The 45359-nt window shown below is 72.9% G+C and carries 44 protein-coding genes; 26 read left to right on the forward strand and 18 right to left on the reverse strand.

Annotated features, from left to right (window positions below; all coding sequences use genetic code 11):
• The first annotated feature begins 162 nt into the window (after positions 1–162).
• Together LCD35_RS03800 and LCD35_RS03805 are read left to right on the forward strand one after the other, a co-directional pair.
• Positions 163–900, forward strand: coding sequence for a hypothetical protein (locus tag LCD35_RS03800; protein WP_225043710.1), 738 nt, complete (start codon positions 163–165; stop codon positions 898–900).
• A gap of 174 nt (positions 901–1074) precedes the next feature.
• The gene (locus LCD35_RS03805) at positions 1075–1362 is read left to right on the forward strand and encodes a hypothetical protein (protein ID WP_225043711.1); all 288 of its coding nucleotides are present in this window, start codon (positions 1075–1077) and stop codon (positions 1360–1362) included.
• 880 nt (positions 1363–2242) lie between these two features.
• Here the strand turns inward: LCD35_RS03805 and LCD35_RS03810 are convergent.
• The 5 genes from LCD35_RS03810 to LCD35_RS03830 form a co-directional block, all read right to left on the reverse strand.
• A complete protein-coding gene (locus LCD35_RS03810; protein WP_225043712.1) occupies positions 2243–5176 on the reverse strand; it encodes a hypothetical protein in 2934 nt (977 codons plus the stop codon).
• 249 nt (positions 5177–5425) lie between these two features.
• Positions 5426–6166 carry an ABC transporter ATP-binding protein gene (locus tag LCD35_RS03815; RefSeq protein ID WP_224955955.1) on the reverse strand — a complete coding sequence of 247 codons (741 nt, stop codon included), beginning with the start codon at positions 6164–6166 and terminating at the stop codon, positions 5426–5428.
• A gap of 283 nt (positions 6167–6449) precedes the next feature.
• Positions 6450–6803, reverse strand: coding sequence for a hypothetical protein (locus tag LCD35_RS03820; RefSeq protein ID WP_224955954.1), 354 nt, complete (start codon positions 6801–6803; stop codon positions 6450–6452).
• A 56-nt stretch (positions 6804–6859) separates the two neighbouring features.
• Positions 6860–7075 (reverse strand): DUF397 domain-containing protein, encoded by a 216-nt coding sequence (locus LCD35_RS03825; RefSeq protein WP_373690007.1) that lies wholly within the window; start codon positions 7073–7075, stop codon positions 6860–6862.
• A 309-nt stretch (positions 7076–7384) separates the two neighbouring features.
• Positions 7385–8299 carry a helix-turn-helix domain-containing protein gene (locus LCD35_RS03830; protein WP_374108027.1) on the reverse strand — a complete coding sequence of 305 codons (915 nt, stop codon included), beginning with the start codon at positions 8297–8299 and terminating at the stop codon, positions 7385–7387.
• Positions 8300–8519: 220 nt separating this feature from the next.
• Between LCD35_RS03830 and LCD35_RS03835 the strand changes: the two genes are divergently transcribed.
• From LCD35_RS03835 to LCD35_RS03850, 4 genes are all read left to right on the forward strand, one after another.
• The gene (locus LCD35_RS03835; RefSeq protein WP_224955951.1) at positions 8520–9317 is read left to right on the forward strand and encodes an exodeoxyribonuclease III; all 798 of its coding nucleotides are present in this window, start codon (positions 8520–8522) and stop codon (positions 9315–9317) included.
• Between the two features lie 160 nt (positions 9318–9477).
• Positions 9478–10275 (forward strand): thymidylate synthase, encoded by a 798-nt coding sequence (locus LCD35_RS03840; RefSeq protein WP_224965993.1) that lies wholly within the window; start codon positions 9478–9480, stop codon positions 10273–10275.
• Positions 10272–10730 carry a dihydrofolate reductase gene (locus LCD35_RS03845; RefSeq protein WP_224977943.1) on the forward strand — a complete coding sequence of 153 codons (459 nt, stop codon included), beginning with the start codon at positions 10272–10274 and terminating at the stop codon, positions 10728–10730. Before LCD35_RS03840 ends, LCD35_RS03845 begins: the two co-directional genes overlap by 4 nt.
• Before the next feature lie 47 nt (positions 10731–10777).
• On the forward strand, positions 10778–11419 hold the full coding sequence (locus LCD35_RS03850) for an HD family hydrolase (RefSeq protein ID WP_224965991.1): 642 nt from the start codon (positions 10778–10780) through the stop codon (positions 11417–11419).
• 45 nt (positions 11420–11464) lie between these two features.
• On the opposite strand, the gene LCD35_RS03855 is transcribed toward LCD35_RS03850, so the two are convergent.
• The gene (locus LCD35_RS03855; RefSeq protein ID WP_225043713.1) at positions 11465–12997 is read right to left on the reverse strand and encodes a S8 family serine peptidase; all 1533 of its coding nucleotides are present in this window, start codon (positions 12995–12997) and stop codon (positions 11465–11467) included.
• A 500-nt stretch (positions 12998–13497) separates the two neighbouring features.
• Between LCD35_RS03855 and LCD35_RS03860 the strand changes: the two genes are divergently transcribed.
• From LCD35_RS03860 to yhjD, 3 genes are all read left to right on the forward strand, one after another.
• The gene (locus LCD35_RS03860; RefSeq protein ID WP_224955945.1) at positions 13498–13743 is read left to right on the forward strand and encodes a hypothetical protein; all 246 of its coding nucleotides are present in this window, start codon (positions 13498–13500) and stop codon (positions 13741–13743) included.
• Positions 13744–13828: 85 nt separating this feature from the next.
• A complete protein-coding gene (gene trpS, locus LCD35_RS03865) occupies positions 13829–14893 on the forward strand; it encodes a tryptophan--tRNA ligase (RefSeq protein WP_374108028.1) in 1065 nt (354 codons plus the stop codon).
• Between the two features lie 95 nt (positions 14894–14988).
• Complete coding sequence (gene yhjD / locus LCD35_RS03870; protein WP_225043714.1) at positions 14989–16026, forward strand: inner membrane protein YhjD; 1038 nt, start codon at positions 14989–14991, stop codon at positions 16024–16026.
• Between the two features lie 243 nt (positions 16027–16269).
• Here yhjD and LCD35_RS03875 read toward each other — a convergent pair whose 3' ends face one another.
• On the reverse strand, positions 16270–17514 hold the full coding sequence (locus tag LCD35_RS03875) for a D-alanyl-D-alanine carboxypeptidase family protein (RefSeq protein ID WP_225043715.1): 1245 nt from the start codon (positions 17512–17514) through the stop codon (positions 16270–16272).
• A gap of 540 nt (positions 17515–18054) precedes the next feature.
• Between LCD35_RS03875 and LCD35_RS03880 the strand changes: the two genes are divergently transcribed.
• Entirely contained in the window at positions 18055–18282 is a 228-nt protein-coding gene (locus LCD35_RS03880) for an SCO4848 family membrane protein (protein WP_224955942.1), read from the forward strand.
• A gap of 14 nt (positions 18283–18296) precedes the next feature.
• On the opposite strand, the gene LCD35_RS03885 is transcribed toward LCD35_RS03880, so the two are convergent.
• The gene (locus tag LCD35_RS03885; RefSeq protein WP_224955941.1) at positions 18297–18527 is read right to left on the reverse strand and encodes a 4-oxalocrotonate tautomerase family protein; all 231 of its coding nucleotides are present in this window, start codon (positions 18525–18527) and stop codon (positions 18297–18299) included.
• Positions 18528–18561: 34 nt separating this feature from the next.
• Entirely contained in the window at positions 18562–19332 is a 771-nt protein-coding gene (locus LCD35_RS03890) for an SDR family oxidoreductase (RefSeq protein WP_224965987.1), read from the reverse strand.
• 100 nt (positions 19333–19432) lie between these two features.
• On the opposite strand from LCD35_RS03890, the gene LCD35_RS03895 reads away from it, so the two are divergent.
• Entirely contained in the window at positions 19433–20284 is an 852-nt protein-coding gene (locus LCD35_RS03895; protein WP_224955939.1) for a helix-turn-helix transcriptional regulator, read from the forward strand.
• Between the two features lie 179 nt (positions 20285–20463).
• Here LCD35_RS03895 and LCD35_RS03900 read toward each other — a convergent pair whose 3' ends face one another.
• The 4 genes from LCD35_RS03900 to sdhC all read right to left on the reverse strand — a co-directional run bounded on the left by LCD35_RS03900 (position 20464) and on the right by sdhC (position 23971).
• Positions 20464–21252 carry a succinate dehydrogenase iron-sulfur subunit gene (locus LCD35_RS03900; protein ID WP_224955938.1) on the reverse strand — a complete coding sequence of 263 codons (789 nt, stop codon included), beginning with the start codon at positions 21250–21252 and terminating at the stop codon, positions 20464–20466.
• Positions 21252–23042 carry a succinate dehydrogenase flavoprotein subunit gene (sdhA, locus tag LCD35_RS03905; protein WP_224955937.1) on the reverse strand — a complete coding sequence of 597 codons (1791 nt, stop codon included), beginning with the start codon at positions 23040–23042 and terminating at the stop codon, positions 21252–21254. Before sdhA ends, LCD35_RS03900 begins: the two co-directional genes overlap by 1 nt.
• Before the next feature lie 68 nt (positions 23043–23110).
• Positions 23111–23530, reverse strand: a complete 420-nt coding sequence (locus LCD35_RS03910) for a succinate dehydrogenase hydrophobic membrane anchor subunit (RefSeq protein ID WP_224955936.1) — start codon at positions 23528–23530, stop codon at positions 23111–23113.
• A 3-nt stretch (positions 23531–23533) separates the two neighbouring features.
• Positions 23534–23971, reverse strand: a complete 438-nt coding sequence (sdhC, locus tag LCD35_RS03915; protein ID WP_224955935.1) for a succinate dehydrogenase, cytochrome b556 subunit — start codon at positions 23969–23971, stop codon at positions 23534–23536.
• A gap of 416 nt (positions 23972–24387) precedes the next feature.
• Between sdhC and LCD35_RS03920 the strand changes: the two genes are divergently transcribed.
• From LCD35_RS03920 to LCD35_RS03945, 6 genes are all read left to right on the forward strand, one after another.
• On the forward strand, positions 24388–25554 hold the full coding sequence (locus tag LCD35_RS03920) for a BMP family protein (RefSeq protein WP_225043716.1): 1167 nt from the start codon (positions 24388–24390) through the stop codon (positions 25552–25554).
• Positions 25555–25803: 249 nt separating this feature from the next.
• A complete protein-coding gene (locus LCD35_RS03925) occupies positions 25804–27375 on the forward strand; it encodes an ABC transporter ATP-binding protein (protein ID WP_224955933.1) in 1572 nt (523 codons plus the stop codon).
• Positions 27375–28436 carry an ABC transporter permease gene (locus tag LCD35_RS03930; RefSeq protein WP_224955932.1) on the forward strand — a complete coding sequence of 354 codons (1062 nt, stop codon included), beginning with the start codon at positions 27375–27377 and terminating at the stop codon, positions 28434–28436. The genes LCD35_RS03925 and LCD35_RS03930 overlap by 1 nt, the downstream gene beginning before the upstream one ends.
• Positions 28433–29689 carry an ABC transporter permease gene (locus tag LCD35_RS03935; protein WP_224965985.1) on the forward strand — a complete coding sequence of 419 codons (1257 nt, stop codon included), beginning with the start codon at positions 28433–28435 and terminating at the stop codon, positions 29687–29689. Before LCD35_RS03930 ends, LCD35_RS03935 begins: the two co-directional genes overlap by 4 nt.
• Before the next feature lie 119 nt (positions 29690–29808).
• Positions 29809–30186: a cytidine deaminase gene (locus LCD35_RS03940; RefSeq protein ID WP_224955930.1), complete on the forward strand. Its 378-nt coding sequence runs from the start codon at positions 29809–29811 to the stop codon at positions 30184–30186.
• 285 nt (positions 30187–30471) lie between these two features.
• Positions 30472–31749 (forward strand): thymidine phosphorylase, encoded by a 1278-nt coding sequence (locus LCD35_RS03945; protein ID WP_225043717.1) that lies wholly within the window; start codon positions 30472–30474, stop codon positions 31747–31749.
• Positions 31750–31886: 137 nt separating this feature from the next.
• On the opposite strand, the gene LCD35_RS03950 is transcribed toward LCD35_RS03945, so the two are convergent.
• On the reverse strand, positions 31887–33092 hold the full coding sequence (locus LCD35_RS03950) for an apolipoprotein A1/A4/E family protein (RefSeq protein ID WP_224955928.1): 1206 nt from the start codon (positions 33090–33092) through the stop codon (positions 31887–31889).
• Positions 33093–33381: 289 nt separating this feature from the next.
• Between LCD35_RS03950 and LCD35_RS03955 the strand changes: the two genes are divergently transcribed.
• Positions 33382–34470 carry an adenosine deaminase gene (locus LCD35_RS03955; protein ID WP_224955927.1) on the forward strand — a complete coding sequence of 363 codons (1089 nt, stop codon included), beginning with the start codon at positions 33382–33384 and terminating at the stop codon, positions 34468–34470.
• A 79-nt stretch (positions 34471–34549) separates the two neighbouring features.
• Here the strand turns inward: LCD35_RS03955 and LCD35_RS03960 are convergent, their stop codons facing one another.
• Positions 34550–35782, reverse strand: a complete 1233-nt coding sequence (locus LCD35_RS03960) for a primosomal protein (RefSeq protein WP_224955926.1) — start codon at positions 35780–35782, stop codon at positions 34550–34552.
• A gap of 262 nt (positions 35783–36044) precedes the next feature.
• Here LCD35_RS03960 and LCD35_RS03965 point away from each other — a divergent pair, with 262 nt between their 5' ends.
• The 3 genes from LCD35_RS03965 (at position 36045) to LCD35_RS03975 (ending at position 37701) form a co-directional block, all read left to right on the forward strand.
• The gene (locus LCD35_RS03965) at positions 36045–36569 is read left to right on the forward strand and encodes an SMI1/KNR4 family protein (protein ID WP_224955925.1); all 525 of its coding nucleotides are present in this window, start codon (positions 36045–36047) and stop codon (positions 36567–36569) included.
• 176 nt (positions 36570–36745) lie between these two features.
• Positions 36746–37096, forward strand: a complete 351-nt coding sequence (locus LCD35_RS03970; RefSeq protein ID WP_224955924.1) for a PadR family transcriptional regulator — start codon at positions 36746–36748, stop codon at positions 37094–37096.
• Positions 37096–37701: a hypothetical protein gene (locus tag LCD35_RS03975; protein WP_224955923.1), complete on the forward strand. Its 606-nt coding sequence runs from the start codon at positions 37096–37098 to the stop codon at positions 37699–37701. The genes LCD35_RS03970 and LCD35_RS03975 overlap by 1 nt, the downstream gene beginning before the upstream one ends.
• A gap of 124 nt (positions 37702–37825) precedes the next feature.
• Here the strand turns inward: LCD35_RS03975 and LCD35_RS03980 are convergent, their stop codons facing one another.
• Genes LCD35_RS03980 through deoC form a run of 3 tightly spaced genes read right to left on the reverse strand, consistent with a single transcriptional unit; the run spans position 37826 to position 41107 of the window.
• Positions 37826–38710 (reverse strand): aldehyde dehydrogenase family protein, encoded by an 885-nt coding sequence (locus LCD35_RS03980; RefSeq protein ID WP_224965982.1) that lies wholly within the window; start codon positions 38708–38710, stop codon positions 37826–37828.
• Complete coding sequence (locus tag LCD35_RS03985; RefSeq protein ID WP_225043718.1) at positions 38700–40133, reverse strand: aldehyde dehydrogenase family protein; 1434 nt, start codon at positions 40131–40133, stop codon at positions 38700–38702. Before LCD35_RS03985 ends, LCD35_RS03980 begins: the two co-directional genes overlap by 11 nt.
• Positions 40130–41107, reverse strand: a complete 978-nt coding sequence (deoC, locus tag LCD35_RS03990) for a deoxyribose-phosphate aldolase (RefSeq protein ID WP_225043719.1) — start codon at positions 41105–41107, stop codon at positions 40130–40132. Before deoC ends, LCD35_RS03985 begins: the two co-directional genes overlap by 4 nt.
• A 367-nt stretch (positions 41108–41474) precedes the next feature.
• On the opposite strand from deoC, the gene LCD35_RS03995 reads away from it, so the two are divergent.
• The 5 genes from LCD35_RS03995 (at position 41475) to LCD35_RS04015 (ending at position 45245) form a co-directional block, all read left to right on the forward strand.
• Positions 41475–42608: a glutathione-independent formaldehyde dehydrogenase gene (locus LCD35_RS03995; RefSeq protein WP_224965980.1), complete on the forward strand. Its 1134-nt coding sequence runs from the start codon at positions 41475–41477 to the stop codon at positions 42606–42608.
• Between the two features lie 113 nt (positions 42609–42721).
• Positions 42722–43345 (forward strand): uracil phosphoribosyltransferase, encoded by a 624-nt coding sequence (gene upp / locus LCD35_RS04000; protein WP_224955918.1) that lies wholly within the window; start codon positions 42722–42724, stop codon positions 43343–43345.
• 49 nt (positions 43346–43394) lie between these two features.
• Positions 43395–43601: a type II toxin-antitoxin system VapB family antitoxin gene (locus LCD35_RS04005; protein WP_224955917.1), complete on the forward strand. Its 207-nt coding sequence runs from the start codon at positions 43395–43397 to the stop codon at positions 43599–43601.
• Positions 43602–43615: 14 nt separating this feature from the next.
• On the forward strand, positions 43616–43996 hold the full coding sequence (locus tag LCD35_RS04010) for a type II toxin-antitoxin system death-on-curing family toxin (RefSeq protein WP_224955916.1): 381 nt from the start codon (positions 43616–43618) through the stop codon (positions 43994–43996).
• Between the two features lie 79 nt (positions 43997–44075).
• Positions 44076–45245, forward strand: coding sequence for a glycosyltransferase family 2 protein (locus tag LCD35_RS04015; protein ID WP_224955915.1), 1170 nt, complete (start codon positions 44076–44078; stop codon positions 45243–45245).
• The last annotated feature ends 114 nt before the right edge of the window (positions 45246–45359 follow it).

A 45359-nucleotide genomic window follows, 5' to 3' on the forward strand; every position in this document is an offset into this window, starting at 1 on the left:
TGCGCGGTGGAGTCGCCGGAGGTCGCGGGCGGGTGCTCCGCCGCCGTCGCGGCCCCCGGTTCGGCCGGTGCGGCTGCCTCGGCCGTTGCCTCGTGCTCGGGCTCGGCGGTCATGGCGGCGCGGAGGGTGGAGACGTCGACCCGCACCGTTTCGGCCGAGGTGGTGGGGACGGGACCCCCGGACATCGTGATGGGCGGCGCCCCGGCCGCGGACGGTCCCGCCGCGGTGGCCGCGGCTGCGGTGGACCCGGACTTCGCCGGCGCGGCACCGTTGTTCGTTCCCGCCTCCTGCTCGGTGGAGGCTCCCGCTGCCGCCGCGACGTCCGCTGCCCGCACCACCGTGGTCTCCTCGGCGGCCGGCGCGGATGCGGCCTGCGCCGGGGCACCGCCCGTGCGGAGCGCGTCGGGTTTCTCCGCCGCCGCGACGTCCGCCGCCCGCACCACCTGGGTGCGTTCCACCCGCTCGACCCGCTGGGTCCGCTCGGCCTCCGCCGGAGCGGTCGCCTGCCGGTGCACCCGCAGCGTCGCGTCCTCCTCCCGCAGCGGCGCAGAGAGCACCTTCGGGAACGCGACCCGCCCGCGCAACTCCCCGGCCGCCGACAGCAGGGCCGACCGGGCGGCCCGATCGGCGACGCCGAGCACCAGGATCCGCACCCGCGCCAGCTGCTCCCGGTCCAGCCCGCCCAGCACCCGGTGCAGCGCCAGCGCCGCACCCTCCGGCATCGGGGTGCACGGCACGCCGACGGTGATCGTCAACCGGTCGGTCTCGAACGAGAGCCGGTCCGCCGACGTCGAGGACGCGACCTTGCTCGCGGGCACCAGGGCCAGTCCGGCGGGCACCACCTTCGCGATGATCTCGTGCGGCGTCGGCTGCACCTCCGGCGAACCGCTCCAGCGGTAGGCCAGCGGGCCCGCCGGCATCCAGCCGCGCGGTGCCAGGTTCGCCTGCACCGCGGCGATCCGGCCGTCGGCACCGTGCCGCAACGCGGCCGCGAACGGGCGCCAGGTCGGCGCGCCGATCGCGTCGACCAGGTGCGCCGCTTCGAGCCCGCCGAGCTGCTGCAACGGGCCGATCGTGGACACCACCTCGTGCCCCAGCGTCCGCGACAGCTCCGCGAGCCACCCGCCGGACGCGGTCCACTGGTCCAGCGGCACCAGCTGCATCCGCAGCCGCACCGGCTCCGGGAACCGCCGCAGCAACGCGGCGACCTGGTGCGGCAGCAACCCGCGTCCGCCGATCACCAGCCGCGGCCGGGCGGGCGCGACCGGGATCCACCGGGCGAGCTCCAGCACCGGCTCCGCGCCGTCCAGCGCCGCGGCGAGACCCGCGGGCACCGGCCGCAGGTGCAGCGTGCCGTCGTAGCCGGAGCCGCGCGGCAACCGGTCCTCCCACTCCGGGCGGGGGAAGCGGGTGCCGTGCGCCTCGCCGGGACCGTCCGCGGTGAACCGGATCCACCGGTGGTCCTCGTCCCCGGCGTACGCGCAACCGCCCGCGACGATCCGGACCGGGCCGCTCGGCGCGTGCACCTCGGCGCCCAGTTCGCGGGCGAGCTTCTGCCCCTGCGGGCGGCCGCGGCCGCGCTCGCCCAGGGACGGCACCGCCACCCACAACCTGGGCGGCTCGGCCGGGTTCCGGGTCCGCTCGGCGGCGGCCACCGCGGCCCGGCAGGCCTTGCGCAGCGCGGTGCGGAACCCACCGGCCTGCACCGCGGCGGGGGAGGTGAGGACGAGGCCTTCGCCGGGCCCGACGGGAACGGCACCCGCCAGCGCGGCGCTCTCCTCGTCCGCGGCCGACCGGCGCACGACGAGCACGGTCGAGCCGTGCGCTCGCACGACCAGGTCGCGAACCCGCGCGGTCCCGGATTCGTCGAGGTCAGACATGGATTCGCTCTCGTTCTCCGCGCTCGGAGGTCCGCGAGCCGCCCGTGCGTCCGCCGCGCCTGCGCGGCGCTCGCGTTGACCGGCTGTCCGGGGCGTCCGGCGCCACCTGCGCTCGGACCAGGCGAGCGGCTGGTGGATCGTTCCGGCCGCGGTTGCGCCAAGTGTGCACTTCCGTTGAACACTAACACCGAACGGGTGTGGCGAACCGGTCCGCGGTGACCCGCCGCAGCGCCCGCCTGCACCGGGAACCGACCGGTGCTCGGAGGCGTTCGTGCTGTTCAGCAAGGTTCTTCCGGAGCGGGGGTCGCGGTGCGGGCCGGGTGCCGCGGTGCTGTCGGAGGGTTTCCCTCGGATGGGGGCCGCTAGCGCTCCGCGGGCTCCGGCAGCTCGTCCGGGACGAACCCCACCGGTTCCGCCAACCGGGCCAGCGCGTCCCCGGCGGGGGTGCGCGCCGCGGCCCGCCGGTGCTTGCGGGCGAGGCGCATCAGCTCCAGGTGCTCGGCGTCCGAATCCGGTGCCTCGCCCGGTTCCTCCGCCCGGCCCAGTTCGCGCAGCAGCACCACCGGACCGTCCGCGTCGCGGTCCACGGCGAGCACCGCGAACCGGGCCCCGGCCGGGAACACCACCTCCCCGGTGGTGTCGCCCAGCGGCGTCGTGCGGCGCGCGTCCTGCGACCAGAGCATCACCTGCGCGTGGCCCTCGGCGCGCACCGGTTCGGTGCCCGCGCTGAGGAAACCCGCCTCGGACACCGGCATCCCCGGCTCGTAGACGTCCAGCGCATCCAGCTCCAGCAGCCGGTGCACCGGGCCGCCGTGCACCGGCAGCCTGCGCAGCCCGGACATGAGGCACACCGCGTGGTCGCCGAACTCGTCCCGCCCCGCGCCGCGCAGCGCGCGGTTCACCGACACGGCGCCGAAAGCGCCGTCGCCGAGGTAGAGCCGGACGGCCACGAGGTCGGCTTCCGGCTCCGGCTCCACGACGTCGGTGGCGGCGGCGAGCGCGGCGCGCACCTGTGCCAGCCCGGCCTCGAAGTCGGTGCCCGCCCGCTGGGCGAAGGCGGTGCGCTGCTGATCGCTGCTGCGCCGCTTGGCCAGGAACTGCGGCAGCGCCGGGATCGGCACCAGCGCCGAGCGCTCACCGGACGCGGTGCGGCGCGGCGGCAAGCGCAGCGCCGCCACCGACAGCCGCATGGTGCGGTCCGCCGGGGCGACCGCCGGTTCCGCCGCCGCGTTCGGTTCCGCCGGCTGCACCTGCGCGGCGCTGATGGTGGCGAGCTGGGTGACCCGCACCGGTTCGGGCCGTTCCGCGCGCTTCGCGGCGGCCGCGGACAGCCGCGCCTTGCGCTGCCGGGATTGCAGGGACAGGGGAGAGGCCCCCGGCTGCCGCTTCGGCAGCGCCGCCGGGGCGGCGAGCTGCGTCATCGGCACCTCGGCGGACATCCGGGGGACGTCCTGCGCGGAGTCGGCGCGCACCGCCACCGGGAACCCGGCGTCGGCCGGGAGCAGGCCGGTGAGCGGAATCCTCCTGGTGGCCAAGGACGTCATCGGTGCCGGGGGCTCGTCTTCGGTGCCGGGACCGTCCGATCTGCTCGGTGCGGCGGCGGCCGATCCGGGCGGCGGGCCGCCCGCGCCGCCCGGAGCCGCGCCGTTCGGACCGGCGGGAGCCGTCCCCGCGGGCGGGGCGGTGCTCGCAGCGGACGGCCCGTCCGCGGAGTCCTGCGGGGTTTCCGCTGCGGGCGCGTCCTCCGCCGCGGGCGCCACCGGCTCGTCGGAGGCGGCCACCGGTACCGGACCGCCTGGTACCGGACCGCCTGGCACCGGACCGCCTGGCAGCGGACCGGCTGACACCGCACCACCCGACACCGCACCACCCGACGCAGGACCACCCGACCCCGCACCACCCGACACCGGTTCGTCCGGAACCGGACCTCCCAGCCCCGCCGCCGCGGGCAGCACCGCCGGGAACCGCAGCCGGTCGGCCAGCGGCCCGGCCGCGCCGCGCAGCTGCTCGCGCATCGACTCCGACGCGATCCCCTGCACCAGCAGCCGCGCCCGCACCCGCTGCTCGGCGTCCAGCCCGGACAGCAAGCGGTTCAGCGCGGCAGGCATCCCCTCCGGCAGCGGCGTGCACGGCCAGCCCAGCACCACGGTCAGCCGGTCCGGTTCGAACGTGAGCCGGTCGGCGGCACCGGGCACGCCCGCCCGCGGCGCGGGCAGCAGCGCGACGCCCGCGGGCACCACCTTCGCGATCACCTCGTGCGGGGTGGGGTGCGGATCGGTCATCCCGCCCCAGCGGAACACCAGCGGCCCGGCCGGCACCCAGCCGCGCGGCGGCGCCCCGGCCAGCACCGGTTCCACCCGGCCGTCGGGGGAGTACCGCAGCAGCGCGGCGAGGGGCAGCCAGCTCGGCCCGCCCCGCTGGTCCGGGACGAGGGTGAACTCGGCGTGGACCCCGTGGCGGATCAGCCCGGTGGCGGACACCACGTCGTGCCCGAGCAGCGCCGCGAGCTTGCCGAGCCACTGCGGGGAGGCCGGTTCCGGGTGCGCGGGCACCAGCTGGATCCGCTCCCGCACCGCGTGCGGGAACCGCCGGAGCAGCGCCGCCACCTGGTGCGGTGCGATGGCGGGGCCCTGCGGCCCGCCGAGCACGATGCGCGGGTGCTCCGCGGACACCGCGACCGCGTGCCACACCTCGTCGGCGGTGGTCTCCGCGGTCGCCGAGGCCGCCAAGCCCGCCGGGACCGGTTCCGCGTGCAGTCCGCCGTCGTGCACCGCGCCGCGCGGCAGCAGCGCCTCCCACGGCGGCTGCGGGTAGCGCGCGCTGTGCAGTTCGCCCGCACCCCCGCCGGCCGGGAACCGCACCCAGCCGTGGTGGTCGGCGCCGGTGAAGATCGAGCCGCCCGCGACGAAGGTGACCGGGCCGTCCGGGGCGTACACCTCGACGGCGAACTCGCGCGCCAGCTTCTGCGCGGTGGACCGGCCCCGGCCGTCGAGCCTGCCCGCCCCGGAGATCGCGAGCCACAGCCGCGGCGGGCCGGTGCCCGCGTCCTTGGCGCGGGCCGCGGCGGTGGTGACCGCCGTCCGGCTGGCGTGGCGCAGCGCGGCGCGGAATCCGCTCGCGCGCACGGCTTCGGCCGCTGCCAGCACGAGGCCGTCACCGGGCGCCACGGGCACGGCGCCGAACACGCGCTGCTCGGTCTCATCGCCGCCGGAGGAGTGCAGGATGAGCACCGTCGAGCCCTGCGGCCGGACGATCAGATCGCGGACCCGGACGGGTTCGACTTCCGGTTCTGACATCGACCTGCTCTCGTCGTGCGCGCTCGGAGGTCCCACCGGTCGGCACTCGCCGGGGATCGGGAGGATCCACCCGTGGTGCGGCCGCGGTCGGGACGCCGTGCGCGGGGTTCGGTGGGGCAGGGCGGTCGCCGCGCGGCGGCCGCGTGCGCACCATGATCGCATCCGCCGCGCTCGGTGTCGCCGGTCACTCGGAACCCGGCGCGGGCGGGGCGCGGCGGCGCCGATCGGGAGCAGGTCGGGGCCGCGGGATCAGGCGATGTGCTCGGTGCTCCCGGGCTCGCAGCCGCAGTCCGCGGGGCGGTCGCGCTCCTGCACGACCCGCCCGTCCTGCAGGGCGATGACCCGGTCCGCGTGGGCGGCGGTGGCCGGGTCGGCGGAGAACAGCACGAGGGGCAACCCGAACTCCGCGCAGCGCCGGCGCAGCAGCCGCAGGTGGTGCCTGCCGGTGATCGCGTCGAGCCCGGCGGTCGGGTCGTCGACCAGCAGCAGGTCGGCCCGTTGCAGCACGGTGCGGGCCACCGCGACGCGCAGCTCCTCGGCGCGGGTCAGCGTCGGGGTGGCGCGGTCCAGCAGCTCCCGCACGTCCAGCAGGTCCAGCGCGCGCTGCAGCAGGTCCGGGTCCGCGCGCCTGCCCGCGGTGTCCAGCGGCAGCAGCAGGTTGTCGGCCACGTCGAGCTGGGGCAGCAGGTTCGCCTGCCGGTAGACGACGCCGATCCGGGTGCGGCGGAACTCGGTGCGGGCGGCCTCGTCGAGCGCGGTCAGCTCGGTGCCCGCGATCCGCACGGTGCCGCGGGTGGGCCGTTCCAGACCGGCCAGGCAGCGCAGCAGCACGCTCTTGCCGGAGCCCGCGGGGCCGACCACGGCGGTGCAGCGCCCGGGTGCGGCCCGGAGGGTCACGTCGTGCAGCGCGGGGCGGCGGGCCGTCCCGAACTCCTTGCTGATCCCGTCGGCGATCACCGCGCCGCCGGTCATCGGGCATGTCGCGGACACGGGGTCCTCCTCCTCGTCGTGGGCGCGCCCGGCTTCGGCCGCGGCGTGCGCCCCACCGTCGTCGACCGCGGGAGCCGGGCGGATCAGCACATCGGCCAGGAGCCCTCCTACCGGAGGATGAGATCGGGCGCGCCTCCCTCCTCCGAGACGTCCGGGGAGCGGTCGGGTTGCGCGGGCCGGGTCCGCCGGGCGCGGGGGTGGATGCGCGAACGGCCGCGGTCGTCCGCTGCGTGGAGCGGGCGACCGCGGCCGCGTGGTTCGTCAGCCGCCGGGCCGGGCCGGGTCAGGCGGAGGCGGCCAACCAGGTGGAACGCCCCGCGTGGGTGGGTACCCAGCAGCCTTTCGCGGAGGCCCGGTCCTCCTCGGGGTCCTCCAGCGCCAGTGCCGCTTCGACCACTTCGTCCGCGGACCCGGTGGTCCGCCACAGCACGGTCTTCGGGAACAGGACGTCCGGCTCGTCGCCCGGGATGCGGGCGGCGTCGGCCTCGTCCTCGCCGTAGAGCTGCACGATGTCGATCACGCCGTGGTGCACCCGGATCCCGACGACGGCGATGAGGGTGCCGTTCGCGTCGCGGGGGTGCGCGAAGTGGAAGTCGCGGGCGATGAGTGCCTGCAAGCCGTCCGTTATGTCGTTCATGACGCCACCGAGGGTTCTGCGCGAGCGCTGGTCGATTGCGGGGGTCGGGGCGGGGGTCAGACGATCAGGTCGTCGAACTCGCCGTCCTTGGCACCTGACAGGAAGGCCGCGATCTCCTCCCTGGTGTAGATGAGCGCGGGCCCGTCGGGGTAGCGGGAGTTGCGGACGGCGATGTCTCCGTCGAGCAGGGAGGCCAGCTCCACGCAGTTGCCCACCGAGCCGCTGTGCGCGCTCTTGCGCCAGGACGCTTCGGGCAGGTTCCCTGCGATCATTCCGTTTCGGATCTCCGGCATCGAAGTTCCCAGCCTTTCCCCGAGTTGCTTGCAACGACCAGATGCACGTGCATCCGATCGTGCAAGGACCGTATCACTGAACGTTGGAATGATGTATGCACGTGCAGACGCACGGACGCCCGGGTAGGTGACGCAGAGGTCCATTGTGATCACGGAGCGTCGAACTGTTGCGGCCACAATCGCAGATTAATCCTGCATATGGCTTCGTGCAGGATCAGGCATCGCGGAAGCCCGCGTAACAGATCGCGGAAAACTGTGAGGCAACTCACAGAAAGAAGGACGCGCGGGTCAGCTCGCGTTCCCGAGCGCCTTGCGCGCTGCTTGCAAGGTCTTGCGGGTCGCCTCCGGCGTGTGCGCATCGACCGCGAGCCGGTGGCTGACCTTGCTGTAGAGCTCCACGTCCTCCGGCTTGTCCAGGTACAGCGCGCCCGAGAGGTGCTCCAGGTAGACGATGTCCGGGATCTCCTGCTCGGCGAACCGCAGGATCGTGAACGCGCCCTCCGCCCCGGAGCGGCCCAGGTCGAACGGCAGCACCTGCAACGAGATCGTCGGCAGCTTGATCACTTCCAGCAGGTGGTCGATCTGCTCGCGCAGCACGTCCACGCCGCCGATCGGCCGGTGCAGCACCGACTCGTCGATCACCGCCCACAACCGCGGGGCGTTCGGCTGGGTGAACAGGCGCTGGCGGTGCATCCGCAGCCGAACCCGGCGCTCCACCTCTTCCTCCACGGCCTCCGGCCGCCCCTGGCTGGCGATGGCCCGCGCGTAGTCCTCGGTCTGCAGCAGGCCGGGCACGAACTGGATCTCGTAGGTCTGGATCCGCGACGCCGACTCCTCCAGCCCCACGTAGTCCTGGAACCAGGACGGGACGAGGTCGCTGTAGCGGTGCCACCAGCCGGGCTGGTTGGACTGGCGGACGAGTTCGAGGAAGGAGCTGCGCTCGCCCTCGTCGGACACCCCGTACAGGGTCAGCAGGTCGGCGACGTCGCGTTCCTTGAATCCGACCCGGCCGAGCTCCAGGCGGCTGATCTTGGACCCGGAACCGCGGATCTCGTACCCCGCGTCCTCGCGGGAGATGCCGCTGGCCTCGCGCAACCGGCGCAACTGGCTCCCCAGAACCAGGCGACGCGCGGTGGGGCCGCCACTCGCGGCACCATCCGTGGTCACGTCCAGACCTCCCGAATCACGCACGGTCGTTTCCATCGACACATCGTCGTACCAGCGGTACGCACCGTTACCCGGCATGGCAGTCTAGCCCATCTCACCGCACCGCCCGCGAAGGTTGTGAACCGTTCCAGCAGGTCGAAGGCGCATGATCAACATCCCCGGTGAATCCCCAGTCACCCCAGCCAGAACAGTATCGGCGCACGATCGCGCCGAGCGCAATGCCCGATCGTCGGTACCGATCGCTACGCTCACCGGCGTGTTCACCGCCTCGACCGTCAACGTCAACGGATTGCGCGCCGCAGCGAAGAAGGGATTCGTCGAGTGGTTGTCCGGAACCACCGCCGACGTGATCTGCCTGCAGGAGACCCGCGCCGAACCGGATCAGCTGCCCGCCGCCGTCCTCGAACCCGACGGCTGGTTCCCGCTGCTCGCGCCCGCCGCCGCGAAGGGCCGCAGCGGTGTCGCGCTGTACTCGCGGGTCGAACCCACCGCCTCCCGGATCGGTTTCGGCAGCGAAGAATTCGACGACAGCGGCCGTTACGCGGAGATCGAACTGCCCGGACTCGTCGTCGCCAGCCTCTACCTGCCCAGCGGTGAGGTCGGCACGGAACGCCAGGACGAGAAGGAGCGGTTCATGGCGGAATTCCTGCCGCACCTCGATTCGCTGCGCACCCGCGCGCGCGAGGACGGCCGCGAAGTCCTGGTGTGCGGGGATTGGAACATCGCGCACCGCGAGGACGACCTGAAGAACTGGAAGGCCAACCGGAAATCCGCGGGATTCCTGCCGGAGGAAAGGGAATGGCTCAGCCGCGTCTTCGACGAACTCGGTTACGTCGACGTGTTCCGCGCCCGGAATCCCGAAGGCCCCGGTCCGTACTCGTGGTGGTCGTACCGCGGGAAGGCCTTCGACAACGATTCCGGCTGGCGCATCGACTACCAGGTCGCCACCCCGGGGCTCGCGGAACGGGCCACCAGCGCCGTCGTCGAGAAGGCGCCGTCGTACGACAAGCGCTGGAGCGACCACGCGCCGGTCACCGTCACCTACGACCTCTGATCGCGCGCACGGCGCAGCGATCGCCGTCGGCCTCCGGGCGGGCGGGACCCGTCCGGCCCGCCCGTGCCGCGCCCGCCCGCCGGAGCCGCCCGCGCCGACCGCCGCCCACGGGCGCTCGGGCACCGCGGTGATCGGGAACTGCTCGTCTACGCTCGACGGCATGCCCGACACGCAGTACGAAGACCTGCTCCGCCACGTGCTCGACCACGGCACCCGCAAAGCGGACCGCACCGGCACCGGCACCCGGTCGATCTTCGGGCACCAGCTGCGCTACCGGCTCTCCGACGGCTTCCCGCTGATCACCACGAAGAAGGTGCACTTCCGCTCGGTCGCCCACGAGCTGCTGTGGTTCCTGCGCGGCGACCCGAACGCCACCTGGCTGCAGGAGCGCGGCGTGAAGATCTGGGACGAGTGGGCGGCGCCGGACGGCGACCTCGGCCCGATCTACGGCGTGCAGTGGCGGTCCTGGCCCACGCCGGACGGCGGGCACGTCGACCAGATCTCCGAAGTGCTGCGCACGCTGCGGGAGAACCCGGACTCCCGGCGGATCATCGTGTCCGCGTGGAACGTCGCCGACCTGCCGCGGATGGCGCTGCCGCCGTGCCACGCGTTCTTCCAGTTCTACGTCGCCGACGGCCTGCTCTCCTGCCAGCTGTACCAGCGCAGCGCGGACCTGTTCCTCGGCGTGCCGTTCAACATCGCCAGCTACGCGCTGCTGACCAGCATGATCGCCGAGCAGGTCGGGCTCGGCGTCGGCGACTTCGTGTGGACCGGCGGGGACTGCCACATCTACGACAACCACGAGGAGCAGGTCCGGACCCAGCTCGCGCGGGACGCGCGGCCGTTCCCGCGGCTGGAGCTGAAGCCGGCGGAGAGCCTGTTCGACTACACCTACGAGCACATCTCGATCGAGGGCTACGACCCGCATCCGGGCATCAAGGCGCCGGTGGCGGTGTGATCGGCCTCGTCTGGGCCCAGTCGACGACCGGTGTCATCGGCCGCGACGGCACCATGCCCTGGCACCTGCCGGAGGACCTGAAGCACTTCCGCACCACGACCGCGGGCGCGACCGTGCTGATGGGCCGGCGCACCTGGGAATCGCTGCCGCCGCGGTTCCGCCCGCTGCCGGGCCGCCGCAACCTGGTGCTCTCGCGCACCCCGCAGGACGGCGCGGAGACCTTCCCCGACCTGGCCGCGGCGCTCGCGGCGCCGGAGGGGGACGTGTGGGTGATCGGGGGCGCCGCGGTGTACCGGGCGGCGCTGCCGCTCGCGGACCGGATCGTGGTCACCGAGATCCGGGAGCGCTTCGACGGCGACACCGTCGCGCCCGACGTGGGCCGCCCGCCGGACTCGACCGGTGACTGGCAGGAGTCCAGCACGGGGCTGCACTACCGCTTCCTCACCTGGGGCTGACCGGAACGGCCGTTCACCCGGGCGGGCCCGGCGGGCATGATCGGGTGGTGGACGACGAAGACCTGATCGCCGAGCGCACCCCGCTGCCCGACGCCATCGGCGGGCGGCTGCGGGAGCAGCTGGTGTTCCTCGCCGAGGTGGACAAGCTCAAGACCGTGCTGCGCCAGTCCCCGCTGGCCGCGGCGGACCGCAGGGAGAACGACGCCGAGCACTCCTGGCACCTGGCGCTGATGGTGTCGGTGCTGGCCGAGCACTCCGACGAACCGATCGACGTCGGGCGCACCGTCGAACTCGTCGTGCTGCACGACCTGGTCGAGATCTACGCCGGGGACACCCCGCTCTACGACGACGCGGGCCGGGAGAGCCAGCAGGAGCGCGAACAGGCCGCCGCCGACCGGCTGTTCGGCCTGCTGCCCGCCGACCAAGCGGCGCGCTTCCGCGGCCTGTGGGACGAGTTCGAGTCCCGCGGTTCACCGGAGGCGCGCTTCGCGAAGGCCGTGGACCGGGTGCAGCCGCTGCTGCTGAACTGGCTGGCGCGCGGCGGGACCTGGCGGACGCCCGGCGTCACCGCCGACACCGTGCGCGCCCGCAAGGCCGTGATCGGCGAAGCCTCCACTCCACTGTGGACGATGGTGCGGGAGCTGATCGGCGAGGGCGAGCGCCGCGGCTGGGTCAGCCCGGGGGAGTGACGCCGAGCCCGGGCGCGCCCCGCGCGGAGCGCGCCCGGAACCCGTTCAGCGGACCGCGTCGAGCGCGTCGATGAGCCCCGCGCCGTAGAACCCGGCGCCGGTCGCACCGCCCGCGCACACCGCGTCCGGCTGCCCGTCGCCGTCCGGGTCGTAGCCCTCCGGGCACGGCAGCGCGTCGGCCTGCCCCGACAGCGCGCCGGTGACCTGCGGGGCGCTCCACTCCGGGTGGGTGGCGCGCAGCAGCGCGACCACGCCCGCCGCGTGCGGGGAGGCCATCGAGGTGCCCTGCATCCAGCCCCAGCCGCCGCCGGGAACGCTGGAGAGGATGCGGCCGTTCGCCGACGGCGTCTGCGGGATCTGCCGCGCGTCCCCGCCCGGCGCGGTCACCGCGACCGAACCGAGCCCGTAGTTCGAGAAGTACGACTTCACCGCGTCCGAACCCACCGAGGACACCGCGACCACGCCCGGCAGCTCACCGGGCAGCGCCGCGCAGTCGTGCCCGGCCCACCGGTCCTGCTGCGGCCCGCCGTTGTTCGGGCTGTCCGTGTCGTGGATCGGCTGCGACAGGTCCCAGCCGCTGTTGCCCGCCGCCGCGACCGTCACCACGTCGTGCCCCGCCGCGTAGGCCGCGGCCCGGCGTACCGCTTCCGCGCCCGCGCGCTGGTCCGGGTCGCTCTCGCACCACAGGTACCAGGGGTCCACGAAGTAGGAGTTGTTCGTGACGTCGATGTCGTGCTCGGCGGCCCACAGGAACCCGCACACCGCGTACTCGGGGTAGATGAACCCGTCGTCGTCGATCACCCGCACCGAGGCGAGGCTCGTGTCCGGGGCGACGCCCGCCACACCGACCCCGTTGCGGGCGGCGGCGATGGTGCCCGCCACGTGGGTGCCGTGCGCCTGGGTGTCGTCGGCCGGGGCCCACGCCTCGACCGCGGTGTCCGGGATGCCGTCGCGGGCGCAGCTCACCGACTTCGACAGGTCCAGGTTCGGCTTCAGGTCGGGGTGTTCCGGGTCGATGCCGTAGTCGAGGACGCCGACGGTGACGTCCGGGCTGCTGGTGGAGATCTCGTGCGCCCGGTCGGCCCCGATCAGCGGCAGGTCCCACTGGTCGGCTTCCAGCGGTTCCCGGTCCGCGGCGGCGGTGGCGGGTCCTGGCGCGGCGGTCCCCTCCAGCACCTCCAGCCGGGTGCTGGAGGCTGCGGGCGGCAGCTGCTCCGCCAGGTTCCGGCTGGCCCCCGCCTGGTCGACCGCGGGTTGCGCGCGCACGACGGCCGCGAACCCGGGGTCGGTGGAGGTGGCGAGCACGACGCCGATCTGCGGCCAGCTGTGCACGACGGAACCGCCGACGGCGCGCACCGATTCCTCGGTCAGGCGCAGCCCGTCGCCGGTGGGGCCCAGCACCACGAAGTGGGCGGGCGGTGCGGTCGCGGGCGGGGCCCCCGGCGCGGCGGTGGCGGTCCGGGCGACGCCGGTCGGGACGGCGGCGACGGCCGGGACCAGCAGGCTCAGCGCCAGCGCGGAACCCGCCAAGCGCAGGTGCTTCCCGCGCGGGCGCGGTGTCGATCGTTGTGGTGACACGTGTCCTCCCACGGCACTCTCGTACCGAGCGATCAGTGACTGATCGTCGGATGATCCGCCCACTCGGCGGGCTTCGACAGGGCGAAAAGGAGCAATCCGGCGGGGGAACCGGGTGGTGGTCGGCGCCGGTCCGCGCGGGCTCCCGCCGGGTCGCCCGATCCGGTGGCCGCCGCTAGGGCCGGACGAGTCAATGCCTTGCCAGTCTTGCCACTCGACCGAGTTATGGCACTCGTCACCGGCTCGGGCCGCGCCTATTCGTTGCATCGTGCGAGTCCGAAGGCGCATACCGGATGCGATCAGTGATAACGCTCGCTTCGGGTACCCGGTGCGGGACCGGTTCGGGGGGTAAATAGGATCTTTGCGTCGTGTCCGGTTTACGCAACGCGATCGTGGTGTTCACACACGATCGGTACGGTCCGCAACCGGGTTGAACGAGATCTGTGACCCGTACGGGTTAACCGTCAAGGGAGGCAACGCTCGTGCGTAGCCGATTTGCTCGCATGATCAAGCGGGTGCTGGTGTCGGCGCTGCTGCTGGCCAGCGCGGTCCTGACCACCGCGCTCCTCGGCACCGCCACGGCGCAGGCCGCGGGCAGCGGCCAGGTCCTCGCGCAGGGCACCGCCCTCGCGGGCGCCGCCACCCCGGTCGGCATCGCCGCAGTCGGCTTCGGCATCGTCGGCATGCTCGCCGGCGTCCTCCGCCGCAAGAAGATCGAGATCCAGCCGGAGAACCAGCGCAAGGGCTGACCGCACGCCCGGCGCGGCGCACCGGCCTCCACCGGGAAGCGCCACCCGGTCCCCCCGCCGCCGCGGACCTTGCGAGAATCGACGGGTGAGCAGCGACGACTCGGCCACCCAGAACCCGCACACCTCCGCAGGCGGCTCGGCGCCCGGGCGCGGACCCCGCGTCCTGTCGGGCATCCAGCCCACCGCCGACTCCTTCCACCTCGGCAACTACCTGGGCGCCCTGCGGTCCTGGGTGCGGATGCAGGCCGACCACGACGCGTTCTACTGCGTCGTCGACCTGCACGCGATCACCGTCGCGCAGGACCCGGCGCTGCTGCGCGAACGCACCCGCGTCTCGGCGGCGCAGTTGCTGGCCCTGGGCATCGATCCCGACGCGTCCACCCTGTTCGTGCAGAGCCACGTCCCCGAGCACGCCCAGCTGAGCTGGGTGCTCGAATGCCTCGCCGGGTTCGGCGAAGCGGGCCGGATGACCCAGTTCAAGGACAAGTCCGCTCGGCAGGACGCCGACCACATCAGCGTCGGGCTGTTCACCTACCCGGTGCTGCAGGCCGCGGACATCCTGCTGTACCAGGCGAACCAGGTCCCCGTCGGCGAGGACCAGCGCCAGCACCTGGAGCTCACCCGCAACCTCGCGCAGCGGTTCAACTCCCGCTACGGCGACACCTTCACCGTGCCCTCCGCGCACATCCCGAAGGAGGCCGCCAAGATCCAGGACCTGCAGGACCCGTCGGCGAAGATGAGCAAGTCCCAGCCGAGCGGCGTCGTCGACCTCCTGGAGGACCCGAAGCGCTCCGCCAAGAAGATCCGCTCCGCGGTCACCGACAACGAGCGCGAGATCCGCTACGACCCGGAGCAGAAGGCGGGCGTGAGCAACCTGCTCGCCATCCACTCGGCGCTGACCGGCCGCACCATCGACGAGCTGGTCGCCGAGTTCGACGGGAGCGGCTACGGCGACCTGAAGAAGGCCGTCGGCGAGGCGTTCGTCGAGTTCGCCGTCCCGTTCCAGGAGAAGGTGCACGGCTACCTCGCCGACCCGGCCGAGCTGGACAAGGTGCTTGCCCGCGGCGCCGAGCACGCCCGCGAGGTCGCGACCGAGACCCTGCGGGTCACCTACGAGCGCGTCGGATTCCTCCCGCCGCTGGCCGGCTGACGGCGCGCCGATCTTGCGCTGACGAGATCATTCGGCGGTAGCCTCAGGCCCGTTCGGGGCAACGCGTCCGTCCCGGACGGGCCTGGAGGTGACCCGTGACCGATCGCAGCCAACCCGCGCGCGCCGCCACGACCGGGGGAGGTCCCGGTCTGCTGGAGCGGTTGCGCCGGGACCATCCCTGGCTGGACCGGCTGATCCGCGCCGCGGCGCGCTACCAGAGCCAGTACGGCGACTACTACGCCGCGGCGATCACCTACTTCAGCGTGCTGGCCCTGGTGCCGCTGCTGATGATCTCCTTCGCGGTGGCGGGTTTCGTGCTCGCGGGCAACCCGGACCTGCTGGAGCAGCTGCGGTTGTCGATCACCGAGGCCGTCCCGAACCGCGAGATGAGCGGCATGCTCAACCAGGTCGTGGGACAGGCGATCGAGCAGGCGGGCACGGTCGGGATCATCGGGCTGCTCGTCGCCCTGTACTCCGGGCTGGGGTGGATGACGAACCTGCGCGAGGCGTTGACCGCGCAGTGGAGCCAGCAGCAGCAGGCCCCGCCGATGCTCAAGCGACTCGCCTCCGACCTGGTGTCGCTGATCGGGCTGGGGCTGGCGATGGCGGTGTCGTTCGGGCTCAGCGCCCTCGGCGGTGGCGTCGGGCGGGCGCTGTTCGCGGCGCTGGGGATCGGGAACACCTGGCCCGCGCGGATCGGGCTGTCGCTGCTCGCGATCCTGCTGTCGCTGGGCGCGGGCTGGCTGGTGTTCATCTGGGTGCTGGCGCGGCTGCCGCGGCTGCCGGTGTCGTTGCGCAGCGCCGTGTGGGGCGGGCTGTTCGCGGCGATCGGCTTCGAGGTGCTCAAGCAGGTCGGGGTGGTGTACCTCGGCAGCGTCACCGGGTCGCCCGCGGCGGCCGCGTTCGGTCCGATCCTGGGCCTGCTGGTGTTCGCGTACCTGACGTCGCGGTTCATCCTGTTCGTCACGGCCTGGACCGCGTCGTCGGCGGAGAACGAGCACCGCGCGCTGCCGGAACCGCCGCCGCCCGCGGTGATCCGGCCGCAGGTGCGGCTGGTCGGTGCGGGGGCGAAGTCCTCGGCCGCGCTGTTCGGGCTCGGTGCGCTGGTCGGCTGGTCGTTGCGCCGCCGCTGAGGTGACCGCGGGGCCCACCCGGCCAGGTTCGGGGCGAGGCCGGGTGAGCCGTGGCCCGTGCGGTGGCCACCGCACGGGGCCGGAGTCGGCGACCGGCTCGGGGTAGCACCGTCCGGGCGGCCCGAGCTGCGTCTTCCGGGGACCGCCCGCCGCTCGACTCCTACCAACGAGAATGCCGGGTTCCGGTTCCGGTCGGACCGGTGCGATTACCCGAGTACTACCTAGCCCGTCCGGGTGATCAGGTCACGGGTGGTCCGGCCCGCGGTTCGCCGCGCGCCGGGCCGCGGCGAGCCGGGTGCGGCGCCTGCGCAGCACCGCGAACGCCCCGGCGACCACGATGATCAGCACGGCCAGCGCCGTCAGCGGCACCCCGACGGTGCCGAACATGGGCGAGCTGGGCAGGTCCCCGTCCGCGGCGGCCTGGGCGGCGGGCTCCTCGGGCTCCTCGGACGGCTCCGGTTCGGTGACCAGCTCGCCGACCGAGGTGCCGGGCGGGAGCGAGAAGCCGTGGTCGAGCAGCTGCATGGTGAACTTCGACTGCCGGACCGGCTTGTTCTCCCCGCGCATCAGCACCGCGACGAGCCGCCTGCCGTCGCGTTCGGCGGCGGCGATGAACGTGTGCCGGGCGTCGTCGGTGAACCCGGTCTTGCCGCCGAGCGCGCCCGGGTAGTTCCACAGCACCGCGTTGTCGCTCTCCACCGGCAGCGGCGGGCCACCCGGCTTGCCGGGCAGCGTGGTCTCGCGGACCGATTCGGCGTGCGCGAACTCGGGGTGCCGCATGGCCTCCCGGAAGATCAGCGCCAGGTCGTAGGCGGAGGTGCTCATCCCCGGGCCGTCCAGCCCGGACGGGGTGGCGGCGCGGGTGTCGTGCGCGCCGAGTTCGTCGGCGAGCGCGTTCATCTTCCGCACGGTGTCGTCGATGCCGCCGAGCTTCCTGGCGAGCGCGTGCGCCGCGTCGTTGCCGGACTGCATGATCAGCCCGGCCAGCACCTGCTCGACGCTGTAGGTGGTGCCGGGTTCCAGGCCGACCCGGCTGCCTTCCTGGTCGGCGTCGTCCTGGGTGACCACGAGCGTGTCGGAGAGGTCGAGCTCGCGGATCGCGACCAGCGCGGTGAGCACCTTGATGGTGGACGCAGGCCGGTGCCGGGCGTGCGGGTCGCGGGCCGCGAGCACTTCCCCGGTGTCCAGGTCGGCCAGCACCCACGACTGGGAAGCGATCGGGTCCAGCGCGGCCGGCGGTGCGCCGGGCGCGTTGATCTCGCCGCACTCGCCGAGCCGCGCACCGCCGACCGGCTCGTCCGGCACCGGCAGCGGTTCTGGGACGGGTTCGCCCGGAGCCGGGACCTCGGAGGTGTCGACGGCGGGCGGCGGAGCGGCGGCACCGGGGCACCCCGCCGGTTCCTGCGCGGCTGCGGTCAGCGGCGCGCCGCCCAGCAGCACGAGCGCGGTGCACCCGGCGGCGACGAGCCTGCCCGCGACGCGCCGCACGTCCGCGGCATTCGGTGCGAATGCCGGATTTCTCGGCGGGAAGGGGTGGGATGTGCGGACCGGGGCGACCGGGTGGTGAGCTCTCGCGGGCACGCGCTCAGGCTAGCGAACCGGATCCCGCCGCGACCCCCGGTCCGCCGGAAACCCTTCGGTTCTGTGGTCGGGCGGCGGGACCCCACGGCCTGCTTTCCCACCTCTGCCGGGCAGCACGGGGATGGCGGAACCGCAGCGGTTTCCCCGCTGGAGGTCGATGTCCACTGCGTCGGTCCGTGCACGGGGAAGTCGCCGTCCTCGCGGGGAAAGGCCTGCGACCCCGCGGGTGGTCGCTCAGCGGATCCGCCGCTGACCGGGGGACGGCGCGGCCCGCCGCGCGGGATCGAGGACCGTTCGCCGGAGGCCGCGGAGCGCGCCGGGCGGGCGCCCACCCGCCGAGAGCCGGCTCACTCGGGAGCGAGAGCCGGCCCACTCGGCAGCGAGAGCTGGGCCACTCGGGAGGTGGGCGCCGGGCCGGGCCGCCGGATGCGGGGAGATACTGCCCCCGTGACGTTCTCCCGCCGTACCGCCCTGTTCCTGCTCGCCTTCGGCGTGTGGTCGTGGCTGCTGTGGCCGACGTTCTTCCGCAACATCTGGGTGAGCGAGAACTCCTGGCAGGCCGGTTCCCCGACGCCGTTCCTCTACGTGCACTTCGTGATCGCCGCGGTGTCGCTGGTCCTGGGCACCGCGATCGGCGTGCTGGGCTGGCGCGCGTTCCGCGCGACCCGCCGCTGACCCTCCGGCGCGCCCTACCCGGCGTCCGGCGCGGTTCCCGCCCCGCCCTGCAGCGCGGCGAGCGTCAGCACGTTCCCGCCGATGCCCCAGCCGCCGTCGGCGACGTCCTCCACGAGCACGAGCGTGGTGGCGCGGGCCCGTTCGCCGAAGACTTCGGCGTAGAGGTCGGTGACGCGGTGCACGAGCCGTTCCTTCTGCTCGGCGTCGAGGGTTCCGGCGGGCACCTTCAGGTTCGCGAACGGCATGTCTTCCTCCTCCAGCAGATCGTCGCGCTTCCGGTCAGGCCGCGTTGCCGTGCGGGTCGGCGGCGTCGAGGGCGGCCACCACCTGGTCGAACTCGCCGCGGACCTCCGAGTAGCGCAGGAACTTGACCCGCTCGACGAGGATCTCCCGCGCGTCGGGGTCGGCTTCCAGCAGCGCCATCACCTCGTCGATGAACTCGTCCAGCGGCATCGCGTGCGCGCTCTCCCGGTGCCCGGGCATCAAGTCGGTCTGCACCGCCGGCGGCGCCAGCTCCTGCAGCCGCACGCTGGTGCCCCGCAGTTGCAGCCGCAGCGATTCGGTGAGCATGTGGATCGCGGCCTTCGAGGCGTTGTAGCTGGGCGTCACGCGCAGCGGGGTGAACGCGAGACCAGAACTCACGGTGAGGATGGTCGCGTCCGGCCGCCCCTGCAGGTGCTCGATGAACTCGGCGATGAGCCGGATCGGCCCGAGCACGTTGGTGGCGATGACGTCCTCCGCCGATTCGAGGAACCCGGCGGGGTCCCGCCAGTTCTCGGCGCGCATGATGCCCGCCATCGGGACGAGCACGTTCAGGTCGGGGTGGCGTGCCAGCACCTCGGCGGACGCGGCGCGGATGCTCGCCGGGTCCAGCGTGTCGATCCGCTGGGTGTCGATGCCAGGGTGCTCGGCGGCGATCTGCGCGAGGAGCTCCTCGCGCCTGCCGCCGACGATGACGGTGTTGCCCTTCTCGTGGAAGCGCAGCGCGAGGGCCAGGCCGATGCCGCTGGTGGCGCCGGGGATGAAGAGGGTGTTTCCGCTGATGTGCATGCCACGAGTCTGCGGCGGTGCCGTCCTCACGTGCAGAGATCGGTTATCGGGGGATCGGCGGTCCCTGGTCGGCGTCACCGGCCGGGTCCATGCTGGTGGCATGGATCGACCCGCGCTCGCCACCTTCCTCACCCGCCGCCGCGAGGCGCTGCGCCCCGCGGACGTGGGCCTGCCCCCGGGCGCGCGCAGGCGCACCCCCGGGCTGCGGCGGGAGGAGGTCGCCTCGCTGGCGGGGATGTCCACCGACTACTACACGCGGCTGGAGCAGCGCCGCGGCCCGCACCCGAGCGCGCAGCTGCTGACCGCGCTGGCCAGGGCGCTGCGGCTCAGCGACGACGAGCGGGACTACCTGTTCCAGGTGGCCGGGCACAACCCCCCGCGGCGGGTCCTGGCGTCGGCGCACGTGGCCCCGGCGCTGCTGCGGGTGCTGGACCGGCTGGACGACACGCCGGCGCTGATCCTGTCCCCGCTGGGGGAGACGCTGGTGCAGAACCGGATGGCCTGCGCCCTGCTCGGCGACCGCTCCGGCTACACGGGGCTGGCCCGCAGCGAGGTCTACCGCTGGTTCACCGACCCGGAGCACGAGCGCCGCATGTACCCGGAGGCCGACCGGGACCGGCAGAGCCGCGCGCAGGTCGCGAACCTGCGGGTCGGCTACGGGCTGCTGGGCGACGCCTCCGCCGCCGGTGACGTGGTGCGGGCGCTGCTGCGGGAGAGCGCGGAGTTCGCCGAGCTGTGGCGGCGCCACGAGGTCGCGAAGCGCTTCGAGGACCACAAGACGCTGCTGCATCCCGAGGTCGGCGCGATCGAGGTGGACTGCCAGGTGCTGTTCACCGAGGACCAGACCCAGGCGCTGCTGGTGCTCACCGCGGCCCCCGGCAGCGACGGCCACGCCAAGCTGGAACTCCTCAACGTCGTCGGCCACGAACGCTTCACCAGCCCCCAGCGCTGACCTGGCGAACGCGGAAGCGCCGCCCCCCCCCGCCCCGCGGGGCGGGGGGGGCGGGGCGGGGGGGCGGGGGCCGCGCCCCCCCCCGCCCCCGCCCGAGGCCCCCGCGGTCTGCGGCGCGCAGCCGGGGGGGGGGGGGGGGGGGGGGGGGGGGGGGGGGGGTGGGGGGGGGGGGTGCCGGGTCAGCGGCGGCGGAACATGAGGGCGCGCTTGACCTCTTGGATCGCCTTGGTGACCTGGATGCCGCGGGGGCAGGCGTCCGTGCAGTTGAACGTGGTGCGGCAGCGCCACACGCCGTCCACGTCGTTGAGGATGTCCAGGCGCTCCTCGGCGGCCTCGTCGCGGCTGTCGAAGATGAACCGGTGCGCGTTGACGATGGCGGCGGGACCGAAGTACGAGCCCTCCGACCAGTACACCGGGCAGGACGTGGTGCAGGCCGCGCACAGGATGCACTTGGTGGTGTCGTCGAAGCGCGCGCGCTCGGCGACGGACTGGGTGCGTTCGCGGGTCGGCTCGTTGCCCGAGGTGACCAGGTAGGGCTTGATCGCCCGGTAGGCCTCGAAGAACGGTTCCATGTCGACCAGCAGGTCCTTGTGCACCGGCAGGCCCTTGATCGGCTCGACGGTGATCGTCGTCTCGCCGTTCTTGGCCAGCAGGTCCTTCATGAGGACCTTGCAGGCCAACCGGTTGACGCCGTTGATGCGCATCGCGTCCGAACCGCAGACGCCGTGGGCGCAGGAGCGCCGGAACGTCAGCGAGCCGTCCACGTACCACTTGATGTAGTGCAGCAGGTTCAGCACGCGGTCGCTGGGCAGCGCCGGGATCCGGAAGGACTCCCAGTGCAGGTCCTCGTCGACCTCCGGGTTGAACCGCTGGATCTTGACCGTGACCATCGTGGCGCCCTCGGGGATGGGCGGGGCGTCCGAAGGCAGGTCGGTGGTCTGTTCGGTGTTCGTCACGGTTGCGGTCATCAGTACTTACGCTCCATCGGCTGGTACCGGGTGACGACGACGGGCTTGTAGTCCAGCCGGATGTCGGACTGGAAGCCGGTCAGTCCCAGTGGCGCGTTCGGATCCTCGGCGTCGGGCAGCTGCTTGTACGACATGCTGTGGCGCATGAAGTTGGTGTCGTCGCGGGCGGTGTAGTCCTCGCGGGCGTGCCCGCCGCGGGACTCCTTGCGCGCCAGCGCCGCGTTCACCAGCGACTCGGCCAGGTCCAGCAGGAAGCCGAGCTCGATGGCCTCCAGCAGGTCCGAGTTGAACCGCTTGCCCTTGTCGTGCACCGCGATCCGGCCGTAGCGCTCCTTGAGCGCCTGCACGTCCGACAGCGCCTGCTTCAGCGTCTCCTCGGTGCGGTACACCGAGGCGTTGGCGTCCATCGTCTCCTGCAGCTCGGTGCGGATCGTGGCGACCCGCTCCCCGCCGTGCGCGGTGCGCAGGTGCTCGACCATGCCCTCGACGAGCTTGGTGGGCTCCTCCGGGAGTTCCACGTGCTCGTGCGCGTTGGCGTACTCCGCGGCGGCGATGCCCGCGCGGCGGCCGAACACGTTGATGTCCAGCAGCGAGTTCGTGCCCAGCCGGTTCGAGCCGTGCACCGACACGCAGGCGCACTCGCCCGCGGCGTACAGCCCCGGCACGGTGTGCTCGTTGTCCCGCAGCACCTCACCGGTGATGTTGGTGGGGATGCCGCCCATCGCGTAGTGCGCGGTCGGGTACACCGGCACCGGTTCGGTGGTCGGCTCCACACCCAGGTAGGTGCGGGAGAACTCGGTGATGTCCGGCAGCTTCTGCTCCAGCACGTCCGCGCCGAGGTGCGTGACGTCGAGCAGCACGTAGTCCTTGTTCGGACCGGCGCCGCGGCCTTCCAGCACCTCCAGGGCCATGGAGCGGGCGACGATGTCGCGCGGCGCCAGGTCCTTGATCGTCGGGGCGTAGCGCTCCATGAACCGCTCGCCGTCGGCGTTGCGCAGGATGCCGCCCTCGCCGCGGACCGCCTCCGAGATGAGGATGCCCAGGCCGGCCAGGCCGGTCGGGTGGAACTGGTAGAACTCCATGTCCTCCAGCGGCAGGCCCTTGCGGTAGATGATGCCCATGCCGTCACCGGTGAGGGTGTGCGCGTTGGACGTCGTCTTGAAGACCTTGCCGAAACCGCCGGTGGCGAACACGACGGCCTTCGCCTCGAACACGTGGATCTCACCGGTGGCGAGCTCGTAGGCCACCGCGCCGGTGCAGACCTGCTCGCCGTCCTCGCCCTCGCTCATGGTGACGTCGAGGACGTAGAACTCGTTGAAGAACTCCACGCCGTGCTTGATGCAGTTCTGGTACAGCGTCTGCAGGATCATGTGGCCGGTGCGGTCCGCGGCGTAGCAGGCCCGGCGCACCGGGGACTTGCCGTGGTCGCGGGTGTGCCCGCCGAACCGGCGCTGGTCGATCTTGCCTTCGGGCGTCCGGTTGAACGGCAGCCCCATCTTCTCCAGGTCGAGCACCGAGTCGATGGCCTCCTTGGCCATGACCTCGGCGGCGTCCTGGTCGACGAGGTAGTCGCCGCCCTTGATGGTGTCGAAGGTGTGCCACTCCCAGTTGTCCTCTTCGACGTTGGCCAGCGCGGCGCACATGCCGCCCTGCGCCGCGCCGGTGTGGGAGCGGGTGGGGTACAGCTTCGTCAGCACGGCGGTGCGGGCGCGCTGGCCCGACTCGATCGCCGCGCGCATCCCGGCGCCGCCGGCGCCGACGATGACCACGTCGTACTTGTGGTGTTGCATGGTCGCCTCCTAGGGCCGCTGGCGAGGCCGTCCGCTCACGGCGTGGCCTCGAAGCCTGCGCTGTGTCGTCAGCCGATGTTCGGGTCGAAGGTGAAGAGCACGAAGGTGCCCAGACCGACCGTGAGCAGGACCGAGACGTACAGCAGCATCTTCAGCCAGAACCGGGTGGCGTCCTTGCGGGAGTAGTCGTTGATCACGGTGCGCAGCCCGTTGCCGCCGTGCAGACCGGCCAGCCACAGCATCGTCAGGTCCCAGAACTGCCAGAACGGGGAGGCCCAGCGGCCCGCGACGAACGCGAAGTTGACCCGGTGCACCCCGCCGTCCAGGAACAGCATGATCAGCATGTGCCCGAGGACCAAGAACAGCAGCAGCACGCCCGACAGGCGCATGAACAGCCAGCTGTAGAGCTCGAAGTTGCTGCGGCGAGCGGCCGGGCGGTGCGGGGACCGGGGCTTGTCGACCGACAGCGGCGCGTCGATGGTGGTCATGGGTCAGTGCCCCCCGAACAGTTCCGTGACGGCGCGCGTGAGCATGCTGATGGCGGCGGGCACGATCAGCACCAGCCACACCACCAGAACGGTCCAGAGCATCGGCTTCTGGTATTTCGGCCCGTTCGACCAGAAGTCGACCAGCATGACGCGGATGCCGTTGAACGCGTGGAACAGCACCGCCGCGAGCAGACCCAGTTCGAACAGGATCATGATCGGGCTTTTGTAGGTTTCGATGACCGTGTCGTACGCCTCGGGCGATACCCGCACGAGAGCGGTGTCCAACACGTGCACGAACAAGAAGAAGAATGTGAGCACGCCCGTGATCCGGTGCGCTACCCACGACCACATGCCCAAGTCACCGCGGTAGAGGGATCCCTTGGCACGAGGGTTGCCCTCGCGCTGGGGGGCCTCCGCCGCGGAGGCGGTGGTGCTGGCCATGGTGGAAGGCCTCCAACGTCGCTGGTGGACTGACGGCCCGTTCGGGAACATGACGACCGGTCCGAGTCGTCGTCATTCGTACGCCCGTCACCGGCCACCTGAACAAGGCCTGGACTTCTCGGATGCTAGACCTGCACCATCCGCGCGGCCTACTCGCCTGTGCTCTGTGTGATCGACCAGACAGGGGCCCCTACCTGGTGGATCGATGTAGAAATCAACTCGTGACACCCGCGCAATGCCCAAGCAGCAGGGTCAAGCCTTAATTTCGAGAGCCACGTCACCGGACGTGCGTGCGCATCGGCCCGCATTTTCCCGCGAAGGGAGCGGGCCGCGGTCCGCGCCCCGCGATTCGCTCCGATCCGGAGCGGTCACCGGGGCGCGGAGCTGTGCGGCGGTTTTTCGAAAGGGGAATGGCGATGCGGCGAACGGCCGGCCCGGCAGGGGAATCCGGGCGGGGGTGGCGGCGCCCCGGCGCCGCGTTGACCGCGGTGGCGCTGGCGGGGGTGCTGGCGCTGTCGGGCTGCGCCAAGGACGCCCGCGGCGGCGGGGGCGCCGTCGAAGGGCAGCCGTGCCGCACCGAGCAGGCACCGGCGGTGACCGGACCCGCCACCACGTCGAAGCGCGCCGACGCGCCCGCCCCCGACGCGAGCCGGCTGCGGGTGGGGCTGGCGTTCGACATCGGCGGCCGCGGCGACGCGTCGTTCAACGACTCCACCGTCGCCGGGCTGGAGCGGGCGAAGTCCGAGATGGGGCTCGCGGAGACCAAGGAGCTCGACGCCGCCGCCGGTGAACCGGAGGACGCCAAGCAGACCCGGCTGCGCCAGCTGGCCCGCGAGGGCTTCAACCCGGTCATCGCCGTCGGCTACGCCTACGCGGACTCGGTGAAGGTGGTGGCCCCCGAGTTCCCGGGCACGAAGTTCGCGCTGATCGACGAGGAGATCGACGGCGTCCCGAACGTCACCTCGCTGGTGTTCGCCGAGGAGCAGGGCTCGTTCCTGGTCGGTGTGATCGCCGCGCACAAGTCGCGGACCTGCAGCATCGGTTTCGTCGGCGGAGTGGAGACGCCGCTGATCCAGAAGTTCCAGGCCGGTTTCGAGCAGGGCGCGAAGGCCGCCGCGCCGGACGTGCGGATCCAGACCGACTACCTCACCCCGGCCGGCGACTTCTCCGGTTTCCAGGACCCGAACAAGGGTTCCGAGGTGACCCGGGGCCAGCTCGACGCCGGCGCCGACGTCGTCTACCACGCGGCGGGCGCCTCCGGGAAGGGCGTGTTCGCGGCGGCGGCCGGGGCGGACGCGATGGCCATCGGCGTCGACTCCGACCAGTACGCGCAGCCGAACGTGGCGCAGTACAAGGACGTGATCATCACCTCGATGCTGAAGCGGATCGACCTGGCCGTGTTCGACTACCTGGCGGCCGTCGCGCGCGGCGACCTGTCCGCGGTGCCGCCGAAGTTCGACCTGTCGATGGACGCGGTCACCTACTCCACCTCCGGGGGGAAGGTGGACGACCTCACCGAGGTCGCCGACGCCTACAAGGCCGCGATCTCCCGCGGCGACATCCAGGTCAGCCCCACCCCGTGACCGCGCGGCGGGGGGCCCGAGTTCCCGAGCTCGTGCGGCCCCGCGCACGCCCGCCCGCGCAGCAGCGCGGAACCGGGACACCAGCGCGCCCGCGCGGAAGCGGAGCGCGTGGAACCGAGCAGCACCGCGCCCGCGCGGAACCGAGCACCGCCACCGCGCGCCGGCGCGGAACCGAAGCAGCCCACCGCGCAGCAGCGCGGCCCGGAGATCCCGCCGCGCGACGGCGCGCGGCCCCGGAGACGGAGTCAGATGAGCACCACCAGACCGGACGATCCCGGTCCGCACCCTGCCGCGCCCGGCACCCCCGAACAGGGGCCGCCCGCCGTGGCGCTGCGCGGCATCACCAAGTCGTTCCCCGGCGTCGTAGCCAACTCCGACGTGCACCTGACCGTGCGCGCCGGCGAGGTGCACGCGCTGTGCGGGGAGAACGGGGCGGGCAAGTCCACCCTGATGAAGATCCTCTACGGCATGCAGTCGCCGGACGAGGGCACCGTGGAGCTCGGCGGCGAGCGGGTGCGGCTGCGCACCCCCGCCGACGCGATCCGGCACGGCGTCGGCATGGTGCACCAGCACTTCATGCTCGCCGACAACCTCACCGTGCTGGAGAACGTGGTGCTCGGCGCCGAGGGCGAGCACGGCATCGGCGCCCGGGCCCGGCGCCGCGTCGTCGAACTCGCCGCGCAGGCCGGGTTCGCGGTGCGGCCCGACGAGCTCGTGGAGCGGCTCGGGGTCGCCGACCGGCAGCGGGTGGAGATCCTCAAGGTCCTCTACCGCGGCGCCCGCACGATCATCCTCGACGAGCCGACCGCGGTGCTGGTGCCGCAGGAGGTCGAGGAGCTGTTCACCACGCTGCGCGCCATGCGGGAGCGCGGCTTCACGTTCCTGTTCATCTCGCACAAGCTGGACGAGGTGCTGGCCATCGCCGACGCGGTCACCGTGCTGCGCCGCGGCACCACCGTGGGCACCGTGCCCGCCGCCGAGGTGAGCACCCGCGAGCTGGCCGAGCTGATGGTCGGCAGCGAACTGCCCGACCCGTCCACCGGCGACTCCACCGTCACCGACCGCCCGGTGCTCACCATCACCGGGCTGTCCGCGGTGGACGGTGAGCGGGCGGTGCTGGACGACGTCGACCTCGTGGTGCGCGCGGGCGAGGTCGTCGGCATCGCGGGCGTCGAGGGCAACGGGCAGACCGAACTCGTCGAAGCCGTGCTCGGGATGCGGCCGATCAGCGCGGGCGGCATCCGGCTCGGCGACACCGACCTGACCCGGCTGTCCACGCTGCGCCGCCGCGCCGCGGGCATCGGCTACGTGCCCGAGGACCGGCACCGGCACGGCCTGCTGCTGGACGAATCGCTGTGGTTCAACCGGATCCTCGGCCACCAGACCCGCCGCCCCGCCGCGCGCGGGCCGTGGCTGGACCGGGCGGGCGCGCGCGCCGACACCGAGCGCATCGTCGCCGAGTTCGACGTGCGCACCCCCGGCATCGACGTGGACGCGGTCGCGCTCTCCGGCGGCAACCAGCAGAAGCTCGTCGTCGGCCGCGAGCTCTCCGGCGACCCGAAGCTGCTCATCGCCGCGCACCCAACCCGGGGCGTGGACGTGGGCGCCCAGGCCGGGATCTGGGCGCACCTGCGCACCGCCAGGGCCGCCGGGCTCGCGGTGCTGCTGATCTCCGCGGACCTCGACGAGCTGATCGGGCTGTCCGACACGATCCGGGTGCTGTTCCGCGGCGCGCTCGTCGCCGAAGCCGATCCGCGCACCGTCACGCCAGAACGGCTCGGCGCGGCCATGACCGGGACGACCGGGGGAGGTGCGGACTGATGGGGGAGAAGCGCTCGACCCTGCTGCCGCCGGTGCTGGCGATCGCGTTCGCGGCGGTGCTGTGCGGCCTGGTGCTGCTGCTGTCCGGGGCGAACCCGATCGCGGCGCTCGGCGAGATGATCACCCAGGTGGGTCGCGGCACCACGGCCGTGGACATCGTCAACACCGCGGCCGCCTACTACCTGGTGGCGCTGGCCGCCGCCGTCGGGTTCCAGATGAACCTGCTCAACATCGGTGTCGAGGGCCAGTACCGGCTCGCGGCGTGCGTGGCGGCCATCGTCGGCGGCTCGCTGAGCCTGCCGTTCGGGGTGCACGCGCTCGTGGTGGTCGTCGTCGGCGCGGCCACCGGTGCCGCGTGGGCCGGCATCGCCGCGCTGTTGAAGGTCTACCGCGGCGTGTCCGAGGTGATCTCCACGATCATGCTGAACGTGCTGGCGGGCGGCGTGATCGCGTTCCTCGTCAAGCAGTTCGGCGAGCTGCGCGGCAACACCCAGGGCACCGCGCTCATCGGCGAATCCGGGCAGGTGCCGGGAATTCCACTCGGCTCGGCCGGAACCGTGTTCGGGCTGGTGCTGCTGGCCGTCGCGGTCGGCGTCGGTTACTGGGTGCTGCTCGGCCGCACCCGGTTCGGGTTCGAGCTGCGCGCCACCGGGCTGTCGCCGACCGCGGCGCTGGCGGGCGGGGTGAGCTCGAAGAAGATGGTGCTGGGCGCGATGCTGCTCTCCGGTGCCGTCGCGGGCCTCGCCGGGCTGCCGGAGATCCTCGGCCGCGACCACACGTTCACCATCACCTTCCCCACCGGCTACGGCTTCGCCGGGCTGGCCATCGCGCTGCTCGGGCGCAACCACCCGGTGGGGGTCGCGTTCGGCGCGCTGCTGTGGTCCTTCCTGGACAAGAGCTCGCTGACGCTGGACAACATCGGCGTACCGAAGGAGATCGTGATCATCTTGCAGGGCACGATCGTGCTGTCGGTCGTCGTCGCCTACGAACTGGTGCGCCGCCGCAGGCTCGACGCCGAGCAGCGCCGCGTCGGCCAGGTCCTGTCCGGAGGTGCGGTATGACCGCCACGCTCACCCCCGACATCGCCCCGCCGGTGGCGCGGCGGCGCCCGATGCCGGGCTGGGGCCGCGCGATGCTGTGGGTCGCCGTCGCGGTCGTCGCGGTGTCCTTCACCTCGTACGCGACCGGGCTGCCGGAGCTGACCGCCTCCGGCACCGTGCAGTCCGCGGTGCGCCTCGGCGTGCCCATCCTGCTCGCCGGGCTCGGCGGGCTGTGGGCCGAACGCGCCGGTGTGATCAACATCGGGCTGGAGGGCATGATGGTCCTCGGCACCTGGGGCGGAGCCTGGGCCGGGTACCAGTGGGGGCCCGTCGCGGGGCTCGTCGCCGCGGCCGCGTTCGGCGCCGTCGGCGGCCTCGTGCACGCCGTGGCGACCGTGAGCTTCGGGGTGAACCACATCGTCTCCGGCGTCGCCGTCAACCTGCTCGGGCTCGGCGTCACCCAGTACCTGGCGAGCCTCGTGTTCGAGCCGATCTCGCAGAACCCGCGGGAATCACCGCCGGTGCCGAAGTTCGACACCTACTCGGCCTACCCCTTCGGGGAATGGTTGCGCTCGCTGGAATCCCTGCAGCGGGTGGGGATCTCCGACGCGGCCGGCATCATCGGCGGGCTCGTCACCGGGGTGTCGCCGCTGACCATGCTCGCGTACCTGCTGGTGCCGGTCAGCTACCTGGTGCTGTGGCGCTCGCCGTTCGGGCTGCGGCTGCGGTCCTGCGGGGAGAACCCGGTCGCCGCCGCCTCGCTGGGCGTGCCGGTGCAGCGGTACAAGTACCTCGCGGTGATCGTCTCCGGGGCGCTGGCCGGGCTCGGCGGGGCCGCGCTCATCCTCAACCCCGGGCAGGCCGGATACCTGGAGAACCAGACCAACAACCGCGGCTACATCGGACTCGCGGCGATGATCTTCGGGAACTGGCGGCCGGGCGGGCTGCTCGGCGGGGCGGCGCTGTTCGGCTACTCCGACGGGCTCCAGCTGCGCAGCGGCGAGACCACGGTGCACGCGCTGTTCTACGCGGCCACGCTGGTGCTGCTGGTCGTCGCGGCCGTGCAGGTGTACCGGCGCCGGTGGTTCGGCGCGGGCACCGCCGCGGTGAGCGCCGCCGTCACGTACTCGGTGTACTGGTACACCGACGAACTGCCGGAGGAGCTGACCGCCTACACCCCGCACCTGGTCACCCTCGTGGTGCTCGCGGCGGCCGCGCAGCACCTGCGGCCACCCGCCGCGATCGGCGTCCCGTACCGCCGCGGCGAGGACTGACCGCGCGTCCGCCGACCGGTCCCGGGCACCGCGCCCGGGGCCGGTCCGCACGGCGGCAGCATTCCCGCGGCGCACGTGCGAAGGTCGTCGGGAAGATCGGAACCAGCTCGGGAGCGGATGTGGACACCATCAACTGGGAGGCCCTGCGGGCCGCGGCGGTCGAGGTCGCGGCGAAGGCGTACTGCCCCTACTCGAAGCTCCAGGTCGGTGCGGCCGCGATCTGCGACGACGGGCGGCTCGTCGTCGGCTGCAACGTGGAGAACACGTCCTACGGGCTGACGCTGTGCGCCGAGTGCACGATGGCCGGGCAGCTGCGGCTCACCGGCGGCGGCCGGTTCGTCGCCGTCGCCTGCCGCAGCGGCGAGGGCGAACTGCTGATGCCGTGCGGGCGGTGCCGCCAGCTGCTGCAGGAACTCGGCGGCCCGGACTGCCTGGTGGACACGCCGCGCGGTGTGCTCCCCATGAGACAAGTCCTCCCGGACGCCTTCGAGCTGTGAAAGGCCTCCCGGGTCGTCTTGCTGGGCGGGGTGGGTGGCGGAACCTCAGCGGCTTCCTCGCTGCGGGATCGATTTCACCGGTGGCTCCGCCACAGGAGAAATCGCTGTCCTCGCGAGGAAACCGCTGAGAACCCGCGGCGGTGCCGGTTGCTCGGGTGGTCGCCGCTCAGCGGCTTCGCCGCTGACAGGAACGGGCCGGGGGTTCTTCGGTGTCGCGGGGGGTGGGGAAGTGATCTGATCGGGATGGCGCTCGGCAGCGGGTCGGGCTCGGTGGAGGGGAATGGCATGGCGCACTCGGTGGTCGACGTGATCCGGGCGAAGCGGGACGGCGGGCGGCTCGCCGACGAGCAGATCGACTGGGTGGTGGACGCCTACACCCGGGGCGCGGTCGCCGACGAGCAGATGTCCGCGCTGGCCATGGCGATCCTGCTGCGCGGCATGGACCGCGCCGAGATCGCCCGCTGGACCGCGGCGATGATCGCGTCCGGGGAACGGCTGGACCTCGGCGGCCTGCCCCGGCCCACCGTGGACAAGCACTCCACCGGCGGCGTCGGCGACAAGATCACGCTGCCGCTCACCCCGCTCGTCGCGGCCTGCGGCGCGGCGGTGCCGCAGCTGTCCGGACGCGGCCTCGGGCACACCGGCGGCACGCTCGACAAGCTGGAATCGATCCCGGGCTGGCGGGCCGGGCTCACCGCCGCCGAGATCCGCGCGCAGCTCGGTGAGATCGGTGCCGTGGTGTGCGCCGCGACCGAGGGCATCGCGCCCGCCGACCGCAAGCTGTACGCGCTGCGCGACGTCACCGGCACCGTCGAATCCATCCCGCTGATCGCCAGCTCCATCATGAGCAAGAAGATCGCCGAAGGCGCCGGATCGCTGGTGCTGGACGTGAAGTGCGGGTCCGGCGCGTTCATGAAGGACCAGCGGCAGGCCCGCGCCCTCGCCGACGAGCTGGTGTCCATCGGCACCGCGCACGGGGTGCGCGCCAGCGCGCTGCTCACCGACATGTCGGTGCCGCTGGGCGTCGCCGTCGGCAACGCGCTGGAGGTCGCGGAGTCCGTCGAGGTGCTGCAGGGCGGCGGGCCCACCGACGTCGTCGAGCTCACGCTGGCCCTGGCGCGCGAGATGCTCGCGCACGCCGGTCTGTCCGATGTGGACCCGGCCGAGGTGCTGGCTTCGGGGAAGGCCTACGACGCGTGGCGCACGATGATCGGCGCGCAGGGCGGCGACCCGGACGCCTCGCTGCCGCGCGCCGCCCACGTGGAGACCATCCCCGCACCGGAGGACGGCGTGCTGTCCACGTTGGACGCCTACGCGGTCGGCCTGGCGGCGTGGCGGCTCGGTGCCGGGCGGGCCCGCAAGGAGGACCCGGTGCGGCACGCCGCGGGCGTCCGCTGCCTCGCCAAGCCCGGTGACCGGGTCACCGCGGGCGCCCCGCTGCTGGAGCTGCACACCGACGAACCCGACCGGATCCCCGCCGCCCGCGAGGCGCTGACCGGCGCGATCACCGTCGCCGCCGCGCACGCCCCGGCCGATCTGATCATCGACACGATCCGGCCCTGACCGCCCGGGCGAACGGCCCTCCCACCCGATCGACGCGGGCGAGCGGGCCGCGCACCCGGTGCGGGAACGCGGCAGGGGGGCGGCTCCCGGAGGAACCGCGGCCCTGTGCTGCTGCGGAGATCAGTCGTGCTGCGAGATCAGGCGCTCTCGGCGGCGTAACCCTCGTCGGAGGAGTCGTCGGAGCCCAGCGCCTTGGTGTCGCCGTCGCGCTTGGCGCTCTTCGAGCGACCGCGGCCGCGCTGCTGGCGGGGCAGCGTGGTGGGCGGCGGCGGGCTGGACGGGCCGCTGCCGCCGAGGATCAGCTCGGCGAACGTGGCCATGGCCTCGTCGAGCTGGCCGGCGTGCTTGCGCTCGGTCTCCTCGCTGGCCTCGCGCACCATCGAGTTCACCGCGTCGGAGTCCGGGCGGGACGCGAGGGTGCCGCTGATCTGCGACAGGTTCTGCGCCAGCGTGCCGCCGAGCTCGCCGAGCCCGGTCTTGACGCCCTCTTCGACCGTGTCCAGCCGGGTGCTGACGCCCTGCTCGACCGCTTCGATGCGGGTGTGCACGTTGTCCTCGACGTTGTCCAGCCGCCCGGAGACGCGGTCCAGCCGCTCGGTGAGCTGTTCGAGGCGCTCGGCGAGCTTGTCGAGCTTGTCCGTCGGGTCCACCGCGGGGCGCTGCGCGAGGGCGTCGATGCCGGTCTGCAGCTGGTCGCGGCCACCGGTGACGGCTTCGGTGACGGCGTTCTGCACGCCGCTGCCGGTCTCGGTGACGGCGCGCTGCAGCGTCTCGCGGGTGCCGTCGAGGTGCTCGTGCACGCCCTCGTCGATCTCGGCGAACCGGCCGCGGAGGCTGGTCTCCAGGCCGTCGATGCGCTCGCGGACCGGGACGGTGACCGAACCGGGCAGCGCTTCCAGGCGGGAGTCCTGCTTGTCCAGGTGGCCGCCGAGCTCGTCCAGGCGCTTGTGGATGTGCGCGAGCTTGTCCTCCAACCCGTCCATCCGGCCGGCGACGCCGTCGAAGCGGCCGGACACGCCGTCGAGGCGGCCGTCGAGCTGCGCGAAGGGCTTGGCGAGTTTGTCGAACAGGCCCTCCACCGCTGCCTTGACGTCACCGATCACGCCGTCCTGGGCGTCGATCTTGGTGAGGGCTTCGTCGACGCGCTCGGTCAGCACGCCGAGCTCGGTGCGGTCGGGGAGTTCGGACAGCCGCTTGCGAACCGAGCCCAACGATTCCAGCGGAGACATCCGGGCGTGGATCTCGTCGAGTGCGTCGAAAATCTGCTGCTGCTCGCTCTCGCGGATTTCGGCCGCACGCGTGAGCATGTTCCGCATGCGGTCGAAGGACATGTTCTCGTTCACGGCTCGGACGTCCTTCGTCGAGGGGCAGGGTGAGGACTAATGGAGCGTAGCTAGTCGTTTCCCGCGTTCCCAGCCACCCCCGGATACATTGAGTGAGCTTCGGGTGAACCATCACTCCGAAAGGTTGCCGGGAACTGGGCCGTTCAGACCAGCGGTGCTGTATGTCAATAGGTCGCTGGAGTTGCGCTTGGTCTTTCCGGGTGACTTCCCTGGCGACGTGCATTCGGGTGGTCTTCGGCATCGCCGCCGCCCGCTCAGGACGACCGTGGCCGGGTTGTAACGTAGTGCCATGTCAACACCGGTGAGCTTGGACACGATCCGACTGGCCCCCAAAGTCCTGCTGCACGACCACCTCGACGGCGGTCTGCGTCCGCGGACGGTGATCGAACTCGCCGACGCGGCCGGTTACGAGGGCCTGCCGCACCAGGACGCGGACGCGCTCGGCGCGTGGTTCCGGGAAGCGGCCGATTCCGGCTCGCTGGAGCGCTACCTGGAGACGTTCTCGCACACCGTCGCGGTCATGCAGACGGCCGATGCACTGCGCCGGGTCGCCGCCGAATGCGTCGAAGACCTTGCCGCCGATGGGGTGGTCTACGCGGAAGTCCGCTACGCCCCGGAGTTGTTCCAGGAAGGCGGACTGACCCTGCCCGAGGTCGTGGAATCCGTGCAGGAGGGATTTCGCGAAGGCGAGCGCCGTGCGGAATCGCAAGGAAAACTTGTCCGGATCGGAACATTGCTCTGCGCGATGCGGCAGAACGCCCGCTCGGCGGAAATCGCGGAGCTCGCGGTCCGCTACCGCGACGCGGAAGTGGTGGGCTTCGACATCGCCGGCCCGGAGGCCGGGTTCCCGCCCACCCGGAACCTGGACGCCTTCGAGTACCTGCGCCAGCAGAACGCGCACTTCACCATCCACGCCGGTGAGGCGTTCGGGCTGCCGTCGATCTGGGAGGCCATCCAGCACTGCGGCGCCGAACGGCTCGGGCACGGCGTGCGGATCGTCGACGACATCAAGGTCGACGAGGACGGCGAGGTGCACCTGGGCAGGCTGGCGTCGTACGTGCGGGACCGGCGCATCCCGCTGGAGATGTGCCCGTCGTCGAACCTGCAGACCGGCGCCGCCGACTCGCTGGCCGAACACCCGATCGGGCTGCTGAGCCGGTTGCGGTTCCGCGTCACGGTCAACACCGACAACCGGCTGATGGGCGACTGCACGATGTCCAGCGAGTTCGCCGCGCTGCACGAGACCTTCGGCTACGGCTGGACCGACATGCAGTGGTTCACGGTGAACGCCATGAAGTCGTCGTTCCTCGGCTTCGACGACCGGCTCGCGATCATCAACGACGTGATCAAGCCGGGGTACGCCACGCTGCTGGGCTGACCGCCCTCGGCGTCCTGCTCCAGCTGCGGAGCGGAGAACGGCCCCCACCGCACGGTGGGGGCCGTTCCGCTGTGCTCGGTCAGTGCTTGCGCAGGCGCTCGTCCTCGAACTGGACCACGAGTTCGCGCCAGGCCGCGACCTCGTCGTCGAACGGCGGGCTCGGCGGCATCCGGTTCGGGTTCGGGCGCAGCACGAACGAGACCAGCCAGCCGAGCAGCTCGGAGGGCTGCAGCGCCTCGTCCACGGTCTTGTCCCCGGCCCACGTCGCCGCGTCCAGCAGCAGCTCCTCGGCGAGGTCCAGCTGGTTCGGGTCCACTTCGGACGGACCGGCGGCGAGGTCCTCGTCCAGCCCGGTGAGCACGTAGTCGTTGTCCGCCTCGACCTCGACCTCCAGCTCGCCGCCGGTGGCCTTCTGCGTCACCTGCGGCCAGGTCGCGACCCGCGCCAGGTCGTTGTCCTCCAGCGCGGAGTCCTCGGCGAGGAAGCGGGCCAGGGCGCGCGGCGAGCCGAACACGTCGATGCGCCCGTCCGAGCCGAGGAACACCGGGTCGTCGTCCAGGTAGCAGCGCAGCGAGTAGAACTCGCCCTGCGCGGTGGTGATGCGGATCGGGTCGATGCCGATCTCGCCCCAGAACCCGGGTTCGGCGTCCTCGTCCACCGGGTCCACATCGGAGTCGTCGTCGGCCTCGGCGCGTTCGGCCTCGTCGTGCTCCAGCGCCTCGGCGAGCTCGGTCTCGGCGGTGGCGACCGCGTCCGCGGGCACCTCCGGGGTGGCCACCACGGCGTCGAGGGCGTCGAGCAGGTCGTCCCAGCGCTCGGCGACCACGGCGCACAGCTCGGACCAGCGCTTCTGGCCGTCCTTGCCGGTGAACACCAGGGTGCCCTGGTCGAGCAGGCTGAAGCCGTCGGCGGCGTCGAGGACTTCGTGCACGGTGTCCAGCTCGCACACGTCGGCCAGCGAGCGGGCGATCTCCACGATGTCGTGCAGCTCGTTGATCGTCCACACGTCGGGGGTGTCGGCGACCAGCTCCGGCACGCCCACCAGGTCGAACTGGTGATCCTCGTCCGGGTTCAGCTCGACCGCGGACAGCGCCGGGACCACGTGCCAGGCCGGATGGTCGTCGAGGTCGTGCTCCCGCGCGGTGCGCACGAACGCGGCCAGTCGCGCGGCGTCCGGGAAGGCGTAGAGGTCTTCCTCGTGGCCGAGGAACGCCTCCCACTCCTCGCCGTCCTCCCGCCAGCGCGGTGCCCACAGGGTCACCACATCGCCTTGCGGCAGCCCCAGTTCGATGGGGACGATGTCCTGCGCCATCTTCCTACCTCCGGTCGCCGAACAGACGTCCGCGAAGCCTACGGGTTCCCCGCCGCACGCCTGCCGTCCGGTCGGGCTGCCCACCGTATCGACCACGTCGAGCGCGCTCGCAACCGAACCCGCCGGCAGGTCGTCCGAGGTGAGCCGGGTGCGTGATCACGGTTGGCGGTACCGGCCTCCCGCGGGCCCGTCGATCATGGTGCGAATGGATGTCACGGAGCTGTGGACGAGAATCGTGCTTTGGTTGGGTGAGCACGCACCGGTGACCGCAGCGGCCCTGCTCCCGCCCTCCCCGCCGCCGGATTTCGCCGAACTGGAGGCGGAATTCGAGATCCGGTTGCCGGAGGAGCTGCGCGAGTGGTGGTCGACCTGCGGTGGGACCGATGGTGACGTCCTCGCCGACGTGCTGCCGCCGTTCTACACGCCCTACAGCGCGCAGCGCGCGTGGGAGGTGTGGAGCGGGCAACGCAAGACCTGGGCGGCGCAGTGGGAACGGCCCGCGTGCGACTACTACGCGGGTTCGCCGGGATCGAGCTACCACCCGGCGTGGATCCCGATCGCCGGGGACGGGTTCGCCGACGAGCTGGTGGTCGATCTGCGCCCCGGGCCGATGCGCGGGTGCGTGCTGGAGTGGGAGCAGGAGGCGGGTCAGGTGCAACGGCCGGAGTGGCGCGGCATCTCGGCGATGCTCTCGGACGTGCACCGCTCGTTGACCGAGGGGGCGCCCGCCGGGCACAGCCATCCGACGGTCACCGAGGACGGAAGGCTGGACTGGCAGATCCGCTGACGCCACCGGTTCTCCGCGCTCCGGTCGGGGGCGCGGGGTTGCCGCCGGTGCGGACAGCTCGTCGAACCACCGCCCATCCGGATCGCCCCGGGTGGGCGGTTCTTCTTCTCTCCCGGACGTGCCCGCTGCCGACCTACTAGTTTGCAACGCCTACTAGTTGGTGTTACTTTGTCGCTGTGCCTGACAAGAAGCCCGACGCGCGGCAGACCCAATGGCTGCGCGGCGTCCTCGACCTGGCGGTCCTGGCGCTGCTCGCCGAGAACGGGGAGGGCTACGGGTACCTGCTGCTGCAACGACTCGCCGAGGCTGGACTGCCGGACATGAAAGCGGGAACGCTGTACCCGCTGCTCAACCGGCTGGCCGCCGACGGACTGCTGAGCACCGAGTGGCGGGCGGGGGAGAGCGGCCCCGGCCGCAAGTTCTTCGCCCTCACCGAACAGGGGCGCGCGGTGCTCGCCGAACAGGGACCGAAGTGGACGGAGTTCGCGAAGAACGCGAGCTCGGTGATCGAACGGGGGACGGGATGATGACGGTGGATGCCCAGAAGTACCGGGACGAGCTGCTGATCGCGCTGCGGATGCACGAGATCTCCGGCGCTCGCGTCGGAGACGTGCTCGCCGAGGTCGAGACGCACCTCGCCGAATCCGGTGAAGATCCGGTCGAGGCCTTCGGCACCCCGCGCGAGTACGCCGCCCGCGTCGCCGCGCAGCTCGACGGCGACCCCGCCAAGCAGTCCCGGCCCGCCGTGCTCGGCGGCGCGCTCGGCACCGCCGCGCTGACCCTGTTCGGGCTGGAGTTCTTCGTCGACGGATTCCGCGGGCCCGCGCCGGTCGTCCTCGCCGACCTGGTCGGAGCGGTGTGGATGCTGCTGCTGATCGTGGTGGCCGTCGGGGCGGCGTTCCGCGCGGGGACCGCGCTGCGCGGCAGGCGCTGGTACCTGGCCGGTGCGGTGGTCGCCGGCCTGCTCGCCATCGCCGGTACGAACGTGGTCGACCGGTTGCTCGGCGACGGGCCCGTGCTGTTCGAGCTGCCGGGCTGGGCGGCGATCGCGCTCGGCGCGGTGCTGCTCGCGGGTGCGGTCCGGGTGCTGGTCGTCGCGATCCGGCGCGGCCGGGTCGTTCCCCCGGCCTGAGCGGAGCACCGGCCGGGTGCGCGGGGCTGGACGCCCGCGCGCCCGGGCGCGGTCCGCGAGATCGTTCCGGCCCCCGATCGTCCGGGGCGCGGGGTCGGCGGGCACCGCACTTCGCGGCGGACGGTCAGGTGCCCACCGGGTGCCAGGTGGTCTTGACCTCGGTGAAGGCGCGCAGCCGCTCCAGGCCGGGCGCGGCCGTCCAGTCCGGTGCACCCCGGCCGGCGCGCAGCACCCGCTTCACGGTGCCCGCCGCCGCCCGCTCCAGCTCCGGGCGCAGTTCCGCGTCCGCGCCGCTGAGGTCGAGCGCGTCCACCTCGCCGTGCGCGGCCAGCCACGGACCGAGCTCCGCGGCCCGCCCGGTCAGCAGGTTCGCCGCCCCGCCCGGCACGTCGGAGGTCGCCAGCACCTCGGCCAGCGTCACCGCGGGCAGCGGGCGCTCGGCGCTGGTCACCACGACCGCGGTGCAGCCGGTCGCCAGCACCGGCGCGAGCACGCTGACCAGACCCAGCAGCGAGGAATCCTGCGGGGCGAGGACGCCGACGACCCCGCTCGGCTCCGGCACGCTGAACGAGAAGTACGGCCCGGCGACGGGATTCGCCGCACCGAGCACGCCCGCGATCTTGTCCGTCCAGCCCGCGAACCACACCACCCGGTCGATCGCCGCGTCCACCACCGCCGCGGCCTCGTCCGCGCCGCGGCCCTCCGCGGCGGCGACGTCCGCGCCGAACTGGGCGCGGCGGCCCTCCATCACCTCGGCGATGCGGAACAGCACCTGCCCGCGGTTGTAGGCGGTGGCCCCGGACCAGCCGGGGAACGCCCCGCGCGCGGCCGCGACCGCGTCCCGCAGGTCCTTGCGGGAGGCGTGCGCCACGTTCGCCAGCGGCGCGCCCGCCGCGTCGCGCACCGGGTACACCCGGCCGGACTCGGAGCGGGGGAACTTCCCGCCGACGTAGAGCTTGCAGGTCTTGGCCACCGCGACCCGGCCGGTCTCGTGCTGCTCAGACGTCAAGGTATGCCTCCAGACCGGCGCGGCCGCCCTCGCGGCCGAACCCGGATTCCCGGTAGCCGCCGAACGGCGCGGTCGGGTCGAACCGGTTGAACGTGTTGGCCCACACCACGCCGGCGCGCAGCCGCTGCGCCGCCCACAGCGCGCGGGACCCCTTCTCCGTCCACACGCCCGCGGACAGGCCGTACGGGGTGTTGTTCGCCTTGGCGATCGCCTCGTCCGGGGTGCGGAAGGTCAGCACCGACAGCACCGGGCCGAAGATCTCCTCCCGCGCCACGCGCATCGACTGCTGCACGTCGCCGAACACGGTGGGGGAGAAGAAGAAACCGCGCTCCGGCAGCGGGCAGGAGCTGCTCCACCGGGTCGCGCCCTCGGCCTCCCCGGCCGCGACGAGGTCGGTGATGCGGGCCAGCTGCTCGGCCGAGTTGATCGCGCCGACGTCGGTGTTCTTGTCCAGCGGGTCGCCGACCCGCAGCAGCTCCACCCGCGAGCGCAGCTTGCCGAGCAGCTCCTCGGCGATCGATTCCTGCACCAGCAGCCGGGATCCGGCGCAGCACACCTGGCCCTGGTTGAAGAAGATGCCGCCGACGACGCCCTCCACCGCCTGGTCCAGCGGCGCGTCGTCGAACACGATGTTCGCGGCCTTGCCGCCGAGCTCCAGGGTGAGCTTCTTCCCGGTTCCGGCGAGGGTCCGCTGGATCTCCTTGCCGACCGCGGTGGAACCGGTGAACGCGACCTTGTCCACGTCCGGGTGCGCGACCAGCTGGGCGCCCACGTCACCCGCCCCGGGCAGGACGTTCACCACGCCGGGCGGCAACCCGGCCTCCTGGCACAGCTCGCCGAACACCAGCGCGGACAGCGGCGTGGTCTCGGCCGGTTTCAGCACCACGGTGTTGCCGCAGGCCAGCGCGGGGGCGATCTTCCACGCCAGCATCAGCAGCGGGAAGTTCCACGGGATCACCCCGGCGGCGACGCCCAGCGGCCGCGGCTCGGGGCCGTACCCGGCGTAGCCGAGCTTGTCCGCCCAGCCCGCGTGGTGGAAGAAGTGCGCCGCGGCGGTGGGGATGTCGGAGTCGCGGGCCTCCTTGATCGGCTTGCCGTTGTCCAGCGTCTCCAGCACGGCGAGTTCCCGGCCGCGCTCCTGGATGAGCCGGGCGATGCGGAACAGGTACTTCGCGCGTTCGGCGCCCGGCATCGGGCCCCAGGTCCGCTCGAACGCGCGCCGCGCCGCCCGCACCGCTGTGTCCACATCGGACTGAGCGGCGGTGGCGACCTCGGCGAGCGGTTCGCCGGTGGCCGGGTTGAGCGTGGTCAGCGGGGTGCCGGCGCCGTCGGTGAACTCGCCGTCCACGAACATCCGGTACCGGTCGTGCAGGTTCGCCACGGCCGCCGATTCCGGCGCGGGCGCGTACTCCCAGCCGCTCATGCGTCCACCGCCACGTGGTGCGCGGCCGCGTAGTGGCCGGTGCGTTGCGTTCGTCGTTGCATCAGCAGATCTCCCAGCAGGCTCGACGCGCCGAAGCGGAACAGCGCCGGGGTCAGCCACTCCGGCCCGGCGACCTCGCGCACCGCCACCAGGTAGCGCATCGCGTCCTTCGTGGTGCGGATGCCGCCCGCCGGCTTCACCCCGCGCGGCTCGCCGGTGCGGTCCCGCCAGTCCCGCACGGCCTGCAGCATCAGCGTCGTCACCGGCAGCGTCGCGGCGGGCGAGACCTTGCCGGTGGAGGTCTTGATGAAGTCGCCGCCCGCCAGCAGCGCCAGCCAGGAGGCGCGGCGCACGTTGTCGTAGGTGGCGAGCTCGCCGGTCTCCAGGATCACCTTCAGGTGCGCGTCGCCGCAGGCCGCCTTCACCTGCTGGACCTCCTCGAAGACCTGGCCGTAGCGCCCGGACAGGAACGCGCCCCGGTCGATCACCATGTCCACTTCGGACGCTCCGGCGGACACCGCGAGCGCCACCTCGTCCAGCTTCACCCGCCGCGCCGAGCGGCCGGACGGGAACGCCGTCGCCACCGAGGCCACGCCCACGCCGGAACCCGCGAGCGCCGCCACCGCGGTCGCCGCCAGGTCCGGGTACACGCAGACGGCCGCCACCGGCGGGACGTCCGGGTGCTCGGCGTCCGGCCGGCGCGCCTTCGCCGCCAGCGCCCGCACCTTGCCCTCGGTGTCGGCGCCCTCCAGCGTCGTCAGGTCCACCATGCCGATCGCGGTGTCGATCGCCCACGCCTTGGCGTCCTTCTTGATGCTGCGGGTGGCGAGTCCCGCGGCGCGCTGCTCCAGCCCCACCTGGTCCACGCCGGGCAGGCCGTGCAGGAACCGCCGCAGCGACCGCTCGTCCCGGGTGACCTCGGCGAGTTCCGGCGGCAGCGCGCCGGTGCGCGGACCGTCCAGTGGTTCGACCATGCCGCGCAGTCTAGGTCAGCGGGGCGCCGACCTCGATCCCTCCGAGAGCCGCACCGGCCGTTCAGGAGTCCTTCGGCTCCCACTCCAGCGTGACGGTGAAGTTGGCCTCGCCGGCGACCGCAGCGGGTCCTGCCGATGCTCGTCGTCCGGCCGCACGCGCCACCCCCGGTTCGCGCCGTCGATCACGTCCGCCGGTGAACCTAGCCAACCGGGTGGTGCGGGTGGTGCGGATTCCCGGTTCGTCCCGGAATCGCAACCTCCCTACTCGAAAGGAGGACGCTAGGTCGTGGGGTGCGGGGTAATCCGGAAGCAGCGCGCACCTCGGCACGGTGCGCACCGGACACCGGTACTCCGGAGGTGGTTCCCCATGAAGGCAGTGGTCTACCGAGAACCGTTCGAAGTCACCGTCGACGAAGTCGACCGACCCGCCGTCCAGCACCCCAACGACGTGATCGTGCGCGTCACCTCCACCGCGATCTGCGGATCCGACCTGCACATGTACGAAGGCCGCACCGCCGCCGAACCCGGCATCGTGTTCGGGCACGAGAACCTCGGCATCGTCGACGAGGTCGGGGACGGGGTCGTCGGCCTGAACCGCGGCGACCGGGTCGTGATGCCGTTCAACGTCGCCTGCGGCTTCTGCACGAACTGCACGGCCGGGAACACCGCGTTCTGCCTCACGGTCAACCCCGGCTTCGCGGGCGGCGCCTACGGCTACGTCGCGATGGGCCCCTACACCGGCGGGCAGGCCGAGTACCTGCGGGTGCCGTTCGCCGACTTCAACTGCCTGGTGCTGCCGCCGGACTCCAGCAAGGAAGCCGACTACGTGCTGCTCGCCGACATCTTCCCCACCGGCTACCACGGTTGCGAGCTCGCACAGGTGTCGCCGGGGGAGACCTGCGCGGTCTACGGCGCCGGGCCGGTCGGCCTGATGGCCGCCTACTCGGCGCTGCTGCGCGGCGCCTCCCGGGTGTTCTGCGTGGACCGGATCCCGGAGCGGCTGGCGAAGGCCGAGGAGATCGGCGCCATCCCGATCGACTTCAGCGCGGGCGACCCCGTCGAGCAGATCAAGGACCTGACCGAGGGCGTGGGCACCGACAAGGGCGTGGACGCCGTCGGCTACCAGGCGCACACCGCCGACGCGGGCACCGAGGAACCCGCCGTGGTGCTCAACTCGCTGATCCACACCGTCCGGCCCACCGGCCGGCTCGGCGTCCCCGGCCTGTACGTGCCCGCCGACCCCGGCGGCCCGGACGAGAACGCCAAGCAGGGGATGCTGCTGGTCGCCATCGGCAAGATGTTCGAGAAGGGACAGGTCGTCGGCACCGGCCAGTGCAACGTGAAGCGGTACAACCGCCAGCTCCGCGACATGATCACCGCGGGACGGGCGGCGCCGAGCTTCGTGGTCTCGCACGAGCTGTCGCTGTCCGAGGCGCCGGACGCCTACCGCAAGTTCGATCAGCGGATCGAGGGCTACACCAAGGTCGTCCTGCACCCGTGACGCCGACCGCGCCGGCTCCCCGCCCCTCGGGGACCGGCGCGGGCGGGATCTGGCGCACATCCGCCGGTCTCCGCCGCCGCCCGCGGTGGTCGCGGCCGTTACTGTCCTCGGCCATGGACGTACGGGTCGTGGACCACCCGCTGGCGAAGTCGAGGCTCTCGACGATGCGCGACGCGCGCACCGAGAACGCGGCTTTCCGCGCAGCGCTGCAAGAACTCACCCTCATGCTGATCTACGAGGCGACCCGCGACGCCGAGGTCGCCGAAGCGCCGATCCACACCCCGGTGGCCCGCACCACCGGCTACCGGCTGGCGAACCCGCCGCTGCTGGTGCCGGTGCTGCGCGCCGGGCTCGGCATGGCCGACCAGGCGCACCGGCTCATCCCGGAGGCGCAGATGGGCTTCGTCGGGCTCGCCCGCGACGAGGAGACGCTGCAGCCGACGCCGTACCTGGAATCGCTGCCGAAGGACCTCTCCGGCCTCCCCGTGCTGGTGCTGGACCCGATGCTGGCCACCGGCGGATCGATGCTGCACACCATCCGGCTGCTGGTGGAGCGCGGCGCGACCGACGTGACCGCGATCTGCACCCTCGCCGCCCCGGAGGGCGTCCAGCACCTGGCGGACTCCGGTCTGCCGCTGCGGGTCGTGACCGCCAGCATCGACGAGCGGCTCAACGAGTCCGGCTTCATCGTCCCCGGCCTCGGCGACGCGGGGGACCGCGAGTACGGCGCCGTGTGACCCGAGCGCACCTTGGACCGGGTGGTACCAGCGAGATACCATCCGGTCCATGGCCATGACGCTGCGGCTGACCGACGAGGAGAGCGCTCGGCTGGCGGAGCTCGCCGCCGCCGAAGGCCGCTCCAAGCAGGAGATCGTGCGCGCCGCGCTCGCCGAGCGGTGGGCCCGGCAGCGCAAGGACCAGCAGCTCGGCGAAGTCGTGCAGCGGGTGCTGCCGCACTACCGGGGATTGCTGGACGACCTCGGACCCGCATGATCGATCATTGATCGGTGCTCGTCTACCTCGACGCTTCCGATCTGCTGCTGCTCGCCACCGCCGTCACCCGCGGTGACCTGGTGGTGCGGGACAGCGGCCTGCTCGACTCGGCCGCGTACCGGCCGCGGGCCGAGGTGCTCGGCGTTCCAGCCTACGGGACGTTGTGGCTGAAGGCGGCCGCGCTGCTGGACTCCCTGGTGCGCACCCGGCCGCTGGTGGAGGGCAACTGGCGGCTCGGCTGGGTCGCCGCGGTCGCGATGTGCGACGTCAACGGCTGGTGGATCGACGCCGACGAGACCGAGGCCCTGCAACTGGTGCGCGACGTGGGGCGCGACAAGCGGGAGGTCGCCGAGATCGCGGACTTCCTGGAGCGCTGCGCCGAACCCAAGGGGTGAGCGCCGGCCGCGTGCCGTTCCCGAGGTGTTCGCCCTGCCGATCTCGGGTGTTTCGCCCGTTTCGTGGGACGCTGGACCGGTGGCTCACCGAGGATCCGCCGTCGCCGCCGCCCTGCTGGGAGGAGCGGTCGCGGGGGCCTGCTACCGCAGCGTCCGCACCGTGCGCCAGGTCCGCGCGCTGGTCCCGCTGCACGAGGCACCGCCGGATCCGGGCGTGTTCCCGGCCGCGGTGACCGTCGTCGTCCCGGCCCGCGACGAGGCCGCCGTGATCGACGACTGCCTGCGCGGCATCCGCGCCCAGACCTACGCCGACCGTGATCCGGCGGCGCTGCGCGTCGTGGTCGTCGACGACGGGTCCACCGACGGGACCGGGGATCTCGCCCGCGCGCACGCCGCCGCGGACGAGCGGATCCGGGTGGTGCGGGTGGACGGCCCGCCGCCGGGCTGGGCGGGCAAGGTGCACGCGATGCACGTCGGCGTCGAGGCGGCCGGGCCGCCCGGGGCGGGGGAGTGGCTGCTGTTCGTCGACGCGGACACGGTGCTCGCCCCCGACCTGCTGGCCAGGCTGCTGCTCACCGCCGACGCCGTGGACGCGGACCTGGTCTCCACGCCGGGCGGGCCGCCGCCGCGGCGCTCGGCGGCCTGGCCGCTGCTGATGCCGCCGGGGCTGCAGCTGATCGGGGAGAACGCCGCGCCGGATGGACGCGGCGCCAAGGCCTTCGCCATCGGGCACTGCATCCTGCTGCGCCGCTCGCACTACGACAAGATCGGCGGCTGGGAGTCGATGGCCGGGCTGCGCAACGAGGACGTCGCGCTCGCCACCTCGGTCCGCGACCACGGCGGTGTCACGCGGCTGGTGGACGGGCTGGACCACGTGACGACCACCGGCATGGACCCGTTCGCGCAGGGCTGGGCGTCGTTCCGGAAGAGCTTCGTGGCCGGTACCCGGCAGTCGGTGCCGGTCCTGCTGGGCGGCGGGCTCGGGCAGGTCGCGCTGTCGCTGGCCGCACCAGTCGCGCTCGGGGTCGGCGTCCGGCGGCGGCGACCGCTGCTGGCCGCGGCCGGGGTGATCGGCTGGGTGGCGCAGGGCGTCGCGCACGCGCACACCGCGCGCTACATGCGGGCGGGGCCGGAGCTGGCGCCGTTGGCCCCGTTCACCGGGGCGCTGTTCGGCGGGGTGCTGCTGGACGGGGCGGTCCGGGTGCTGAGCGGGACCGCGTCCTGGAAGGGACGCCGCACCGGGAGCTGACGCCCGGGTGTGGGGCCGTTCGCGGGGAGCGCCCCCACGGGGGGGGCGTGAGCCGGCACTGATTGGCACAACACCGGTGGGGGGGGGGGGGGGGGGGTTGGGGGCCCGGCCCGG

The organism is Saccharopolyspora sp. 6V (genome assembly GCF_020176785.1).
Lineage (GTDB): Bacteria > Actinomycetota > Actinomycetes > Mycobacteriales > Pseudonocardiaceae > Saccharopolyspora_C > Saccharopolyspora_C gregorii.

Bases quoted from the DNA above. Each gene is read 5' to 3' on its own strand.
- LCD35_RS03820 (WP_224955954.1), bottom strand. From the start codon at position 6,803: ATGAACGACATAACGGACGGCTTGCAGGCACTCATCGCCCGCGACTTC.
- LCD35_RS03810 (WP_225043712.1), bottom strand. From the start codon at position 5,176: ATGTCAGAACCGGAAGTCGAACCCGTCCGGGTCCGCGATCTGATCGTC.
- LCD35_RS03995 (WP_224965980.1), top strand. From the start codon at position 41,475: ATGAAGGCAGTGGTCTACCGAGAACCGTTCGAAGTCACCGTCGACGAA.
- sdhA (WP_224955937.1), bottom strand. From the start codon at position 23,042: ATGCAACACCACAAGTACGACGTGGTCATCGTCGGCGCCGGCGGCGCC.
- sdhC (WP_224955935.1), bottom strand. From the start codon at position 23,971: ATGGCCAGCACCACCGCCTCCGCGGCGGAGGCCCCCCAGCGCGAGGGC.
- LCD35_RS03930 (WP_224955932.1), top strand. From the start codon at position 27,375: ATGGGGGAGAAGCGCTCGACCCTGCTGCCGCCGGTGCTGGCGATCGCG.
- LCD35_RS03910 (WP_224955936.1), bottom strand. From the start codon at position 23,530: ATGACCACCATCGACGCGCCGCTGTCGGTCGACAAGCCCCGGTCCCCG.
- LCD35_RS03955 (WP_224955927.1), top strand. From the start codon at position 33,382: ATGTCAACACCGGTGAGCTTGGACACGATCCGACTGGCCCCCAAAGTC.
- LCD35_RS03945 (WP_225043717.1), top strand. From the start codon at position 30,472: ATGGCGCACTCGGTGGTCGACGTGATCCGGGCGAAGCGGGACGGCGGG.
- LCD35_RS03885 (WP_224955941.1), bottom strand. From the start codon at position 18,527: ATGCCGTTCGCGAACCTGAAGGTGCCCGCCGGAACCCTCGACGCCGAG.
- LCD35_RS03825 (WP_373690007.1), bottom strand. From the start codon at position 7,075: ATGATCGCAGGGAACCTGCCCGAAGCGTCCTGGCGCAAGAGCGCGCAC.
- LCD35_RS04005 (WP_224955917.1), top strand. From the start codon at position 43,395: ATGGCCATGACGCTGCGGCTGACCGACGAGGAGAGCGCTCGGCTGGCG.
- LCD35_RS03895 (WP_224955939.1), top strand. From the start codon at position 19,433: ATGGATCGACCCGCGCTCGCCACCTTCCTCACCCGCCGCCGCGAGGCG.
- LCD35_RS03890 (WP_224965987.1), bottom strand. From the start codon at position 19,332: ATGCACATCAGCGGAAACACCCTCTTCATCCCCGGCGCCACCAGCGGC.
- upp (WP_224955918.1), top strand. From the start codon at position 42,722: ATGGACGTACGGGTCGTGGACCACCCGCTGGCGAAGTCGAGGCTCTCG.
- LCD35_RS03860 (WP_224955945.1), top strand. From the start codon at position 13,498: ATGATCAAGCGGGTGCTGGTGTCGGCGCTGCTGCTGGCCAGCGCGGTC.
- LCD35_RS03975 (WP_224955923.1), top strand. From the start codon at position 37,096: ATGACGGTGGATGCCCAGAAGTACCGGGACGAGCTGCTGATCGCGCTG.
- deoC (WP_225043719.1), bottom strand. From the start codon at position 41,107: ATGGTCGAACCACTGGACGGTCCGCGCACCGGCGCGCTGCCGCCGGAA.
- LCD35_RS03830 (WP_374108027.1), bottom strand. From the start codon at position 8,299: ATGGAAACGACCGTGCGTGATTCGGGAGGTCTGGACGTGACCACGGAT.
- LCD35_RS03840 (WP_224965993.1), top strand. From the start codon at position 9,478: ATGCCCGACACGCAGTACGAAGACCTGCTCCGCCACGTGCTCGACCAC.
- LCD35_RS03920 (WP_225043716.1), top strand. From the start codon at position 24,388: ATGCGGCGAACGGCCGGCCCGGCAGGGGAATCCGGGCGGGGGTGGCGG.
- LCD35_RS03900 (WP_224955938.1), bottom strand. From the start codon at position 21,252: ATGACCGCAACCGTGACGAACACCGAACAGACCACCGACCTGCCTTCG.
- LCD35_RS03935 (WP_224965985.1), top strand. From the start codon at position 28,433: ATGACCGCCACGCTCACCCCCGACATCGCCCCGCCGGTGGCGCGGCGG.
- LCD35_RS03925 (WP_224955933.1), top strand. From the start codon at position 25,804: ATGAGCACCACCAGACCGGACGATCCCGGTCCGCACCCTGCCGCGCCC.
- LCD35_RS03985 (WP_225043718.1), bottom strand. From the start codon at position 40,133: ATGAGCGGCTGGGAGTACGCGCCCGCGCCGGAATCGGCGGCCGTGGCG.
- LCD35_RS03960 (WP_224955926.1), bottom strand. From the start codon at position 35,782: ATGGCGCAGGACATCGTCCCCATCGAACTGGGGCTGCCGCAAGGCGAT.